Genomic DNA, 56,158 nt, shown 5'->3' with positions numbered 1-56,158 from the left:
GCGGCACCATCGCCGCCATGCTGGCGCTGCATGTGCCGAGGCGCTATCTCGACATGCTCTTCGTCGCGCCCGCCTATCAGGGCCAATCGCTCGGCCGGCAATTGCTCGCCTTCACCCGCACACAAATGCCGGATGAGATGTATCTGCGTTGCGTCCGCGAGAACGAAAAAGCCTGGCGCTGGTACGAGCGCGAAGGTTTTGTGTTCGAGAAGGAAGAGATCGAGCCGTCAAACGGATTCACGATGAAATATTATCGGTGGAAGAAGGCAGATTGAAACCCCGCGCTACACTTGCGGGCGCGGCCTGCACGCTCTAGTTTTGCAACTCTCGCATTCTCAACCGCTCATTCCCCGATCATGTTACGTTTCGCCGTCGCCGTCGTCCTCGCTTCATCGTGCCTGACTGCCACTGGATGGGCCGAGGTCCCCACATCGGCGGCTCCTGGCGCGCCTGTCAAACCGGCTGTCAAGAAACCCTCCCCCAAGCCAAATGCAGCGAAGGCCAATGCGGCCACGAAGCAACCGGCAGCGATCGAGATCGGCCCTTGCCGCCTAGGCGTCATTTCGGCGATCGGCGGTCGGTTCTCGGTCGAGAAGTTCGGCCTCACGGTGTTCGGACCGAATTCAACGAGATTCCGATCGACGATTGGAGCCTTGACGACATCCCGCTGGCGCGTGTGCGCGCCGTACGCGGCGCTGATCCGTCGATCAGGAAGATCAGCTACCCCAAGGGAGCGTTCGAGCCATTTTACAATCCGAGATCCAGGCTCTTTCCGGATCCGAGCGAGCGTTTACCGGCCATCGTTCGCAATATCACCGCCAATGCAAATTGCGACCGCTATCTCGTGGTAACGAGGTACAAGACCGAATTGCAAGGCTCCAGCCTCGTTCTGGACGGCATCGGCGCCTACAGCCGGGGCCTCGGCTCTTTCGCCAGACATTCGCATTTGTTCGCCAATGTTGCGGTCAACCTGATTGACGGCAGGAGCTATGAGCCGATCAATCGGCATTTCGCGAATTTCGGCTCCAATCTCGCCGAGAGCATGAGGCTGACGGAAGATCCGATCACCAAGCTCGACAATTCGCAGTTTCCCGATCCTCCTGCCACCGCGGCGGGCAATACAACGTTGCGAGAAAGGACCCGCGCGCTCGTTGCGGCGAGGCTCGACCGGACTCTCCCCGGCTATCTCAAGGAAGATTAAGCGCCTCGCCGCCGCGGCCCAGTCGACGAAGATGTCGCAAGGCATCACCTCCACGCATTGGGACTTGTACGTTGCGGATTCGCGGCGGAAAGGCGATGAATGAGCCTTGTCGCGCTTCACGTTGAGGAGGTTCCTCCCCATGATCAAGCTCTATTGGTCGCCCCGCTCGCGCTCGTTCACGACGCTCTGGCTGATGGAGGAGAGCGGCCTGCCCTATGAGCGGGTGCTGACCGACATCTCGACCGGCGCGCAGAAGGCGCCGGACTATTTGAAGATCAATCCGATGGGCAAGGTGCCGGCGCTGACCGATGGCGATGCCGCGCTTGGCGAAGCCGCGGCGATCTGCGCCTATGTTGCCGACCGCTATCCAGAGACGAAGCTTGCGCCAGGGCTGACCGATCCACGCCGCGCGCGCTATTTGCAATGGCTGTTCTTCTCGCCGGGCTGCATCGAGCCGGCCATCATCCAGATCTTCACCAAGATCGAGATCCCGACCTCGACCGCGGCCTGGGGCAGCGCCACCCAGGTGTTCGATGTGCTGGAAGCCGCGCTCGCCAAGGGGCCGTGGATTCTGGGCGAGGACTTTTCCGCGGCCGACATCGTGGTCGGCTCGGGCCTGAACTTCGCGGTGCGCCAGTTCAAGATGGTGCCGACGCGCCCCGCCTTCGATGCCTATCTGGCGCGCTGCACCGCACGGCCGGCGTTCCAGCGCGCGGAGAAGATCGCGGCGGGGTGAGATCGCGCGCTTGGAGAGCGCGCCTTTGTCCGCGCTATGAAACTTGCTCGAAGCTACTCCGCGGACTTCAAATCGTCGGGCCGCGGCATCAGCACGATGTTGTAGCCGGAATCGACATAGTGGATCTCGCCGGTAACGCCGCCGGACAGATCCGACAGCAGGTACAGCGCCGAGCCGCCGAGCTCGTCGAGCGTGACGCCGCGGCGGAGCGGCGAATGCTTCTGCATGAAGGCGAACATCGCACGCGCCTCGCCGATGCCCGAGCCCGCGAGCGTGCGGATCGGACCTGCGGAGATCGCGTTGACGCGGATGCCGCGCGGTCCGAAATCCGAGGCGAGATAGCGCACCGAGGCTTCCAGCGCCGCCTTGGCGACGCCCATCACGTTGTAGTTCGGCATCGCGCGCTCCGAGGCGCCGAAGGTCAGCGTGATCATGCTGCCGCCCTCGGTCATCAGCTCGGCGGCGCGCTTTGCGACCTCCGTGAACGAGAAGCAGGAGATCACCATCGTGCGCGAAAAGTTCTCGCGGCTGGTGTCGGCGTAGCGGCCCTTCAATTCGTTCTTGTCGGCGAAGCCGATCGCGTGGATGACGAAATCGAGCTTGCCCCATTTTTCGCGAAGCACGGCGAAGGCGGCATCGACGCTGGCGATGTCCTCGACGTCGCAAGGCAGCACCAGATCGACACCGAGCTGCTCCGCCAGCGGCTTGACGCGCTTGCCCAGCGCCTCGCCCTGGAAGGTGAAGGCGAGCTCGGCACCGTGGGCATGCAGCGTCTTCGCCATGCCCCAGGCGATCGAATGATCATTGGCGATGCCCATGATCAGACCGCGCTTGCCCTTCATCAGACCTTCCATTGCCTCGCTACTCCCACCATTCCGGGGTCATCGCCCGCGCAGGCGGGCGATCCAGTATTCCAGAGACGTTCGTGATAAATCGAGAAGCCGCGGCGTACTGGATGCCCCGCCTTCGCGGGGCATGACGAAGTCCGTGCTCACACATCCATCCGGCTGAACACCAGCGTGGCGTTGGTGCCGCCGAAGCCGAAGGAGTTCGACAGCACGGTGCCGACCTTGACGTTGTCGATACGCTTGCGCACGATCGGCATGTCGGCAAACACGGGATCGAGCTCCTGGATGTGGGCGCTCTCGCAGATGAAGCCGTTGTTCATCATCAGCAGCGAGTAGATCGCCTCCTGCACGCCGGTGGCGCCCAGCGAGTGGCCGGTCAGCGCCTTGGTCGCCGAGATCGGCGGGCACTTCTCGCCGCTGCCGAACACCCGACGAAGCGCGTCGATCTCCGGAGGATCGCCGGCCGGCGTCGAGGTCGCATGCGGATTGATGTAGTCGACCTTGGTCTTCACCGTCGACATCGCCATGCGCATGCAGCGCTCGGCGCCTTCGCCCGACGGGGCCACCATGTCGTACCCGTCCGAGGTCGCGCCGTAGCCGACGATCTCGCCGTAGATGCGGGCGCCGCGCGCCTTGGCATGCTCGAGCTCTTCCAGCACCAGCACGCCGGCACCGCCGGCGATGACGAAGCCGTCGCGGTTGACATCGTAGGGACGCGAGGCCGTGGCGGGCGTGTCGTTGTACTTCGAGGACATCGCGCCCATGGCGTCGAACAGCACCGACAGCGACCAGTCCAGCTCCTCGCAGCCGCCGGCGAAGATGACGTCCTGCTTGCCGATCTGGATCGTCTCATAGGCGTTGCCGACGCAATGATTCGACGTCGCGCAGGCCGATGAGATCGAGTAGTTCACGCCCTTGATCTTGAACCAGGTCGCAAGCGTCGCGGAGGCCGTGGACGACATCGCCTTCGGCACTGCAAACGGTCCGACGCGCTTCGGTCCCTTGGTGCGGGTGATGTCGGCGGCCTCGACGATGGTGCGGGCGGACGGGCCGCCGGAGCCCATGATGATGCCGGTGCGGATGTTGGAGACTTCGTCCGGCGACAGTCCGGAATCCTGGATCGCCTGCTCCATCGCGATGTGATTCCACGCCGCGCCCTGACCGAGGAAACGCATGGCGCGGCGGTCGACCACCGTCGCAGGATCCAGCGTCGGTGCGCCCTGCACCTGCGAACGGAAGCCGAGCTCGGCATATTTCTCAGCCCGAGAAATGCCCGATTTCGCCTCGTGAAGGCTCGCAAGCACTTCCTGGGTGTTGTTTCCGATCGACGAGACGATGCCCATCCCGGTGACCACAACCCGCCTCATGACAGCCTCGCCCTGCTCGTTGTCTTCTCGTTCTCTTCGTGGTGATGCGCTCAGCCCAGGCTCGTGCCCTGCTTGAACAGGCCGACCTTCAGGTCCTTGGCGCGATAAATAATCTGCTCGTCCACCGAAAGCCACCCGTCGGCAATACCGAGCACCAGCTTTGAACGCATCACGCGTTTGATATCGACGTTGTACACAACCTTGCGCGCCTCGGGCAGCACCTGGCCGCTGAACTTCAGCTCGTTCAAGCCGAGCGCGCGGCCGCGACCTTCACCCCCGGTCCAGCCCAGATAGAAGCCGACCATTTGCCACAGCGCGTCGAGGCCGAGGCAGCCGGGCATCACCGGATCGTTCTTGAAGTGGCAGCCGAAGAACCACAGATCGGGCTTCACATCGAGCTCGGCGCGCACCAGCCCCTTGCCGAACTCGCCGCCCTTGTCGTTGATCTCGGTGATGCGGTCGAACATCAGCATCGGCGGCAACGGCAGCTGGGCATTGCCCGGGCCGAACATCTCGCCGCGGGCACAGGCCAGCAGATCTTCGTATTCGTAACCGTTGCGCCTGTTCAGCATGCACGAGCCTCTGTTTGAATTCCGATTGAGCGGCGTTTTTTGGCGAAATGGGCCCCGTCGGTCGGAGAGCAACGCCAATTGCCACCGTCAGGCGCGGCTCCCGCATGCCCCCGGATGGACTGTCTGCCGGGCCTCCATGCCCGGCTGCGCCAAAATCGGCTAAGCGGAACCGCGCGCTCTCTAACACAGGCTAATCGGGTGGCAAAGTGCATCCATGAAGGTAAAATGACGCGATCCCGGCGCGGTTCCAAGGCTGATTAGAACCTCTCTAGTTGCGAGAAACTTGCATCTGCATCTTTCTATTCTTATATTGCAGAGACATATTGTTCACGCGTGCCCGAAATCTGGAAATGAACGAGAACACCGCGTCCCATCACGACGACGACGTCCACGCCGCGGCCCTCTTGTCCGGCCGTCAGCCGGCTTTGACCGGCTGCCCCTGGCACGACGTCAATGAAATGCTCCAGTCTGCCGGGCTGCGTCCGACGCGCCAGCGCATGGCGCTGGGCTGGCTGTTGTTCGGCAAGGGCGCACGCCACCTCACGGCTGAAATGCTCTACGAGGAAGCGACGCTGGCCAAGGTTCCGGTGTCGTTGGCAACCGTCTACAACACGTTGAACCAGCTCACCGATGCCGGCCTGCTCCGCCAAGTTAGCGTCGACGGCACCAAGACCTATTTCGACACCAACGTCACCACCCACCACCATTACTACCTCGAGAACAGCCATGAGCTGGTCGACATCGAGGATCCGCATCTGGCGCTGTCCAAGATGCCGGAGGTGCCGGAGGGTTACGAGATCTCCCGCATCGACATGGTCGTGCGCCTGCGCAAGAAGCGCTGAACCGGTCCTACATCGCTGATGTGATCGTCATGGCCGGACATGTTCCGGCCATTTCTATTTCGCGGTCATTCCGGGATGGTCCGGAGGACCAGACCCGGAATCTCGAGATCCCGGGTTCGATGCTCCGCATCGCCCCGGGATGACGCCTTCGGCGTCAGTTGACCTGCTCGTCCGAATAAACGCCCCAGAGGCGCTCTTGCTGGATCCAGCCGTCGAAGCCGTTGCCGGTGACGCGGCACCAGTTTGCGGCGCACTTCTTCACCTGCGTGACGACGCCCGCCTGGAGCCTGGCTGTAACCGCGCTGTCGGGATCGGCCCGATCGTAGATCGGGGCGAGATCGTCCTTGTGCTTCATGGTGACCACCGCGGTGCGGCGGCCCGAGAGCAGCGAGTGGTAGACCCAGCCCTCGGCACCCTCGGAATCGCGCACCCGGCGCCAATTCTCGAACTCGGCGGTAATTTCGACCGGCAGGCCGGCGCGGGTATAGACCCAGGCCACGTCATTGTCCTTGGTCGGGCCGGCGCGAACATTGACGTGATCGGACTTGAGGCTGACGTAACGCGGCACCGGCAGGCCGCTGGCGGTCTGCGGGGTGTTATCCTTGGCCGAATGCGAGGGGCCAACCGAGGCGCTCCACAAGGTGCCGACAAGCGCCATCACCGAACAAAAACGCCCCAACGCCATCAACCCGTCTCCTGTCGAAGACCCGGCCTTGCCGGACCCTCACCCCGAAATTCCAAACCCTTGCCGCGTCAATCCCGACCCGTCCCACGCAGGTGTTCCCGAAGCAGCCCGTGGTTCTTGTCTTGGCCCGGCCTTCTGCTAGAGAGGACGGGCACTTGAACAACCAGTTTGCCCCGATTTTCCGGCCGGAAATCTCGGGAGAGCTTGAAGGAAACGCCGGGGACGGACACGGCAAGGGCAGTGTCGAACAACCGGGTTAATGAGGCCTCAACGGCCGGCCTTTGGCGACAGAGGCGGGCCTGCGACGCCTCATGAGAGCAGGACATGTCGGTGAAGAAAAAGCCCCTCGTCGTCGTGACGCGCAAGCTGCCGGATTCGATCGAGACGCGGATGCGCGAATTGTTCGACGCGCGGATCAATCTCGAGGACACACCGATGTCCGCCGAGCAGCTCGCGGAAGCGGCGCGCACCGCCGACGTGCTGGTTCCCACGGTTACCGACCATGTCAACGCCGACATCATCAACCAGCCGGACTGCAAGCTGCGGCTGATCGCCAATTTCGGCAACGGCGTCGACAATATCGACGTGCCGGCCGCGCACGCCCGCGGCATCACCGTCACCAACACGCCGAAAGTTCTGACCGAGGACACCGCCGACATGACCATGGCGCTGATCCTCGCCGTGCCCAGGCGGATGATCGAAGGCGCCTCGATCCTGACCGACGGAAAACCCTGGGCGGGCTGGTCGCCGACCTGGATGCTCGGCCACCGCATCGGGGGGAAACGCCTCGGCATCATCGGCATGGGCCGCATCGGCCAGGCGGTCGCGCGCCGCGCCCGCGCCTTCGGCCTTCAGATCCACTATCACAACCGCCGTCCCGTCGCGCCTGTCATCGCCGAAGAGCTCGGCGCGACCTATTGGGAAAGCCTCGACCAGATGCTGGCGCGGATGGACATCATCTCGGTGAATTGCCCGCACACGCCGGCGACCTATCATCTGCTCTCGGCGCGACGACTGAAGCTGATCCGCAAGGACGCCTACATCGTCAACACCGCGCGCGGCGAAGTAACCGACGAGGACACGCTGATCAAGTTGATCGAAGGCGGCGAGATCGCCGGAGCCGGCCTCGACGTCTACGAGCACGAGCCCGCGGTCAACCCGAAGCTGGTGCGGCTTGCCAGGGCCGGCAAGGTGACGCTGCTGCCGCATATGGGCTCGGCCACGATCGAAGGCCGCGTCGAGATGGGCGAGAAGGTGATCATCAACATCCGCACCTTCCTCGACGCCCACAAGCCGCCGGATCGCGTGCTGCCGAGCATGCTCTGAGGCTTACGTCCCATGCCCTTCCCGCTTGCGCCAAGCCGCGACGAAATCGATGAAGGCGCGCAGCGCAGGCGGCGTCTGGCGGCGGCTCGGATAGTATAGGAACGGTCCGGGAAACGGCTCGCACCAATCTTCCATCAGGCTGACCAGTGCGCCGGACTTCACGGCGTCATGCACGTAGCCATCGAGCGTTGCCCACACGCCGACACCGTCGAGCGCGGCCCGCATGGCGAGGCCCATATTGGTCGAGATCAGTTTGGCAGGCGGATCGACCTTCATGATCTGCCCCTTTTTCTCGAACTCCCAATCCTGCATGACCCCGTTCGAATAGCGGGCGCGGATGCAGTCATGATCGAGAAGATCCTTCGGATGCTTCGGCTTGCCGCGGCGCGCGAGGTACGCAGGCGAGGCCACGATGACGTAACGCTGCGGACCACTCAGGGACACCGCCACCATGTCCTGCGCGAGGTGCTCGCCGTAACGGACGCCGGCATCAAAGCCGGCGCTGACGATGTCGACGAACCCGCTCTCGGAAACGATGTCGAGATCGACCTGCGGGTGCGCCGCCAGAAACGGCCCGACCATCGGCGCCAGCACCAGATCGACCGCCGGCGGGGGCGCGTTGATGCGGAGGCGGCCCGAGGCGACCTCGCGCAGTCCGCGCACCTGATCCAGCGCATCGCCAACATCGCGCAAGGCCGGAGCGACGCGCGACAGCAGCAATTCGCCCGCCTCGGTCAGCGCGACACTGCGCGTGGTGCGGTTCATCAGGCGGACGCCGAGGCGCTCCTCCAGGTCCCGGAGTCGCTGGCTGAGACTCGACACCGACACACGGATTTCGACCGCCGCACGCCGGAAATTGCGGGTGCGGGCGACCGCCATGAAGACATCGAGATCGCGCAGGTCAGGCTCGGCCATTGTTCGCTAATGTGAACAAGCCATTCCGGATTGTCCAGCTTATCGGCTCAATCGATCGGGCGCATATCTGCCCTCGTCACGCGGCGCTCAGCCGCCGCCCTTCGAGGAGAGCCATCATGGAACAACGAAAACTCGGTTTAACCGGCCCCACCGTCTCGAGCCTCGGTCTCGGCTGCATGGCCATGTCCGACGCCTATGGTCCTTCCGATCGCGGCGAAAGCATCGCCACCATCCACGCGGCGCTCGATGCGGGCATCACGCTGCTCGACACCGGCGATTTCTACGCCATGGGCCACAATGAAATGCTGATCCGCGAGGCGCTCAAGGACGTTTCACGCGAGAAGGTGCGGATTAGCGTCAAGTTCGGCGCGCTGCGCGGTCCCGCCGGCGACTTCATCGGCATGGACTGCCGGCCGGCCGCAACCAAGAACTTCCTCGCCTATTCGCTCCAGCGGCTCGGCACCGACCATGTCGACATCTATCGTCCGGCGCGGCTCGATCCGAACGTTCCCATCGAAGAGACCGTCGGCGGCCTCGCCGATCTCGTGAAGGCGGGCTATGTCAGGCATATCGGCCTGTCCGAGGTCGGCTCCGACACCATCCGCCGCGCGCATGCGGTGCATCCGATCGCCGATCTCCAGATCGAATATTCGCTGATCGAGCGCGGCATCGAACGCGACATCCTCAAGACCTGCCGCGAGCTCGGCATCGGCATCACCGCCTACGGCGTCTTGGCGCGCGGCCTGATCAGCGGTCACTGGTCGAAGGATTCGGGCAAGGCCGGCAAGGACTACCGGCTGATGACGCCGCGCTTCCAGGGTGCGAACCTCGATGCCAATCTCGCGCTGGTCGAATCGCTGCGCACGATCGCGAACGAGGTCGGCGCGACGCCGGCGCAGGTCGCGATCGCCTGGGCGGCGGCGCAGGGCCCGGAGATCGTGCCATTGGTCGGCGCCCGGACCCGCAACCGTCTGGCCGAAGCGCTCGGCACAACCAAGGTGACGCTGACGCAAGCTCATCTCACAGCATTGGGCAAGGCCTTCCCGCCGGACGTCGCTTCGGGCACGCGTTACGCGGCCGAGCAGATGGCGCATCTCGACAGCGAGAAACCAGCCACCAGGTAGCGGCGGCATTCAGATGCGATGGGCGCTGAGATCGCTGATCACAGGCCCGTCGCCGTTGAGCGGATTGGCCGGATCGCGCCCGTAGCGCAGCGTCTCGAAGCGCATCGCGCGCGCATCGATCATCAGGAGACGGCCGACGAGGCCGTCGCCGAAACCGACGATCTCGCGGATCGCCTCCAGCGCCATCATCGAGCCGAGCACACCCGCCAGCGCCCCCATGACGCCGGCTTCGGCGCAGGCCGGAACGGTGCCGGGCGGCGGCGCCTCCGGAAACAGGCAGCGATAGGTCGGGTTGAATTCGCCCTGCTCGTTCCGCTCATGCGCGCGAATGGTGGTGAGCGAGCCGTCGAAGGTGCCGAGCGCGGCGGTAATCAGCGGCCGCTTGGCGAAGAAGCAGGCGTCCGAGACCAGATAGCGCGTGGCAAAATTGTCGGAGCCGTCGAGCACGAGATCGTAGTCGCCGATCAGACCGAGTGCATTGTCGGCATTGAGCCAGGTGGCGTGGCCGACGAAGCGGACATGCGGATTGAGCGCCGCGATCCGCTCGGCGGCGCTCTCGACCTTGTGCCGGCCGATATCGGGCGTGGTGTGGATCACCTGGCGCTGCAGGTTCGACAGCGACACCACGTCGTCGTCGACCACGCCGAGGGTGCCCACGCCGGCGGCGGCCAGATACATCAGGGCGGGCGCGCCGAGGCCGCCGGCGCCGATCACCAGCACAGAGGACCGCTTCAACGCGGCCTGGCCCGGTCCGCCGACATCGCGCAGCACGATGTGGCGGGCATAGCGTTCGAGTTCGTCCGGGCCCAGCATCGTCGTCCGTCTCTCCTACCGAGCGATCGCTCTATCCCCTCATGGTGAGGAGCGCGGAACGCGCGTCTCGAACCATGCAGGCCGCGATCTCGCCTGCGGCCATCCTTCGAGATGCGGCCTTCGGCCGCTCCTCAGGATGAGGGTCTGAGTTCGCGGCCTCTACGGCACCTGAACCAGCCCAACATTGTTCGCGACCAACGAGATGTGCTTCAATGGCATTGCGTTCAATGGGCTGGCTGGATTTGTCATGAGATCGATGCTTGCGGCAACCTTGATGTTTGCGGCCACGGCTGCGAATGCCCAGATGACGACGCAGCAGATCCCCGGCACTAAGCCGAAGACGGTCCAGACCGTGCCGATCCAGCCTCCGGCGATGCAGACGCCGTCGGCAACGGCGGATGCCATGGCAAAAGCCGAGCGGTTGGCGCTGCAATCCGACCTCGCCTGGGTCGGTCAGTACAACGGCGCCATCACCGGCGACGCCAGCGAGCGCATGGTCAACGCCATCAAGGAATACCAGAAGGCCAAGGGCGGCAAGCCGACCGGCGTGCTCAATCCGCAGGAGCGCGCCGCGCTCGCCGAGTCGGCCCGAAAGAAGCAGGACAGCGTCGGCTGGAAGATCGTGACGGAGCCGACCAGCGGCGCCCGGCTCGGCATCCCCGGCAAGCTGGTGCCGCAGCAAGCGAGCGACGCCAACGGCTCGAAATGGACTTCGCCGACCGGCACGGTGCAGGTGGCTCTCAGCCGCCGCAAGGAGGCGAACCCGACCTCGGCAAAACTCGCGGAGCTGGAGAAGGAGCCGTCCGGGCGCAAGGTCGACTACACCGTGGTGAAGCCCGACTTCTTCGTGCTGTCGGGCTTGCAGGGCCTGAAGAAGTTCTATGTCCGCGGCACCTTCAAGGGCGACGAGGTCCGCACCATGACGATCCTCTACGACCAGGCGACCGAGAACATTGTCGAGCCGGTCGTGATCGCGATGTCGAGTGCGTTCAATGCGTTCCCGTCGGGACCGCAGGCCGGGCCGCCGCCGCGCAAGACCGTCGAATACGGCACCGGAATCGTCGTCAGCGACGACGGCGCGATCGTTGCCGACCGCCTCGTCACCGACGGCTGCCTTGCGATCACCATCGCCGGCCATGGCAATGCCGACCGTCTCGCCGAGGACAAGGAGCGCGGGCTTGCGCTGTTGCACATCTACGGCGCGCGCGGCCTGAAGCCGTTCAGCCTCACTGGCGGCGCGGCAAAGACCAATGTCGATGTCGTCGGCATCGCCGATCCGCAGAGCCAAGGCGGCGCGGGCGGCGTGTCGGTCGTCAAAGCCGCGCTGGCGCCGGTCCCGAGCAGCGAGTCCATGCTGTCGCCACCGCCGGCGATCGGGTTTTCCGGTGCTCCGGCGATCGATGGCGAGGGCAGGTTCGCCGGCATTACGCTGTTGAAGCCGGCCATGGTGGCGGGACCTGCGACATCGGTGCCGGCCTCGCAGGCGGTGATGGTGTCCGCGGACGCCGTGCGCGATTTCCTAAAGGCGAACAATGTCGCGGCGAACGGCACGTCGATGGATGCCAAAGCCGCGATCGTCCGCGTGATCTGCGTGCGGAAGTAAGACGGGCAACGTCACCGCTGTCTCTCGTGTCCCGGACGCGGCGCGGCATGAAATGCCGCTCCGCTGAGCCGGGACCCATGCGTCGACAGCTCAGGTTGCGGCCTCTCGGCCCCGGCTCGGCAGCGCACCGCTTGCGCGCTGCGCTTTGTCCGGGGCAGGAGACCGATCGTTACCGCCTTACGTACGACTACTGATCCGGTATTGGTACGGATTCGCTGGCATTCCCTATTTCGCCATCATCGCTACTGCTGATTCGGACCTCCGCGATCCCCTTTGGATCGGGCCGGCACGTCCTGAGCGAGAAGAGCTCAGCATCGAGATCGATGCACGTTCGCGTGGCGTATTCCAGACCCAAGCACTCCAAAGGATTGATCTCAAATGCATACGATCGTACTGGCCACCCAAAAGGGTGGCAGCGGCAAGAGCACGCTTGCCGTCGGCCTCGCGCTCGCGGCCAAGCAGGCCGGCTTCACCGTCCGCCTGATCGAGACCGACCCGCAGGGCACCCTGTCCAACTGGCAGCGCCGCCGCACCGCCAATGATGTCGTCGTCGAGCCGATCTACCATGCCGCCGACATCGAGCCGCGCCTGAAGATGCTGGCTGACAGCGGCCTGCAGCTCGCGATCGTCGACACCGCCGCCGGCCTGTCCGCCGCCACCACCGCTGCGATCCGCCATTCCAATCTCTGCCTGATCCCGGCCCGCCCGAGCGTCGCCGACATCGAGGCGACGGCCTCGACGCTCAGCGTCGCGCGCGCCTGGAAGCGGCCCTACAGCTTCGTGCTCAACCAGACGCCGATCCGGGGCCAGCGCATCGACAACGCCGCTGGCGCGCTCGCCGAGGAAGCTTCGCTCGATCTCGCTGAGGTGCTCGCGCGCCCGCTGATCGTGATGCGCAATGATCATCAGGATTCGCTCGCCAGCGGTCTTGCCGTGAGCGAATTCGCGCCGAACGGCAAGTCTGCGGACGAGATCCGCGGCCTCTGGCGCTGGATCGCGGCCCGGCTCGAGCTTGACGCCACGATCAATGTCCTGATCGACCGGGTGATGTCGGCCGCGGACGGCATGCTGCATGTCGCCGCCGATCTTGCAGCGGACGAGACCACGACACTAGCGTCCTGAGCGGGGCGATCGCTCGGACGGCAGCCGGCCCTTCACCATCCGGAAGGGCCCCAGCGACGAAGCAATCCGGCCACCAGCCCGGCCGGATTGCTTCTTTTCGCGTTGGCGGATGCTCTATCCGCCCGTCATTGCGAGCGTAGCGAAGCAATCCAGAATCCTTCCGCGGAGGGATTCTGGATTGCTTCGTCGCAAGGGCTCCTCGCAATGACGCCGTGGCTACCTTCGAAGAACCTCATGGCCTTCGGACCGCTCGCCTGATCCTCACTTCTGACATTTCGGACACCAGAACGTCGATCGTCCGTTCTGCGTAAACCGCTTGATCGTGCCGCCGCAGCCCGGCGTCGTACATTTCTCGCCCTCGCGGTCATAGACCTTGAACGAGTGTTGGAAATAGCCGAGCTCGCCCGAGGTCTGGCGATGATCGCGCAGACTGGATCCGCCGGCCTTGATGGCATCGTTCAGCACGGTGTGAATCGCGCCGACCAGTCGCTTCGCATGATCGGTCGGCTCGCCCCCGCCGACGCCCTTGCGGCCCTTGGTCGCGAGCGTCGCGGCGATCCGGCGCGGCGACAGATGCGAGCGATGCAGCGCCTCGCAGACATAGATGTTGCCGAGCCCGGCCACCACGCGCTGGTCGAGCAGCGCCGCCTTCAGGCTGGTGGTCTTGCCGGCGCAGGCCCGCGCCAGCATCGAGGCGTCGAACTCGTTGCCGAGCGGCTCGGGACCGAGCCCGCGCAGCAACGGCTCGTCTTCGAGCGCGTTGCGCGCTATCACTTTCATGTAGCCGAAGCGGCGCGGATCGTTGAACACGATGTCGGCGCCGGAGGACATCCGAAACAGCACGTGGTCGTGCGCGGAATCCTTACCCCGCGGATAGTGAAACTCGCCGGGCACGGCGTCGTTGTCCGGCTTGATGACACGGAACGAGCCCGACATGCCCAGATGCATCAGCAGCACATCGCCGGAGGCAAGGTCCGCCATGAGATATTTTGCCCGGCGGCCGAGCCCCGTGACGATCTGCCCCTGCAGCCGGGCGACGAAATCCGGCTGGAACGGAAAGCGCAGGTCCGGCCGGCGAGCCTCCGCTTTGAGGATCTTTGCGCCCTCCATGACGGGCTGAAGGCCGCGGCGGACGGTCTCGACTTCGGGCAATTCAGGCATGGTCAGGCATTCACCTTATGAGGGCGGTGTGATAGCGCCATTGCGGCGGGCGCGCTATGGTCCGCCCAGTGGAGTAGAGTAATGGATCGGCCGGGCGAAACCACGCATTTTGGCTTCAAAGACGTCCCTCTCGGGGACAAGCAGACGCTGGTGAACGACGTGTTTCACAGCGTGGCGTCGCGCTATGATCTGATGAACGACCTGATGTCCGGCGGCCTGCACCGGGTCTGGAAGGACATCATGATCGCGGCACTCGACCCGCCCAGAAGCGACCGGTCGTTCGCATTGCTCGACGTCGCCGGCGGCACCGGCGACATCTCGTTCCGCGCCGCCAAGGCCGCGGGTGCGGGCTTCCATGCCACCGTCTGCGACATCAACGCGGACATGCTGGCAGTAGGCCGCGAGCGCGCCGTCAAGCGGCATCTCGAAACCCGGGTGGATTTCGTCGAAGGCAATGCCGAAGCGCTTGGCTTCGCCGACCGCAGCTTCGACGCCTATACGATCGCTTTCGGCATTCGCAACGTGCCCCGGATCGATCTGGCGCTGCGCGAGGCCTATCGCGTGCTCAAGCCCGGCAGCCGCTTCCTCTGCCTGGAATTCTCCACCGTCGAGATGCCCGGGCTCGATCGCCTTTATGACCTGTTCTCGTTCAAGGTGATCCCGCCGCTTGGCCGCATGATCACGGGCGATGCCGAATCCTACCAATATCTCGTTGAGTCGATCCGCAAGTTTCCGAAGCCGAACGTCTTCGCCGACATGATTCGCGATGCCGGCTTTTCCCGCGTCAGCTGGCAGACATTGTCCGGCGGCATCGTCGCACTGCATTCGGGCTGGCGTTTGTGATCTCTGCCGTCACCCACATTTCGCGCCTGATCCGCGCCGCGTTCGTGTTCGCGCGCGAGGGCGTGTTCGGCTCGGTCGATCCGAGCCTGGTGCCGCCGCCGGGACAACTCGCGCTGAAGCTGGCCCGCCTCGTCGAGCGGCGCGGCGTCAAGCACGGCCCGCGGATCTCGCGCGCGCTGACGCGGATGGGCCCGGCCTATCTCAAGCTCGGACAGTTCCTGGCGACGCGCCCCGACGTCGTCGGCGTCATCATGGCCCGCGACCTCGAAAGCCTGCAGGATCGCCTGCCGCCGTTTCCGCAGGACGAAGCCGAGGCCGCGATCGCGACGTCGCTGGAGCGGCCGCTGAAGGACATCTTCGTGAGCTTCGGGCCGGCGGTGGCGGCCGCCTCGATCGCGCAGGTGCATCGCGGCGAAGTCCTGCATGACGGCATCCGCAAGTCGGTCGCGGTCAAGGTGCTTCGGCCGAACGTCGCCGCGCGTTTCCGCCGCGATCTCTCCGACTTCTTCTTTGTCGCGTACAAGGCCGAGACCTACTCGGCGGAAGCGCGGCGGCTGCGCCTGATCGAAGTCATCAACACCATGTCGCGCTCGGTCGCCATGGAGATGGACCTGCGGCTGGAGGCGGCTGCGCTGTCGGAGATGGCGGAGAACACGCGCGACGATCCCGACTTCCGCGTGCCGAGCGTCGACTGGGACCGCACCACGCACAACGTGCTGACGATGGAGTGGATCGACGGCATCGCGCTGAACGATCACAAGCGCCTGGAAGAGGCGCGGGTCGACCTGCCCGATCTCGGTCGCAAGGTGATCCAGAGCTTTCTGCGCCACGCGCTGCGCGACGGCTTCTTCCACGCCGACATGCATCCGGGCAATCTGTTCCTCGATGACGCCGGCCGTCTCGTCGCGGTCGATTTCGGCATCATGGGCCGGCTCGGCATGAAGGAGCGGCGCTTCCTCGCCGAGATCCTGCTCGGCTTCATCACCCGGGATTATCGCCGCGTCGCCGAGGTGCATTTCGAGGCGGGCTACGTGCCCGCGCATCACTCGGTCGAGAATTTCGCGCAAGCCATCCGCGCCATCGGCGAGCCGATCCACAACCGCACGGCGGAAGAGATCTCGATGGCGCGGCTGCTGACGCTGCTGCTCGAGGTCACCGGCCTGTTCGACATGAGGACGCGGCCCGAGCTGATCCTGCTCCAGAAGACCATGGTCGTGGTCGAAGGCGTGGCGCGCGGCTTTGATCCCAGGCTCGACATCTGGAAGGTCGCCGACCCCGTGGTGCGCGAATGGATCGAGCGCAATCTCGGACCCATAGGCCGGGTGCAGGGCGCGCTCGCGGGGACCGGGGACATTGCGCGCGTGCTGATGCGCCTGCCGGAGATCGCCGAGCGATCGGTGAAGGTGCTCGAGCAGCTCGAAGCCATGACGCGAGACGGCATCAGGCTGTCGCCGGAGAGCATCGCCGCGATGGGCCGTAGCGAGGGCCGCAAGAACCGTTGGCGCACCGTCGCGCTCTGGATCATCGCCGCGACCTTCATCGGAATCCTGATCGCCGTCCGGAATTTGTGATTGCATTGCAATCACTCGGATGATAGCATCGCTATCATTCCGTGCTGGAGGGCGCCGTGGCAAGCCTGACCATCCGCAAGCTCGACGACACCGTCAAAACCTATTTGCGGCTGCGCTCGGCCAAGAATCGCCGATCGGTCGAGGAGGAGGTCCGGGTCATCCTGCGGGAGCTGATCGAGGGCCGCGAGGAGCCGCTGACGCCGTTCTCGGCGCCGCCGACCGCATCCACTGCCCCGACGCCGCAGCGCACCGGCGCCGTTCCCGAGGCCAGCGTCACCCTGATCATCGGCGGCGGCATCGCCGCCTATAAATCACTGGACCTGATCCGCCGGCTCAAGGAGCGCCGTATCGAGGTCCGCTGCGTGCTGACCAAGGCGGCACAGCAATTCGTCACCCCGCTGGCGGCGAGCGCGCTGTCGCATGAGCGCGTCTATACCGACCTGTTCGACCCGCAGAGCGAGTTCGACGCCGGACACATTCGCCTCGCGCGCGACTGCGACCTGATCGTGGTGGCGCCGGCCACCGCCGACCTGATGGCGAAGATGGCCAATGGCCATGCCGACGATCTCGCCAGCGCCATCCTGCTCGCGACCAACCGCAAGGTGCTGCTGGCGCCGGCGATGAATCCGCTGATGTGGAGCAATGCGGCCACGCGCCGCAATGTTACCCAGCTTCAGCGCGACGGCGTGGTGCTGATCGGGCCCAATTCCGGCGAGATGGCGGAGGCGGGCGAGGTCGGCGTCGGCAGGATGTCCGAGGCGATCGAGATCGCCAATGCCGCCGAGCGGCTGCTGCGGCCGCCGGTTCCAAAGCCGCTCGCCGGCAAGCGCGTGCTGATCACCGCAGGCCCCACGCACGAACCGATCGATCCGGTGCGCTACATCGCCAACCGCTCCTCCGGCAAGCAGGGCTTTGCCATTGCCGCGGCCGCGCAGGCCGCCGGCGCCGAGGTGATCCTGGTGAGCGGCCCGGTCGATCTCGACGATCCCGCCGGCGTCACCGTCAAGCGTGTCGAATCGGCGCGGCAGATGCTGGAGCAGGTGCAGGCCGCGCTGCCCGCCGACATCGCGATCTTCGCCGCCGCGGTCGCCGATTGGCGCGTCGCCAATGAGGGCGAGCAGAAGCTGAAGAAGACATCCGCTGGCATGCCGCCGCTGCAGCTGGTCGAGAACCCCGACATCCTCGCGACGATCTCGAGGCTGACCGACAAGCGCCCGCCGCTGGTGATCGGCTTTGCCGCCGAGACCGAGCACCTCATCGACAACGCCAAGTCCAAGCTTGCGCGCAAGGGCTGCGACTGGATCGTCGCCAACGACGTCTCGCCCGCCACCGGCGTGATGGGTGGCGACCGCAACACGGTGCATTTGATCAGCCGCAAGAATGGTGAGAAGAACGACGAGATTACAGTTGATTCCTGGCCGGTGATGACCAAGGAACAGGTCGCCATCGAGCTGGTCGCGCATGTCGCGAAAAGCGTGAGCGGCAAATCCCTGGAGCCGGCATCTTGAGCACTGAGGTCACCGTCGAACTGCAGCAACTGGCCCATGCCGACGGCCTGCCATTGCCGGCCTATCAGACCACGGAGGCCGCCGGGCTCGATTTGATGGCGGCGGTAGCGGACAGCGCGCCACTGACGCTCGCACCCGGCCAATACGCGCTGGTGCCGACGGGGCTTGCGATCGCCTTGCCGCCCGGGCACGAGGCGCAGGTGCGGCCGCGTTCGGGACTCGCCGCCAAGCACGGCGTCACCGTGCTGAACTCGCCCGGCACGATCGACGCGGACTACCGCGGCGAGATCAAGGTGATCCTGATCAATCACGGCGCAGCACCGTTCGTGATCAAGCGCGGCGAGCGCATCGCCCAGATGGTGATCGCGCCCGTGGTGCAGGCCGCGCTGGTTCCCGTCGCCACCTTATCGGCCACCGATCGCGGCGCCGGCGGCTTCGGCTCGACCGGCCGCTGATGCGCGCCGATCTCGGCCGAATCATCCCGAAGAACCACGTGCGCTGGAACACCACAGCCGGCATTTTTTAGGGACCGCTTTTACGTTCACGATCTGGACTCTTACCGGCGGAGTCACGGTGAGGGTATTGTCTTTTGATTCGCGCGCGACGGGGGTTCGCCGCGCGCAAATTCGTGCGGTCTTGGGGCAACTATGTCAGGCGTGATCGTGTCGATGCGTCGGACGCTGCTGTCGTGCACATCGCTTGCGCGCAACGGCTTGTTGGGAGGCGCTCTCGCAGCGCTGCTGCCGGCTGCGCCGGCCGAGGCCGCCGACCTCATCGACACCCTCTCCATCATGCTGGATTTCAACCGGCAGGAACTCGCGGTGCTCGCCACCGCGCTGGCTCTGCTCGGCTTCTCGGTGATGGCCGCGATCCTGTTGATGCGCACGCGGGTGCGGACGGCGAAGAACGAGGCGCGGCTGCGCACCCGAATCGGGGAACTCCAGCTCCAGGCCGACCGCTTCGGCGCGCTGCTGTTCGCCGAGCCGCAGATTCTGATCTCCTGGCCGGCCGGCGACAATCGGGCCCAGATCTCCGGCGACATCTCCATGGTGCTGCCGCGCGATTCCTCGCCGCAACGCGTGCTCGCATTCGGAACCTGGCTGCCGCCGGAACCCGCGCTGCAGATGGACCATGCGGTCGATGCCCTGCGTGAGCGCGGCGACGGGTTCCAGCTGACGCTGAGCACCGCGCACGGCCATACGCTGGAAGCGATCGGCCGCGCCATCGGCGGCCAGGCTATCGTCCGGATTCGCGAACTTTCGGGGCTGCGGCGCGAGCTGGCCGAGACCCATCTGCGCTACAACGCGCTCTCCGACGAGACCGAGATGCTGCGCGGCTTTGCCGCCGCCGCACCCTGGCCGATCTGGGCCAAGGGCGAGAACGGCGCGCTGACCTACGCCAACCCGGCCTATGTCCGTGCGACCGAGGCGAACAGCGTCACCGACGCGCAGGAGCGCAAGCTCGAGCTGCTCGACAGCGCCGACCGCACCGCGATGGAGCGGGGCCTGAAGGAGGCGGCCAATTTCACCGCGCGGCTGCCGATCGTGATCGGCGGCGAGCGCCGCATTTACGACGTGCGCGCCGTCAATGTCGGCAGCGGCAGCGTCGGCGTTGCCATCGATGCCAGCGAGGCGGATGGGCTCAGCGCGGCGCTGGTGCGCATGGCCGAGGCGCATCGCCGCACGCTCGACCAGCTCTCCTCCGGTGTGGCCGTGTTCGACGGCCAGCGGCGCCTGGCCTTCTACAACGATTCCTACCGCCGGCTGTGGGACCTCGACCGCAGCTTCCTCGACGCCCATCCGGACGATTCCAGCGTGCTCGACCAGCTCCGCGCCGCGCGCAAGCTGCCGGAGCAGCCCGACTTCCGGGCCTGGAAGGCCAAGCTGCACGAGGCCTATCGCGCGGTCGAGACCGCGAAGGAGACCTGGTATCTGCCCGACGGCCGCGCGCTCTCGGTCGTCACCACGCCGAACCCGGAAGGCGGCGTCACCTATCTGTTCGACGACGTCACCGAGAGCCTCGACCTCGCCCGCCGCTTCGACGGCCTGATCCGCGTCCAGCGCGAGACCCTGGACAGCCTTGCCGAGGGCGTCGCGGTGTTCGGCAGCAACGGCAAGGCGCAGCTGTTCAACCCGGCCTTCGTCCGGATGTGGAAGCTGTCGAGCGATGCCATGCGCGACGAACCGCACATCCAGACTGTGGAAGGCTGGTGCCATCAGCTGTTCGACGACCCCACGGTCTGGCGCCAGATTCGCGAGGCCATCACCTCGATCGAGAACCGCGCCGACGTCCCGCTCAAGCTGGAGCGCAAGGACGGCAGCGTGCTCGACGGCATGATCCGCCCGCTGCACGACGGCGCGACCATGCTGACGTTCCAGGACATCACCGACACCGAGAACGTCGAGCGCGCGCTTCGCGAGCGCAACGAGGCGCTGGAGGCCGCCGACCAGATGAAGGTGGATTTCGTCCACCACGTCTCCTACGAGCTGCGCTCGCCGCTCACCACCATCATCGGCTTCGCGCATTTCCTCAGCGATCCCTCGACCGGGCCGCTGACGCCGAAACAGGCCGAATATCTCGACTACGTCACCAAATCGACCAACGCGCTGCTTGCGCTCACCAACAACATCCTCGATCTCGCCACCATCGATGCCGGCGCGATGAAGCTGGAACTCGGACCCGTCGACGTCAGCAAGGCCATCGAGCTCGCGGCCGAGGGCATCCAGGACCGGCTCGCCACCGACCGCATCCGCCTCAAGGTCGAGATCGCGCCCGACGTCGGCAGCTTCGTCGGCGACGAGAAGCGCGTGGTGCAGGTGCTCTATAACCTCCTCGCCAACGCCATCGGGTTTTCTCCACAGGATTCCACCGTTGGCATCAGCGCGCGGCGCACCGAGCGTAGCGTGGTCTTCACCGTGACAGATTCCGGGCCTGGAATACCTGCCGACATGAAGGACAAGGTGTTCAACTGGTTCGAAAGCCGCTCGCAGGGCTCGCGTCATCGCGGCGCCGGGCTCGGCCTGTCGCTGGTGCGCTCCTTCGTCGAGCTGCATGGCGGCAAGGTGCGGGTGGATTCGATCGTCGGCCGCGGCACGGTCGTGATCTGCGATTTCCCGACCGACCAGGCGGCGCATCGCGACGCCGCCGAATGACAGAACCCGCCAAACTCTCCGTCGCGCTCCACAACGAAACGGCCACCGCGCAATTGATGGCCGACCTCGCGCTCCTGGTCGGCCCCGGCGACGTCATCACGCTCACCGGCGATCTCGGCGCCGGCAAGACTGCGGCGGCGCGCAGCCTGATCCGCTATCTCGCTGGCGACGAGGAGCTGGAGGTGCCGAGCCCGACCTTCACGCTGGTGCAGGGCTACGAGCTGCCGCCCTTCCCGGTGCTGCATGCCGATCTCTACCGCGTCGAGGACGAGAGCGAGCTCGAGGAGATCGGGCTGTCGCCGCTGCCCGATGCCACGCTGGTCCTGATCGAATGGCCGGAGCGCGCGCCGTCGGCGATGCCGCAGGACCGTATCGACATCGCGCTGACGCACCGGCCGGCGCTGGGATCGAGCGCACGCGCGGCCGACATCACCGGCTACGGCAAGAGCGTGGCCGTTGTCGCGCGACTGAAGGTGTTGCGCGAATTCCTCGACGCGTCCGGTTACATGGACGCAACGCGCAGGCGCATGGCCGGCGATGCTTCGACGCGCTCCTATGCCCGCCTGTTGCGCGACGACGAGGTCGTCATCCTGATGAACTTCCCGCAGCGGCCCGATGGCGCTGCGCTCTACAACGGAAAATCCTACAGCGCCGCGGTGCATCTTGCCGAGAATGTAAAACCCTTCGTCGCCATCGACGAAGGCCTGCGTGCGCAAGGACTCTCGGCGCCGGCGATCCATCATTTCGATCTCGACCACGGTTTCCTGATCTCCGAGGATTTCGGCAGCGAAGGCGTGATCGAGGGCGATCCGCCCCGCCCGATCGTCGAGCGCTACGAGGCCGCGACTGACGTGCTTGCCGCCCTGCACGACAAGACGCTGCCGGAGACGTTGCCACTCGACGGGCAGACCTACGCCATTCCCGTCTTCGACATCGGGGCGATGCTGATCGAGATCGGGTTGATGCCGGAATGGTATCTGCCCGACCGCAACGCACCGCTCGCCGACGAGCAGCGCGCGGAATTTTTTGCGATGTGGCGCGAGCTCCTGAAGAAGCCGCTGACCGCGCCGAAGACCTGGATCATCCGCGATTATCATTCGCCCAATCTGATCTGGCTCGGGAATCGCACCGGCATCGAGCGCGTCGGCGTGATCGATTTCCAGGACGCCGTGCTCGGGCCGCAATCCTACGACGTGGTGTCGCTGCTCCAGGATGCCCGCATCGACGTCCCCGAAAACATCGAGCTGACGCTGCTGTCGCGTTACATCAAGGCGCGCCGTGCCGCCGACGCCGGTTTTGATGCGGCCGACTTCGCCGAGCTCTACGCCATCATGTCCGCACAGCGGAACACGCGCCTGCTCGGCACTTTCGCGCGCCTCAACCGCCGCGACGGCAAGCCGCATTACCTGCGCCATCAGCCGCGGATCTGGACCTATCTCCAGCGCTCGCTGGCCCATCCCGCGCTGGGCTCCTTGCGCGACTGGTATCTCGCCAACGTCCCGCCCCCTCAAGGCTGATCTGGAGCATGACCCGGAAAAGCGCGCAGCGGTTTTCCGAAAAGATCATGCTCAAACAACAACCTAAAGCGCGATGACGATCCTGATCTCATCGCGCTTCAGGCCCGGTTTACCGGCCGTTAGCCAAGATGTCGCTATTCTGGCGGCGAGGCAGCCGGATCATTACGGGGCTGGAGCAAGGCAGATGGCGGCGAAAGCGGATCAGCGCGGAAATAGCCGGGTTATTTTCGAGCGTGGGATTCCGGCCCAGATGATGGGAATCGACGGGACCTGGCGGCGCGAATGCACCATGGAGGACGTCTCCGATAGCGGCGCCAAGCTCACCATCGACGGCTCGGTCGAGGGCCTGCACCTGAAGGAGTTCTTTCTGCTGCTGTCGTCCACCGGGCTGGCCTACCGGCGCTGCGAGCTTGCCTGGGTCAATGGCGACCAGATCGGCGTCAATTTCCTCAAGGTGGGTGAAAAGAAGAAAAAGGCCCGTTCCACAGCCGTCGGGGCATGACGGCAACACCCGTCGTACAACCGTCACGGCGGGTGGCTAAGGCGGTTGAGATGCGGTGCGGCTGATCTAACCTCGTGTTAGGATTGCTGCGAACGCGAAAGGTCTGAGAAAGCGAAGGATGTCCGTCAAACCGACCAAAGCCATGGTGCTCGCCGCGGGGTTCGGCCTGCGTATGCGTCCGCTGACGGACAAGATGCCGAAACCGATGGTGCCTGTGGCCGGCCAGCCGCTGCTCGACCACGTGCTCGACAAGCTCGCCCGGGCCGGCGTGACCGAGGCCGTGGTCAACGTGCATTATCTGCCGGACCAGATCATCGATCACGTCGCATCGCGCCAGCATCCGCGCGTGACCATCTCGGACGAGCGCGATCAGGTGCTCGGCACCGGCGGCGGCGTAGTCAAGGCGCTGCCGCTGCTCGGCGATGCGCCGTTCTTCCATGTCAATTCCGACACGCTCTGGATCGACGGCGTGCGCTCGAACCTGACACGGCTTGCTGAAAATTTCGACCCCGCGCGCATGGACATCCTGCTGCTGATGGCGCCGACCGCGACCAGCATCGGCTATAGCGGCCGCGGCGATTATGGCATGCTGCCCGACGGGGCCTTGCGCAAGCGCAAGGAAAAAGAGATCGTTCCGTTCGTCTATGCGGGCGCGGCGATTCTGTCGCCGTCGATCTTCGAGGGCGCGCCGCAGGGCGAGTTCTCGCTGACGAAGATGTTCGACCGCGCCAACGAGCAGGAGCGGCTGTTCGGCCTGCGCCTCGACGGCGTCTGGATGCATGTCGGCACGCCCGATGCCGTGCATGCCGCGGAAGAGGCGTTTCTGGAGAGCGTGGCGTAAGGTCCGCAGTCCCGTAGGGTGGGCAAAGCGAAGCGTGCCCGCCCCGCGAGGCTGTCATTCCGGGGCGCGCGCACGCGCGAACCCGGAATCTCGAGATTCCGGGTTCGATGCTTCGCATCGCCCCGGAATGACGGTGGGACAACGGGGAAGACCCCGCCGCAGCGCATGACCATTTGACCCCGCCTCCCTATATTGCCTGATCTTCCGAATCAGGCAGCTCATGCGCGTTTTCAGCGTTCCCATCTCAGTTCCATTCCTGCGCACGGTCGTCACGGCCCTGCTCGAGGGACGGCTGGTCGAGGGATTCGAGGCGCGCAAGGAACCGGCGCGGCTTGCCGATGCCACGCTGTATCTGCCGACCCGGCGCGCCATGCGCGTCGTCCGCGAGATCTTCCTCGACGAGATGAAGGCCGACGCAGTGGTGCTGCCGCGCATCGTCGCGCTCGGCGACATCGACGAGGACGAGCTCGCTTTCGCCGGTGAAGGCGAGCAGTTCTCGGGCGCGACGCCGCTCGACATTCCGCCGCGGCTCGGCGAGCTCGAACGGCGACTGACATTGGCGCAGCTTGTCGCCGCCTGGGCCAAGGGTCCGGTGCTGGCGCCGCTGGTGGTCGGCGGGCCCGCCTCGACGCTGGCGCTCGCCGGCGACCTCGCGCGCCTGATCGACGACATGGCCACGCGCGGCGTCGACTGGAATGCGCTCGACGGCCTCGTGCCTGATAACCTCGATCGCTACTGGCAGCACTCGCTCGAGTTCCTGCGCATCGCGCGCATCGCCTGGCCCGGTCATCTTGCCGAAATCAACCGGATCGAGCCGGCGGCACGGCGCGATCTCCTGATCGCGGCGGAAGCCAAACGGCTGACCGCGCATCCGAACGGGCCTGTCATCGCGGCGGGCTCGACCGGCTCGATGCCGGCGACGGCGAAATTCCTGCACGCCGTCGCGTCGCTGCCGCATGGCGCCGTGGTGCTGCCCGGTCTCGACACCGATCTCGACGACGATTCCTGGCGGACCATCGGCGGCGTGCGCGATGCGCTCGGCAAGTTCGTCGAGCACCCGGCCTCGAACCATCCGCAATATGCCATGCACGCGCTGTTGCAGCGCTTCGGCATCAAGCGCAGCGATGTCGAGATTCTTCAGCCGCCGGCCGAAGGCGGCCGCGACCTGCTCGCCTCCGAATCGATGCGCCCCTCCGCCAAGACGGAAGTCTGGCACGACCGGCTGAAGCAGCCGGATGTTGCCGCGAAGATCGCAGGCGGCATGACCAAGCTCGCGGTCGTCGAAGCCCCCAACCCTGAAATGGAAGCCCTCGCCATCGCGATTGCCATGCGCGAGGCAAGGCATCTCGACAAGACGGCCGCGCTGGTGACGCCCGACCGCGCGCTGGCGCGACGGGTAATGGCCGCGCTCACCCGGTGGGGCCTCAGTTTCGATGATTCCGGCGGCGACGTCCTGATGGAAACCTCCGCCGGAATCTTCGCACGCCTTGCGGCAGAGGCGGCGACGAAGGGATTGGAGCCGCCGACGCTGCTGGCGCTGCTGAAGCATCCGCTCTGCCGGCTCGGCCGCGCCCCCAGCGCGTGGAAGGCGGCGATCGAAGGCCTGGAGCTGACGGTCTTGCGCGGCACGCGGCCGCCTGCCGGCACGGCTGGCCTCCTGCGCGAATTCAACCGCTTTCGCGAGGAGCTTGCCAAACTGTGGCGCAGCGAGGCTTCCGCGCTGCACCGCGCCGAGCCGCGCGCACGTCTTAAGGCCGAGGATCTCGATCGCATCCAGGGCCTGATCGACGCCCTGCAAAAAGCGCTGGGGCCGATCGAGAGCCTGGCGTCATCGAAGCCATATGACTTCGCCGAGCTCGCGCACCGGCACCGCGAGATCATGATCGAGCTGGCGCGCGACGAGCAGGGCATCCCGCTCGCCTTCGAGGACCGCGAGGGCCTCGCGCTCGCTGCCGCCTTCGACGATCTCCTGCGCGGCGGCACGACCAGCGGATTGATGGTGCCGCTGCTGGACTATCCGGACGTCTTCCAGACCGCGTTCAGCGACCGCGCCGTGCGGCGGCCGGACAGACCAGGCGCGCGGCTGCAGATCTACGGTCCGCTGGAATCGCGCCTGATGCAGGCCGACCGCATCATCGTCGGCGGTCTGATCGAAGGCGTCTGGCCGCCGGCGCCGCGCATCGATCCCTGGCTGAGCCGGCCGATGCGGCATGAGCTTGGGCTCGATCTGCCGGAGCGCCGCATCGGCCTCTCCGCGCACGACTTCGCGCAACTGCTCGGCGGCGACGAGGTGATCCTCACCCATTCCGCCAAGGCCGGCGGCGCACCCGCGGTGGCTTCGCGCTTCCTGCACCGGCTGGAGGCGGTCACGGGGGACGATCTCTGGAAGGTGGCGATCCGCGCCGGTGAGAAATACGTGCAATTCGCGGGCGCGCTGGACCAGCCTGACAAGGTTGAGCCGATCAAGCAGCCCGAGCCACGGCCGCCGCGCGCGACGCGACCGCTCAAGATGTCGGTGACCGCGATCGAGGACTGGCTGCGCGATCCCTACACCATCTACGCAAAACACATTCTTCGGCTGGATGCGCTCGATCCGGTCGACATGCCGCTCTCGGCAGCCGACCGCGGCTCGGCGATCCACGAGGCCATCGGCGAGTTCACCGAAATCTATGCGACGCGCCTGCCCGACGATCCCGCGCGCGTTCTGCGCACGATCGGCGAAAAGCATTTCGCACCGTTGATGGAGCGGCCCGAGGCGCGGGCGTTGTGGTGGCCGCGGTTCCAGCGCATCGCACGATGGTTCGGCGAATGGGAGACGGCGCGGCGGGATGCGATCGAGGCGATCATGGCCGAGACAAGGGGCGAGATCGCGATCCGGCTCGACAATGCACGCACGTTCTATCTTTCCGCGCGTGCCGACCGCATCGAGCGGCGCCAGGGCGGCGGCTATGCCATCCTCGACTACAAGACCGGACAGCCGCCGACCGGCAAGCAGGTCCGCATGGGCCTGTCGCCGCAGCTGACGCTGGAGGCGGCGATCCTGCGCGAAGGCGGTTTCCCGGATATCGACGCGGGTTCGTCGGTGAGCCAGCTCGTCTATGTCCGCCTCAGCGGCAACAACCCGCCGGGCGAGGAGCGCATCCTCGAGCTCAAGTACAAGCAGGGCGACGAGCCGCAGCCGCCGGATACGGCCGCCGCCGAGGCAAGGGCGAAGCTGGAGGCGCTGATCCGCGCTTTTGAAGACGAGAATCAGCCCTACACCTCGCTGAACCTGCCGATGTGGACCAACCGCTACGGCGCCTATGACGATCTCGCCCGCATCAAGGAATGGTCCGCAGCCGGCGGATTGGGGATCGAGGAATGGTGAAGGCGCCGCGCCCCATCCCGGATGAAGTGCGTGCGCGGCAGGCGCGCGCATCGGACCCGACCGCCTCGGCTTTCGTGTCGGCCAATGCCGGCTCCGGCAAGACCCATGTGCTGGTGCAGCGCGTGATCCGGCTGCTGCTGTCGGGCGTACCGCCGGAAAAGATCCTCTGCATCACCTTCACCAAGGCCGCTGCCGCCAACATGGCCGAACGCGTATTCACCACGCTCGGTCATTGGGTGACGCTGGACGACACCGCGCTCGATGCGGCGATCCGCGCCGTCGGCATCCCGCATCCCAATGCAAGGCTGCGCCGCGACGCGCGAAAGCTGTTTGCCTGCGCGCTGGAGACGCCGGGCGGACTGAAGGTGCAGACCATCCACGCGCTGTGCACGCGGCTGCTGCAGCAATTTCCGTTCGAGGCCAATGTGCCCGCGCGGTTCTCCGTGATCGACGAGCGCGACCAGACGGACATGATGGAGCGCGCCAATCTGAAGGTCTTGCTGGAGGCCGCGCGCGATCCGGACAGCGTCACCGGCCGCGCCTTGCTGACCGCGATGGCGAGCGCCGCGGACGTCACCTTCAAGGAAGTCGTACGCGAGGCCTGTCTCAGCCGCGATCATTTCATGGCCTGGACCGACGAGGCCGGCAACGCGGAAGCCGCCGCTGCGCAGATGGCGAGCGTGTTGGGCGTCGATGCAAGCGACCGCATCGAGGACGTCGAGACGGAAATTCTTGATGGGCCCTACCTGCCGCGCTCGCGCTGGGACGACATCGCGCTTGCGTTGGAGGACGGCAGCAAGTCCGACAACGATCAGGCCGGCCGGCTGCGCGAAGCCAAGATGTTTTCCGGCGGCGCGCAGGTCGACGCCTATCTGTGCGTCTTCCTCACGGACGACAAGCTACCGCGCAAGGCGGTGCTGACCAAGAAGTTTTGCGATCACAATCCGGCCGTCGCCCGCCTGTTCGAGAACGAGGCGCAGCGCGTCAGCGGATTGGTCGAGAAGCGCCGCGCCGTGACCATGCGCGACCGCACCGCGGCCCTGCTGCACATCGCGACCGCCGCCGCCGCGAACTACCGCCGCGAGAAGCAGGAGCGCGGCCTGCTCGACTACGACGATCTCATCGACAAGACGCTGGCGATGCTCGACCGCGTCGCTTCGGGCTGGGTGCACTACAAGCTCGACCGCGGCGTCGATCACGTGCTGATCGATGAGGCGCAGGATACCAGCCCACGGCAGTGGGACATCGTCGCGCACATCATCTCGGAATTCACCGCCGGGGAAGGCGCGCGCGAGGGGCTGAACCGGACGGTGTTTGCGGTCGGAGACGAGAAGCAATCGATCTTCTCGTTCCAAGGCGCTGACCCGCACGAGTTCGACAAGCGTAAGCGAGAGCTGGACCGCAGGTTCAAAGCCGCCGGACTGAAGTTCGACCCGGTCGCCTTCACCTATTCGTTCCGTTCGGGTGCCACGATCCTGCATTCGGTCGATCATGTCTTCCGCGAGCCCACGATCTACAAGAGCATCCATTCGATCGACATCGGCCACCCCTTGCACAATTCGCTCAGCGATGCGGGGCCGAGCGTCGTCGAACTGTGGGATCTCGCGGAAGCCGACGATCGGCAGGACATCGAGGGCTGGCGCGCCCCGTTCGACGGCGTCGCCGTCACCAGCCCCGAGGTCAAGCTCGCGCGCCGCATCCAGGCCGAGATCAAGCGCCTGGTCGAGAGCGGCACGCTGACGGGACACGAAGGCGAGCGCCGACCGCTGCGTTACGGCGACATGCTGATCCTGGTGCGCCGGCGCGGCAATGCATTCGACGCCGTGATCCAGGCGCTGAAGCACGCCGGCGTCCCGGTCGCCGGCGCCGACCGGCTCAAGCTTACCGAGCACATCGGCATCATCGACCTCATGAACCTCGCGGATGCGCTGCTGCTGCCGCAGGATGATCTCGCGCTGGCGGTGGCGCTGAAGAGCCCGCTGTTCGGGCTCGACGACGACGACCTGTTCCAGTTGGCCCATGGCCGCAAGGGATCGCTGCGCCGCGCGCTCGGCGAACACGCGGCCGGAAGCGAGAAGTTCGCGACCGCGTTGCGCCGCCTCGAAGCCTGCGAGATGCGTGCGCGCGAGGAGACGCCGTTCGCCTTCTACGCCTGGCTGTTAGGGGGCGACGGCGGGCGCGCACGCATCCTGCGCCGGCTCGGTCACGAGGCCAACGACGCGCTCGACGAATTCCTCGAGCTGGCGCTGAACTACGAGCGCAAGGCGCCGGCCTCGCTGCAGGGCTTCATGGCCTGGCTGCGTTCGGCTGACACCGAGGTTAAACGCGACATGGAGATCTCGCGCGACGAGGTGCGGGTGATGACCGTGCACGGCGCCAAGGGCCTCGAAGCCTCGGTCGTGTTCATGGTGGACACCACGTCGTCGCCCGCGGATTCCCAGCGTCTGCGCCTGATTCACGTGCCCCGCGGCAATGGCGGCGAGGTGGTGGTCTGGGCCGGGCGCAAGGCCGACGATCCCAAGCCGGTCGCGGAGGCGCGCAAGGCGATGATCGAGGAGACCGAGGACGAATATCGCCGCCTGCTCTATGTCGCGATGACCCGCGCGGCCGACCGCCTGATCGTCGGCGGCTGCATGCCGGGCAACATGAAGACGGTCCGCAAGCTGAGCTGGTATGACCTGGTCGACACCGGGCTCGCCGGCTCGGGCCTGGACAGGCAGGTGATCGAGACGCCGCTCGGCAGGGTCACCCGATTCGCCCGCCCGGAGGATGTCGCGGCGCTGGGCACGCCGACGGCGTCCGTTGATCAGACGATCGCGCTGCCCGACTGGCTGCGGACGCCGGCACCACGCGAGACCGTCGACGATGACCTGGTCCGCCCCTCCGGTCAGCCGGCCGAGGAGGGCCGCAGCGTACGGTCAGGCGAATCGGTGCAGTCACGCGCGCTGGCGCTGCAACGCGGCACGCTGGTGCACCGTCTCCTGCAATCCCTGCCTGATATCGCAACCGAGCGCCGCCGCGAGGCGGCACTCGGCTTCATGGCCCGCAATGCCGCGGACTGGACCGAGGCAGACCGCGCCGCGCTCGCCGACAAGGTGCTCGGCTTGATTTCGGACCCGCGCTTTGCGCCGGTCTTTGCCACCGGCAGCCGGGCGGAAGTCGCCATCGCCGGCAGGCTGGAGCGGCCGGGCCGCCCTCCGGCCTTGGTGTCGGGGCAGATCGACCGGCTGGTCGTTCGCCCGGATGAGGTCCTGATCGTCGATTTCAAGACCAATCAGGCCGCGCCGAGGAGCGCCAGCGAGGCGCCCGCGGCCTATATCCGGCAGCTGGCGCTGTACCGGGCGGTGCTATCGCGGCTTTATCCCCAGACCCCGATCCGGGCCGTCCTGCTCTGGACCGAGGCCCTTGAATATATGGAGATTTCAGCCCCCGCGCTGGACGCGGCGCTGGCATCCCTTCATCTCGGCGTGAGCATCCTTGACCCGGCAAGGAGCCGTTCATAGGTTGACCGCATGATTCCAGGCGCGATTCCAGATCGCGCCGATTCTTTCAACCTGTGTGAGGTACTCCCAATGGCCGTTAGCAAGGTTTCCGACGCCGATTTCGAAGCCGAAGTGCTCAAGGCGAACGGCCCCGTGGTCGTCGATTTCTGGGCCGAGTGGTGCGGCCCGTGCCGCATGATCGCGCCCGCCCTCGACGAGATCGCCGGCGCGATGGGCGACAAGGTCAAGATCGTCAAGCTGAACGTCGACGAGAGCCCGAAGACCGCCTCGAAGTACGGCGTGATGTCGATCCCCACCCTGATGATCTTCAAGGGCGGCGAGATGGCCTCCCGCCAGGTCGGTGCGGCGCCAAAGGCGAAGCTGCAGCAGTGGATCACCTCCGCGGTCTGATCCACCTGCCATAAGATTATTTTCGACAACGGCCGGCGAAATGCCGGCCGTTCTGCGTTGATGGGACGTGTCCGGCCCATGACGAGTCCCAGCCCTTGCCTGCTCCTGCCGCGAAGCGCGCCCGAAGATCGACCTCGCTCGTCGCGATGGAGGCGCGGTCGGTCGACGAAATCCCGCGCGGCAAGGAGTGGCAGTACGAGCCGAAATGGGACGGCTTTCGCTGCCTGCTCTCGCGCGACGGCAACATCGTCGATCTGCGCTCGAAGTCGGGTGAGGACCTCGCGCGCTATTTTCCCGAGATCGTATCCGCCGCGCTGCAACTGAAAGCGGATCGATTCACCCTCGACGGCGAGCTCGTCGTGCCGCACAGCAGGGGCTTCTCCTTCGACGCGCTGCTGCAACGGATCCATCCCGCTGCAAGCCGCGTGAAGAAGCTTTCGCTGGACACGCCGGCGCTCTATCTCGTCTTCGATCTGCTCGCGGCCGCCAGAGATATGACGCTTGCCGAAAAGCCGCTGAGCGAACGGCGGCCGGCGCTGGAAGCATTTGCGAAAGCCAATCTGAAGGGCAGCCCCTTCCGTCTTTCGCCGACGACGACAAGCTACGCCACGGCCAAGAAATGGCTGGCGCAATCCGGCGGCGGCTCGGACGGCATCATCGCCAAGCGCATCGATCTGCCCTATCAGGCCGGAAATCGCGACGGCATGCAGAAGATCAAGAAATTCCGCAGCGCCGATTGCGTGGTCGGCGGCTTCCGCTACGCCACCAACAAGATCGCGGGCCGCAACGTGGTCGGCTCGCTGCTGCTCGGGCTGTACGACGCGAAGGGCCTGTTACACCATGTCGGCTTCACCTCCGCGATCAAGGCGGAGCAGAAGCCCGCGCTGACCGACCGGCTGGAGGCGCTGATCGGCGAGCCTGGCTTCACCGGCAACGCGCCGGGCGGGCCGAGCCGCTGGTCGACCGAGCGCTCGGCGAAATGGTGTCCGCTGAAGCCGAAGCTGGTGATCGAGGTCTGCTACGACCATTTCAGCGGCGAGCGCTTTCGCCACGGCACCTCGATCCTGCGCTGGCGTCCCGAAAAGGCACCGCGGCAATGCACATTCGAGCAGCTGAAGCAGAAAGCGGCGGATCCGATGAAGCTGTTGAAGTGATCCGCGCTCGTGCCCCGGACGCAGCGCAAAGCGCTGCACCGCGTCCGGGACACGACAGGAGTTAGCCGATCCATCCCGTCGCGAGCGCATTCGCGAGCTCTGGCTGCCCGTTGCGCCGCGCCAGCGCCGCCATGGCCTGGTGATCATACGCGACGTGGCGGAACGTCACCTGCCAGGCACCATTCACCAGCTCGAGGATCGCATAGCGCGCATGCGGCGTGCCGGCTTCGACGACATGCGGATACGGATGCTTGTCGCGAAAGCCGGGGCTGCCGACGCTGCCGGGATTGACGATCAGCCTGCCGTCGCGCAGGCGCACGGCACGGGCGAGATGGGTGTGGGCGCAGAGGATCAGCGACTGCGTGATCCCAAGCGCAAATTGCTCGATGCGATCGAGCGGCGATAGCGCGACCGTGCCGTCGGGATGCACGGTGTCGAGCCAATAGACTTCATCGTTGCCGGGCGTCGCGTGGCAAAGAAACACCTGCTCACGGAAGACACGCGTCATCGGATGCCCGCGCAACCAGTCGAGCTGCGCGGCGTCGAGCGCGGCATGGGCAGGACGATCCCAGGAGCCCATCTTCTCCGGCGGACGGTCGAGCAGATAGCGATCGTGGTTGCCGAGCACATGCATTGCGTCGAGATTCATCAGGATCTCGATGGTGCGGCGCGCATCGAGCGGACCGCTCAGCATGTCGCCGAGATTGACGATGTCGGCAATGTCAAGCGCGTGGATGTCGGCGAGCACCGCCTCCAGCGCGAGATAATTCCCGTGGACATCAGCGATGACGGCAATGCGCATTGTCATTATCCCACCTCTCGTGCCCCGGACGCAGCGCAGCACGCAGTGATGCGTTGCCGAGCCGGGGTCCACGCGGCTTCCGGGTCCCGGCTCTGCGCCGCGTCATTTCATGCCGCGCCGCGTCCGGGACACGAGACCGTCATGCAGGAGGCGTGCCGTTGATCGCCAGCACGTGGCCGGCGAGATACAGCGAGCCTGATATCAGGATGCGCGGCGGCACGTCGTAGGCGAGCTTGGCCAAGGCGCGCAGCGCGGCTTCGATGCCGGAAACGGTCTCGACGCGCATGCCGAGGCTGCGCGCGGCATCCGCGAGACGATCGACCGGCATCGCGTTCTCGGTGTCGGGGATCGGCACCGCGATGATGTGGCGGGTGAGGCCGGCGAAATTGGCGAGAAAACCCTGCGCGTCCTTGTTGGCCATCATGCCCGCGATCACCACCAGCGGCCGCGACACCCGCTCCTCGAGATCGCCGAGCGCGGCGGCTGCAACGCGGCCGCCTTCGGCATTGTGCCCGCCATCGAGCCAGATCTCCGAGCCCTGCGGACCCCAGGGCAGCAGCTCGCCCGAAGTGATGCGCTGCATCCGCGCCGGCCATTCGGCGCCGACGATGCCGGCCTCGAACGCGGCTTGACTCACCTTGAAAATCGGGACCGCCCGCAGCGTCGCGATGGCAAGGCCGGCATTGGCGAATTGGTGGCGGCCGAACAGACGCGGCGCCGGGAGATCCATCAGGCCGCGGTCGTCGGAATAGACCAGGCGGCCGCGCTCGACATTGACGTGCCAGCTCTCGTTCGCGGCAAACAGCGGCGCACGCATCTGCTTGGCTTGCGCCTCGATCACGGCCATTGCTTCCGGCGCCTGCTCCGCGGAGATCACCGGCACGCCGCGCTTGATGATCGCCGCCTTCTCGCCGGCAATCGAGGTCAACGTGTCGCCGAGAAAATCCATGTGGTCCATGCTGACGGGCGTGATCACGCAGGCCGCCGGAGCGTCGATGACGTTGGTCGAGTCAAGTCGGCCGCCAAGGCCGACCTCGAGCAGCACCACGTCGGCCGGGTTCTGCGCGAACAGATGAAAGGCGGCTGCCGTCTTCAGCTCGAACAAGGTCGCGGCTTCGCCGGCATTGACGCGCTCGACCTCCTCCAGCGCCGCGCGCAACTCCTCGTCGCCGACCAGCACGCCGCCACCGAGGCGGCCGAGCCGAAAACACTCGTTGATGCGAACGAGATAGGGCGAGGTGTAGGCGTGGACGCGCAAGCCAGCTGCCTCCAGCATTGCGCGCAGATAGGCGAGCGTCGAGCCCTTGCCATTGGTGCCGGCAATGTGGATCACCGGCGGCAGCTTGCTTTCAGGATGCCCGAGCCGCGCGAGCAGCCGGTGCATCCGCGCCAGGCCCAGATCGATGCGTTTCTGATGCAGGACCGACAGCCGCCCGATCAATTCGCCGAGCGGCGTCTTCGTGCTGTCCGGGGACGCGTTCACGCGTGGGGCGCAGCCGGCGCCGTCTCAGCAGCCGATATGATCTGTGCCGGGCTGGTGACGGCCTGCGTCGGCTTCGATGCGCCCTCTTGTGCCGGCGCCTTGGTCAGCAGACGGCAGAGCCGCGCCAGGGTCGGGCGCAGCTCGTGGCGATGCACGACCATGTCGACCATGCCGTGCTCCTTGAGGTACTCGGCGCGCTGGAAACCCTCGGGAAGCTTTTCACGAATGGTCTGCTCGATCACCCGCGCGCCGGCAAAGCCGATCAGCGCGCCGGGCTCGGCGATCTGCACGTCGCCCAGCATCGCGTAGGACGCGGTGACGCCGCCGGTGGTCGGATTGGTCAGCACGACGATGTAGGGCAGCTTGGCCTCACGCAGCATCTGCACCGCGACCGTCGTGCGCGGCATCTGCATCAGCGACAGGATGCCCTCCTGCATGCGCGCACCGCCGGATGCGGCAAACACGATGAACGGCGAGTTCTTCTCGACTGCAAGCTCCATCCCGCGCACGATGGCCTCGCCGGCTGCCATGCCGAGCGAGCCGCCCATGAAGTCGAAATCCTGCACGGCGACGACGACGGCGGAGCCTTCGAGCTTGCCATAGCCGACCTTGATCGCGTCGTTGAGATTGGTCCGCGCCCGCGCATCCTTGATGCGGTCGGCGTATTTCTTTTCATCGCGGAACTTGAGCGGATCGGCCGTCACCTCGGGCAACGCGACGTCGAACCAGGTCTCGTTGTCGAAGATCGACTTCAAGCGCGCCACCGCGCCCATCCGCATGTGGTAGTTGGAGCCGGGGATGACGAACTGGTTGGCCTCGACGTCCTTGTAGAACACGAGCTGTCCGGAATCCGGGCATTTGATCCACAGATTCTCCGGCGTCTCCCGCCGCAGCATGTTGCGGATCTTCGGCCGGACCACATTGGTAAGCCAGTTCATGGTTTGCTCCGATGTGCGGACCCGCGGGGGCCGCCTGAAAGGATATATGGCGGCCGGACCCCTGCCCGGCAAGCCGCCGTGTCGCCCGCCTCGAAAGCGGAATTATGGCCTATTCCGCCGCCTGTTGCGCGCCCTTGACGCCCTGGGCCAGGGCCGTCGTCAACTCGGCGACGGCGTTAACGGTTTTGGCGGTCGCCCGTCCCTCGGCATCGAGGCTGTTCTTGAGCGCATCGACCAGCGCGGTGCCGACAACCGAACCATCGGCCTTCTCGGCAATGGCGCGCGCCGCCTCCGGCGTGCGGATGCCGAAACCGACGCATATCGGCAGCTTGGTATGCCGCTTGATGCGCGCGACAGCTTCACCGACGACATTCGCGTTCGCCGCCGCTGCACCAGTGATACCGGCGATGGAGACGTAATAGACAAAGCCTGACGTGTTCGCGAGCACCGCCGGCAGGCGCTTGTCGTCGGTGGTCGGCGTCGCCAGGCGAATGAAGTTCAGGCCCGCCTTCAGCGCGGGAATGCAGAGCTCGTCGTCTTCCTCCGGCGGTAAATCGACGATGATGAGGCCGTCAACGCCGGCCGTCTTGGCATCAGTCAAGAACTTGTCGACGCCATAGACGTAGATCGGATTGTAATAGCCCATCAGCACCAGGGGCGTGACGTTGTCGTCCTTGCGGAAGTCGCGCACCAGTTCCAGCGTCTTCTTCAAGGTCATGCCGGCCTTGAGCGCGCGCAGACCTGCAGCCTGGATCGACGGACCATCCGCCATCGGATCGGTGAAGGGAATGCCGAGTTCGATGACGTCGGCGCCCGCCCTGGGCAACGCCTTGACGATGTTGAGCGACGTCGTGAGATCGGGATCGCCGGCCATCACATAGGTGACGAAGGCCGCGCGGCCCTGCTTTTTCAGCTCGGCAAAACGGGTGTCGATACGCGTGGTCACTTCTTGCCCCTCAGGATGTCGCCGACTTGCGGGACGTCCTTGTCGCCGCGGCCGGAGAGGTTGACGACCATCAGGTGGTCTTTCGGCCGTTTCGGCGCAAGCTCCATCACCTTGGCGATGGCGTGCGCGGGTTCGAGCGCGGGAATGATGCCTTCGAGCTTCGACAGCAGCTGGAACGCGACGAGCGCCTCGTCGTCCGTCGCGGAGAGATAGTTCACGCGGCCGACCTCGTGCAGCCAGGAATGCTCGGGCCCGATGCCGGGATAGTCGAGGCCGGCCGAGATCGAATGCGCGTCCTGGATCTGGCCGTCCGCATCCATCAAGAGATAAGTGCGGTTGCCGTGCAGCACGCCGGGACGTCCGCCGGCGATCGAGGCCGCATGCAGCTGCGTGAGGCCATGACCGGCAGCCTCGACGCCGAAGATCTCGACGGAGGAATCGTCGAGGAACGGATGGAACAGGCCCATCGCATTGGAGCCGCCGCCGATGCAGGCGACCAGCGAATCCGGCAGGCGGCCCTCGACCTCCTGCATCTGTGCCTTGGTCTCGTTGCCGATGATCGACTGGAAGTCGCGCACCAAGGTCGGATAGGGGTGCGGGCCCGCCACCGTGCCGATGCAGTAGAAGGTGTTGTGCACGTTGGTGACCCAATCGCGCAACGCCTCGTTCATGGCGTCCTTCAGCGTGCGCGTGCCCGACTGCACCGGCATCACCTTGGCGCCCAGCATCTCCATGCGGATGACGTTGGGCTGCTGCCGCTCGACGTCGACGGCGCCCATATAGACGACGCATTCCAGGCCGAAGCGCGCGCACAGCGTCGCGGTGGCGACACCATGCTGGCCCGCGCCGGTCTCGGCGATGATGCGCTTCTTGCCCATCCGCCGCGCCAGCATGATCTGGCCGAGCACGTTGTTTACCTTGTGCGAGCCGGTGTGGTTGAGCTCTTCGCGCTTCAGGTAGATCTTGGCGCCGCCGAGATGCTCCGTCAGGCGCTCGGCGAAATAGAGCGGCGAGGGCCGGCCGACATAGTTCTTGAGATAGCCGTTCATCTCGGCCTGGAACGCCGGATCGGCCTTGGCCGCGGTGTAGGCCGTCTCGAGGTCGAGGATCAGCGGCATCAGGGTTTCGGCGACGAAGCGTCCGCCGAAAATGCCGAAATGGCCGCGCTCGTCGGGGCCGCTGCGGTAGGAATTTGGCTTGGCGATGTTCATCGGACGCTCAACTCTCTGACGCTCAACTCTTGGGTGGCGCGCGCGGCGCGGATGAAGGCTTTGATCAGCTCCGGATCCTTCACACCGGGAGCGCTCTCCACCCCGGAGGACACGTCGACGCCGCTGGCGCGGGTCAGGCGCACGGCTTCGGCAATGTTCCCGGCATGCAGGCCGCCCGAAACCATATATGGCAGCGCGAGCTCGAGGTTTTGCAGCAGGTGCCAATCGAACGGCGCGCCGAGCCCGCCCGGCCGGGTCGCGTCCTTCGGAGGCCTCGCGTCGAACAGGATGCGGTCGGCGACCGCGGCGTAGCCCGGCAACACGGCGAGATCGGCCCCAGTCTCGACAGGCAACGCCTTCATCACCGGGCGGCCGTACTTCTGCTTGATGTCGCGCAGCCGCGCGACGCTTTCCTTGCCGTGGAGCTGGAAAATGTCCGGCGACAGCGCGTCCATGATGTTGTCGAGCGTGGCATCATCGGCATCGACGGTCAGCGCCACCTTGAGCGCGCGCCCCTTGACCTGGCGGCCGAGCTCACGACCGAGCTCCAGCGACAGGTGCCGCGGCGACGGCGGGAAGAACACGAACCCCACCATATCCGCACCCGCCTCGAGCGCCGTTTGAAGCGTCTCGCGCGTGGACAGGCCGCAGATCTTGACGAGCAGGGACATGGTCTCAAAGCAAATGGAGGCCGCGGGCCCGCGGCCGGAAAACGGGGTTTTGCGTTGCGGCCGCTTCTACAACGTCGCGCGCTGCTTGTCTCGCCCGATGGGTCCGTAAAGCCCCACCCCGGAGGGAACGGGAAGGCGCTGGGACTCCGGCCTTGCCGCGGCCGCCCGGGCCCGCAGATCGGCCAGCTCGCCCCTTGCGGCCCGGGCCTCCGCCTCATGCCGGCGCGCGGAGCGCCGCCAGTGCCGCTGGCCGAACCAAACGGCGCAGCCGCCAGCGAAGACCCCGACGGCCGCCACCAGGATCAGCAGCAGGAACAGCGGCAACGTGACCGAGAGTGAAGGGTCGCTGGCAATGAAGGGGTCGAACGAGACCGTGACAAAATGGCGGTTGGCGACGGCAAACGCCACCAGGATCAGGCCCAGCGGAATGACGATCAACGCGGTCAGGAACTTTCGCATCGTGATCGCTCGTCTTGAATCCAGCTTGCAGCCGCATCATGCGGCCGTTCCGTTAAACGCCGACGACGACAGCCTCAGTCCGCCGCGCCCGGATCCGGATGGTCGCGGTTCAGCCGCTCGCGCATTTCCTTGCCGGTCTTGAAGAACGGAACGCTCTTCTGATCGACGGGCACATGGGCGCCAGTACGCGGATTGCGCCCGGCGCGTGCGGGGCGATGCTTGACCGAGAAGGCACCGAAGCCGCGCAGCTCGACGCGATCGCCGCGTGCGAGGGCCGCTACGATCTCTTCGAGAATCGCATTCACAATGTTCTCGACATCCCGCTGGTACAGATGCGGGTTGTGCTCGGCGATGCGCTGAACAAGTTCGGATTTGATCATCGAGAGATAGGACCCGGAAGCGTGCGGATGACCATTTCCGTGAAAATACCTTGATCTGTCAAGACGCTAAATCAAGGCTGAGCGTCGTGAAAATGCGTGACAAATGCCGAAAAAGCGGGCTGTCCCGACACCCGTCAGACGGGAAAAGCTTGGGAAGCTCGCCTGAACCCCTCAGTTTGAGGTGGCCGGTTGCCACAGCGCCAGCATTCCGTCCATTCCGAACCGATCGACCGCCTGCGCGACGCCGGTTTGCCCGATTTGATGCGCAATCGAGCCTAAACCAAGCGCTTCCAGCGTGACGGCGGCCGCCGTCTTGAGGAACGTCAGATCGCCAAAGCGCGGCTGGAGCTTGTAGTCGCGTACCGGTAGACCCTTCTTGACGCTCTTGTGCTCGACGAGCCAGGTCACCGCCGTCTTCTCGTCGCCGATCTGGTCGATCAGCTTGAGGTCGATCGCCTGGCGACCGGTGAAGACGCGGCCGTCGGCCACTTTCTCGAGCTGCGTGTCATCCATGCCACGCCGGTCCTTCACCAATCCCCTGAACCAGGCGTAGGAATCCTTCACCAGCGCATCGAGGGCGGCCCGTGCTTCGGGGCTGGTCGGCTCGAAACCGTTCGGCGCGGCCTTCAGCGGCGACGACTTCACCTCCTCGACCTTGACGCCGATCGTCTTCAAGAGCTCGCTGACGTTGGGATATTGGAACAGCACGCCGATCGATCCGACCAGCGAGCTCTGCTGGGCAATGATGTGGTCGCTGGCGATCGCCGTGATGTAGCCGCCGGAGGCAGCCAGGCCCTCCACGACCACGACGAGCGGCTTCTTCGCCTTCAGCCGGACCAGCGAATCGTAGAGCTGCTCGGAGCCGGCGGTGGTGCCGCCCGGCGAGTTGATGTGAACGATGACCGCGGCGGCCTGCGAATTCTCCAGCCGCTCCAGCGCCTGCGTGCGATCGGAATCGCTGCGGATCAGGCCCTCGATGTGAACCCGCGCGATCGAGCCGGCGGATGCGAAGGTACCCCGCGCGCCGGGTGTCGCAATCAGCGCAGCGCTTGCGATCGCCGCGATCGCGATTAGCGCGGCCACGACGCGCCAGAACGTCAGCTTGCGACGAATCCGGCGGCGATCGACGATGATGTCCGAATCGAGCGACATCGGAATATCTCCAAATGAAAGACTGGACGCGTTGTGCCGTCACGGCGTGACCAACGGCTTATCTGGATACATCAATTGCGGCGCAATTTGAACAAAACAAGGCCTCGTGAGGCAAGCAAGTCGCCGCAGAGTTCAGTCGTCATCCCCGCGAACGCGGGGATCCATAACCCCAGGGAGGCGTGTGACGCGAGAGGCCTACTCCGAGTCTTCGCCAAACCACTGCCGGTGGGTATGGGGTCCCGGATCTGCGCTCCGCTCCCGACAACGCTGCGCATTGTCGGGATCTGCGCTTGTCCGGGACGACAGCTGCGTATGTGGCGACAGAATACGGGACAACAAAAAAGCCCCGGCTCGCGCCGGGGCTTCGATGTCAGCGAAAAGAAAGTTTCGCTTACTTGCTGTCGCGGTTCTTGAGCGCGGTGCCGAGGATGTCGCCGAGCGTCGCACCCGAATCGGAGGAACCGTACTGCGCGATGGCTTCCTTCTCTTCGGCGACTTCGAGCGCCTTGATCGACACCTGGACCTTGCGGGCCTTCTTGTCGAACTGGATCACGCGGGCATCGACCTTCTCACCGACGGCGAAGCGTTCGGCGCGCTGGTCGTTGCGGTCACGGGCAAGCTCGGAGCGCTTGATGAAGGTCGAGAAGTCGGTACCGGCGATCTTCACCTCGATACCGCTTTCCTTCACTTCGAGCACTTCGCAGGTCACGACCGCGCCCTTCTTGACATCGCCCGGCTCGGCGAAGGGGTCGCCTTCGAGCTGCTTGATGCCGAGCGAGATGCGCTCCTTCTCGACGTCCACATCGAGCACCACGGCCTTCACCATGTCGCCCTTCTTGTAGTTGTCGATCACCTGCTCGCCCGGAAGCTTCCAGTCGAGGTCGGAAAGATGGACCATGCCGTCGACGTCGCCCTCGAGGCCCAGGAACAGACCGAACTCGGTCTTGTTCTTGACTTCGCCCTCGACCACCGAACCGGTCGGGTGACCTTCGACGAAGACCTCCCAGGGGTTGCGCATGGTCTGCTTGAGGCCGAGCGAGATGCGGCGCTTGACGGAATCGACTTCCAGCACCTGCACTTCGACTTCCTGCGAGGTCGAAACGATCTTGCCGGGGTGCATGTTCTTCTTGGTCCACGACATCTCGGAGACGTGGATCAGGCCTTCGATGCCCGGCTCGAGCTCGACGAACGCACCGTAGTCGGTGATGTTGGTGACGCGGCCGGTGAAGCGGGCACCCAGCGGGTACTTGGCTTCGATGCCCTGCCACGGATCGTCCAGCAGCTGCTTCATGCCCAGCGAGATGCGGTGCGTCTCGTGGTTGATCTTGATGATCTTGACCTTCACGGTCTGGCCGATCGAGAGCACCTCGGTCGGGTGGTTGACGCGGCGCCACGCGATGTCGGTGACGTGCAGCAGGCCGTCGATGCCGCCGAGATCGACGAACGCACCGTAATCGGTGATGTTCTTGACCACGCCGTCGATGACCTGACCCTCTTCGAGGTTCTGCACCAGCTCCTGACGCTGCTCGGCGCGGGTCTCTTCCAGCACGGTGCGGCGCGACACCACGATGTTGCCGCGACGGCGGTCCATCTTGAGGATCTGGAACGGCTGCGAGTTGTTCATCAGCGGCGCAACGTCGCGGATCGGACGGATGTCGACCTGCGAGCGCGGCAGGAAGGCCACGGCACCGTCGAGGTCGACGGTGAAGCCGCCCTTGACCTGGTTGAAGATGACGCCGTTGACCTTCTCGTTGTTCTGGAACGCCTTCTCGAGCTTGCCCCAGCTCTCTTCGCGGCGCGCCTTGTCGCGCGACAGCACGGCTTCGCCGAGAGCGTTCTCGATGCGATCGAGGAACACTTCCACCTCGTCGCCGACCTTCAGTTCACTGTCACGGCCGGGGCCGGAAAATTCGCGCAGGGCGACGCGGCCCTCGGTCTTCAGGCCGACGTCGATGACGGCCATGTCCTTTTCAATTGCAACCACCTTGCCCTTGACGACGGAGCTTTCCTGCAGGTTGCCGCCTGCGAAGGACTCGTCGAGCATCGCGGCGAAATCGTCGCGCGACGGGCTGTAGGTATCAGCAGAAGTCGAAGCCATTTGTTCTCCAGTTGCGGAAGCATGCCGGCCGTTGGGTTCATGGGCGTATCGCACACGCAGTGTCGGAAGGTCCGCAGAACCTTCGAGCGACCGCTCGCTGCCCCGGCTCGGGGCCGAAACAGCGGAAGCGGGCCGGCTGAGGCCCGCGCGTTCGATACGTGGAAATCTTGTGTCCGGAGCCTGGATCGTGCCGGTCCCGAAACGCGGGGCCTGACATATCGACCTCAAAGAGCGGGAGCGGGCACTTCCTCCAATGACGGCTGCGGCTTAACCCCGCGACCGGCCCGCTCGGACGGCCTCGATAATGTCGATGGCGGCCCGGACGCCGCCTTCTATATCCAGTTGGGAGTTATCTAGCAAGTAAGCATCCGGGGCCGGTTTCAAAGGCGCAATCGGCCGGTTCTTGTCGCGTTCGTCGCGCTGGATGATGTCGGCGAGCACCGCGGCCTCGTCCGCCTCCTCGCCCCTCGCCCTGGCCTCCATGGTGCGGCGGCGGGCACGGACCCTGGGGTCGGCGACGACGAAGATCTTCACGTCGGCATCCGGGCAGATCACGGTTCCAATGTCGCGGCCGTCCAGGACGGCGCCGGGCGGATCGGCCGCGAATTGCCGCTGGAAATTGACCAGGACCTCGCGAACCCTGGGGATCGCCGAGACGATCGAGGCACCCTCGCCGGCCTTCTGGGTCTTCAGCGCGGGATTGCCGAACTTTTCGGGATCGAGCTCCAGCGCGGCCTGCACCGCGGCCGCCTCGTCGCGGAGATCATGACCGGATTGCATCAGGGCGTAGGCCACGGCGCGGTAGATCACGCCGGTATCGAGATGACGATAACCGTAATGATGGGCGAGACGCTTGCCAAGCGTCCCCTTACCCGAGGCCGCGGGCCCGTCGATGGCGATGATCATGTCGCTCAAACCTTGGCTGTCTGGGGCCCGCGTGCGCGTCGCAGTGGCCGCTCTTCGGTAAAGATATTGCGAGACGCGAACTCCGCGGGACTCGCAAAGGTGAGATATTCGCGCATCGCGTCGGAGGGGGACGACGCAGTGAACCATGGCTCGGCAAGGCGTCGGGCCGGATCGCAGACCCAGGCCGGCACCCGGCCAAGACGACGTTGTTTGGCCAGATATTCGGCGATCGCACCGACCAAGGCGTCGAGCCGTTCGTTCTGCGTCAACGCCGGCTCGTCCTCGATCGTCTCGTACTGAGCGAGGCTGGTCCCCGCGAGATCGAACGTGTCTACGAATTCGGCCAACGTCGCATCCTGCGGCGCGCCGGCGCGAATACGCTCGACGGCTTCAGCGAGGGTATTTGGGCGCATCCGCTCCTCCCTCAGGATCCATGTTCTTCAGCAAGAAACGCTGCTTCTCCGACGAAGCTGCGCTCACCGGAAAATATCGGCCGAGCAAAGCGATGGCTTCCTCGACGGTCGTGATCCCGACGACTTTCATCAAGTTCAAAATGTCCAGCCGTTCCATCTCCCCGCGAACGGGGTCCGTCACGCGGAACGCTTTCAATTTTAATGCCAAAAGATATGCAGCGGTTGGCACGGAAACCTCAAGCCCCGGTGATGTGCCATCACGCGGGAAGGTGCCGAATTCGAGGTGATCCGCAGCGCGATCAGCCAGCGGGCTGAGATGAAACACGACGTGATCGTTGAACCAATCGGCATCCCATCCATTCCGCGCGGCAATTTCGGCCGTTATTTTCTTTAGCCAATCCGGCAGCGGATGCTCGAGCTTAGAGACGTCAACATCTTCCGTCGCAAGGCGGAAATTACTGGCAAGCATGAGGGCGGAGCCGCCATAAACCGCAATCTGAAGTTTGGTTCCGGCATTGGCCGCAGCACGGCCGATCGAATCGAAAGCATCCAGCAGAGCTTCGCGGTCGAGGGCTGCGCTCATGGCCGCGGCCTCATGAAAACTCGGCCCCTAACGAACGCATCATCGGAATGAAGTCCGGAAAGCTGGTGGCGATGAAGGCGGTGTCGTCGACGGTCACGGGCTGGTCGGAGGCGCAGCCCATCACCAGCGCGGACATCGCGATGCGATGGTCCATATGGGTCGCGACAGTGCCGCCACCGGGAACGTGACCGCGGCCTTCGACGATCAGATCGTCACCGGAGATATCGACCTTCACGCCGTTGACGCGCAGCATCGCGGCGGTGGCCTCCAGCCGATCGGATTCCTTGACGCGCAGCTCGTGCAGGCCGCGCATGATGGTGGTGCCTTCGGCGAAGGAGGCCGCCACCGCCAGCACCAGATATTCGTCGATCATCGAGGGCGCGCGCTCCGGCGGCACCTCGACCCCGCGCAGTTTCGAGGCCCGCACCCGCAGTTTCGCCATCGGCTCGCCGGCGTCCCCGCGCGCCTCGCTTTCCTCGATCGAGGCGCCCATTTCGCGCAGCGTGGTGAACAGGCCGGTGCGCAGCGGATTGGTCATGACGTCGGACAGGACGACATCGGAGCCCTCGACGATCAGCGCTGCGACCACCGGGAAAGCCGCCGAGGAGGGATCGGCAGGCACCACCACAGTGGCGCCGTGCAGCTCAGGCTGGCCCTTGAGCGTGATACGGCGGCCATGCACGCCCTCCCGCGCCGAAGAGATGTCGGCACCGAAATGCTTCAGCATCAGCTCGGTGTGGTCGCGGCTGGCTTCGGTCTCGATGACAGTCGTGGTGCCGGGTGCAGCGAGGCCCGCCAGCAGCACCGCCGACTTGATCTGGGCCGAGGCGACCGGGGTCGTGTAGGTGATCGGCAGCGGATCGCGCGCGCCCTGCAGGGTCAGGGGCAGACGGCCGCCCTCACCACCGGAGATGACCTTCGCGCCCATCTTCTCCAGGGGATCGAGGATCCGGCGCATCGGGCGGCTGCGCAGCGATGCGTCGCCGTCGAAGATCGCCGAGATTGGGCAGCCGGCGACGGCGCCCATCACCAGCCGGCAGCCGGTGCCGGAATTGCCGAAATCCAGAGCCGCCTTGGGCGCGGCGAAGCCAGCGACGCCCACCCCGTTCACGCTCCAGGCGAAATCGCCGGTGCGCTCGACCCTGGCGCCGAGCGCCTGCATGGATTTGGCGGTGTTGAGGACGTCCTCGCCCTCCAGCAGGCCCGAAATCCTGGTCTCGCCGACCGCCAGCGCGCCCAGGATCAGCGCGCGGTGAGAGATCGACTTGTCGCCGGGCACCCGTACTTTCCCGGTCAGGGGACCGCTGGCGCGGGACTGAAGCGGCCTCGGATGGTCGGAATGAGTCAAGATTGTGTCCTTGGATGAGCCCTGAGGGGACTGCGGCGCAGGTACCACATGGTCCGTGGCTCGTCACGGGCATGTCGTTCTCCCGTAATGCGCTATTGACAGCGGGCCGCCAACTAGCCAAGTGAAACACCGCTTTTCAGACATTCCCAGGATTCCTGCCGTGGCCAAGTCCGAACTCGGAACCAAACGTATTTGCCCGACCACGGGCAAAAAGTTCTATGACCTCAACAAGAATCCGGTGATCTCGCCCTATACCGGCGAAGTGGTGCCGATCGCCCCGGTGGCGCCGGCGCGCATGCCCCGTGGCGCCGAAGCCCGGCACGCGGCGACAGCGGATGCGACGCCCGAGCCGGCAGAGGTCGAAGAGGTCTCGCTCGAGGAAGCCGATGCCGAGGAGAACACCGGCAAGGTCAAGGCCGTGGTGCCCGAATCCGAAGACGATATCGAGGTCGACGAGACCCTCGACGACGACGATGACGATGATTCGACCTTCATCGCCGACGAGGAAGAGGGCGACGAGGACGTGACCGACATCATTGGTGATGTCGGAGGTGATGAAGAGACTTGAGATCAGTCCTGATCTGTGAAAAAGGGTGCACCGCGCGAGTCGCCAGGACTCGCCGGTTGGGGTGATCCACCAGATTCACCCCGTTAAGGACTAAGGGGCCATAGCTCAGCTGGGAGAGCGCTTGCATGGCATGCAAGAGGTCGGCGGTTCGATCCCGCCTGGCTCCACCAGCCTTCGCAGGCTACGCCTGCTTCGGCTCGGCAAGCCCTTTCGTAGCGAAGGCTGCCGCGGCGTAGCCCAAAGGGCGAAGCCGGACTCCATCCGCAAACCTCCAGTTCGCAGCTTCGGCTTCGCAAGCCGTCTGGTAGCGAGGCGGGACTTCAGCAGAACGGCAGCGGGTATAAGAACTCCTCGACAACTGGGGAGCGTGCCGTGAAGTACGTCTACATTCTAGAAAGCCTCGATCGCCTCCACTTTTATGTCGGGATCACCGACGACCTGCGCGCCCGATGGGCAAAGCACAATGCCGGCGAGGTACCTCACACTTCGAAATTCGGGCCTTGGCGCCTCAAGACTTACGTCGCGTTCAGCAATGCGAAGCAGGCCGTCGCGTTTGAGAGATACCTGAAGTCAGCGTTCGGCCGCGCGTTTGCCAAGAAGCGCCTCTAACCCCCTACTCCCCGATCACCGCGTTCAGCCGATCCCGCAGCGCCACGATCTCGTCCTTCATCGCGACCAGCTCCGGCACCGAGCAGTGGGAGGCCGCCAGGATCGACTGCGGCACGCTGCGGGCCTTTTCCTTCAAGGCATGGCCCTGCGCCGTCAGCGCGATCAACACTTGGCGCTCGTCCTCGCTGGAGCGCGTGCGCTTGACGAGATGCGCCGCTTCCAGCCGCTTCAGCAGCGGCGTCAGCGTGCCCGAATCCAGGAACAGTCGCTCGCCGATGTCCTTGACCGGCACGTCGTCGCGCTCCCACAACACCAGCATCACCAGATATTGCGGATAGGTCAGGCCGAGCCGGTCCAGCAGCGGCTTGTAGACGCGGTTGAAGGCATGCGCGGCCGAATAGACCGCGAAGCAGATCTGGCTGTCGAGCCGCAGCGGCGCGTCCGCTGCCGTTGATTTTCGAGGCATGGAGAATCTCCCGGGGTCGGTCTCATTGTGGCGCCCCGCGGCGGCACATTCAATTGCGAACAATTAAATGTGAGCCTCGGCAATTTTGATTGCGCGCAATCTAATTGTCTGCAATAAACACCGCACCCATCGAAACCCAGGGAGACGACAATGTCCGTGAACGTGCTCTACAAGACCAGCGCCAAGGCCACCGGCGGCCGCGACGGCCATGCTGCAACCCTCGACGGCACGCTCGACGTCAAGCTGACCACACCGAAGGAGCTCGGCGGCGGCGGCGGCGCCGGCAACAATCCCGAGCAGCTGTTCGCGGCCGGCTATGCCGCCTGCTTCATCGGCGCGATGAAGTTCGTGGCCTCGCAGGGCGGCCCGAAGGTTCCGAATGACGCCTCCGTCACCTCGACCGTCGGCATCGGCCCGCGCTCCGAAGGCGGCTTCGGCCTCGATATCGACCTCGCGGTCTCGCTGCCGGGCCTCGCCCGCGCCGAGGCCGAAGCGCTGGTCGCGAAGGCGCACCAGGTGTGCCCCTATTCCAACGCCACCCGCGGCAATGTCGACGTTCGCCTGACGGTCGTCTGATCGAACGGCGGATTGGCTGGCCCGGGATCCCCCTCGGGCCGGCCGCTTCCGCTAGAATCCGCATTTGCCACGCCGCGGGATTGACGCAACGGCGGGCGCATGCGGCCCTACGCCGGGAGCCATTGCTGCTCCCTGCAAACCTCGCTAGGCCTGTGATCAAACGTCGATACAGGGAAGCGAAGGCATGAGTTCTGAAGCCGCCACAGGTGCCATGAGCGGACTGCGCGTCATCGATCTCACGCGCGTGCTCGGCGGCCCGTATTGCACCCAGATCCTCGCCGACCATGGCGCCGACGTGATCAAGGTCGAGCCGCCCGCCGGCGACGAGGTGCGTGAATGGGGCCCTCCCTTCCACGAGGAGGACGCGGCCTATTTCGTCGGCATCAATCGCAACAAGCGCTCGATCGGCCTCGACCTCGCCTCCGAGGGCGGCCGCGTCGTGCTGCTCAAGATGCTGGAGACCGCCGACGTCCTGATCGAGAATTTCAAGCCGGGCACGCTGGAGAAATGGGGCATCGGCAACGACGTCCTCAGCAAGAAATTCCCGCGCCTCGTGCATTGCCGGATCTGCGGCTTCGGTGCCGACGGTCCGCGCGGCGGCAATCCCGGCTACGACGCCATCATCCAGGCCATGACCGGCATGATCGCCGCGACCGGCTCGCCCGAGAGCGGGCCGATGCGGATCGGCGTGCCCTTGGTCGACATCACCACCGGACTCTATGCGGCGATCGGCATCCTGATGGCGCTGTCGGAGCGGCAGCGTTCGGGCCAGGGCCAGTTCCTGGAGACGACGCTGTACGAGACGGGCCTTGCCATCATGCATCCGCACACCGCGAATTATTTCATGCATGGCAAGCCGCCGTCGCTCACCGGCAACGAGCACCCCAACCTCGTGCCTTACGCGATCTTCCCGACGAAGACCGACAACATCTTCATCGGTGTCGGCAATGACGGCACCTTCCGCAAGCTCTGCAAGGAGATCGGCAAGCCGGAGCTCGGCACCGATCCGCGCTTTGCCCGCAACAAGGACCGCATCGCCAATCGCGAGGCGTTGCGCGCCGAGCTCGCCGCCGTGTTCAGCCAGCACGAAGCCGAGCCGCTGTGCAATCGCCTGCTCGCCGCGGGCCTGCCCGCAGGGCCCGTGCAGAAGATCGACCAGGCGCTGACCAACCCGCACACGATCGCGCGCGGCGATATCATCGAGAAGGACTGGTACAAGGGCGTCGCCTCGCCGATCCGGCTTGATCGCTCAAAGCCGAGCCTGCGCCGGCTGCCGCCGAAATTCAGTCAGCACGCAGCCGAGGTGCTCGGCGAGTTCGGCTACGCCAAGGCCGAGATCGACGCGATGGTCGAAAACGGCACGGTCTGCGGCCCCGAGCGCAAGCGCTGAGATAAGACCGGGATCGAGCGTCGCCGCAGGTGCGCTCCCTCCCCCGCTTGCGGGGGAGGGCTGGGGAGAGGGTGTCTCCGCGACGGGACAATCCCCCAGAGGATAGACCCTCACCCGCGCCTTCGGCGCGACCTCTCCCGCAGGCGGGAGAGGTGTTCGAGCCCGCGGCTGGTCGCCAAGCTCACATCAACCGATGCCGCACTGCGGCGCGACCACTCGCGTGCAGCGCGGCGTCTTCGCCTATTTGACGGCTTCCCTTCTCCAGCGCTTGCCGCTTTCGTATCGGCCGCTTACACAGTCATGTGAACGTCATATGGCGCTGCTAGCGCAAGCGCCTCTTCATTGACGGGCAAGGGAGGTTTTCTTGATGGCTCTTCGACACTTTGGCGCGGCTGCCGCATTTGCACTCACGATTGGCATGACGGCGTCGCCGGCTTTGGCCGTGACTGAAATCCAGTGGTGGCACGCGATGACCGGCGCCAACAACGACGTCATCGTCAAGCTCGCGAGCGACTTCAACGTCTCGCAGACCGACTACAAGGTGGTCCCGACCTACAAGGGCAACTACCCCGATACGATGAATGCGGGCATCGCGGCGTTCCGCGCCGGCAACGCCCCGCACATCATGCAGGTGTTCGAAGTCGGCACCGCGACCATGATGGCCGCGACCGGCGCCGTGAAACCCGTCTACAAGCTGATGGCCGACGCCGGCGAGAAGTTCGATCCGAAGAACTATCTGTCCGCGATCACGGGCTATTACTCGACCTCCAAGGGCGAGATGCTGTCGTTCCCCTTCAACTCGTCGTCGACCGTCATGTGGGTCAACCTCGACGAGCTGAAGAAGGCCAATGTCGAGATCCCGAAGACCTGGCCCGAAGTGTTCGCCGCGGCCAAGAAGCTGCATGACAACGGTCATGCGACCTGCGGCTTCTCCAACTCGTGGGTGACATGGGTCAATCTCGAGCAGCTTTCGGCCTGGCACAACGTGCCGCTCTCGACCAAGGCCAACGGCCTCGACGGCTTCGACACCGTGCTCACGTTCAACGGCCCGCTCCAGGTCAAGCACCTCGAGAAGCTGGTCGAGCTGCAGAAGGACAAGACCTACGACTACGCCGGCCGTACCAACACCGGCGAAGGCCGCTTCACTTCCGGCGAATGCCCGCTCTACCTGACCTCGTCGGCGTTCTTCGGCAACGTCAAGGCGCAGGCCAAGTTCAACTTCACCGCGGTGCCGATGCCGTATTATCCTGACGTCAAGGACGCGCCGCAGAACTCGATCATCGGCGGCGCCTCGCTCTGGGTGATGGGCGGCAAGTCCGCCGACGAATACAAGGGCGTGGCGAAGTTCCTGTCCTTCCTCTCCGACACCGATCGCCAGGTCTACATCCACAAGGCCTCGGGCTATCTGCCGATCACCAAGGCGGCTTACGAGAAGGCCAAGGCCGAGGGCTTCTACAAGGATCAACCCTATCTCGAGACCCCGCTGCTTGAGCTGACCAACAAGGAGCCGACCGAGAATTCGCGCGGCCTGCGCCTTGGCAACATGGTCCAGCTCCGCGACGTCTGGTCGGAGGAGATCGAGCAGGCGCTCGCCGGCAAGAAGACCGCCAAGCAGGCGCTGGACGCAGCGGTCGAGCGCGGCAACACCATGCTGCGCCAGTTCGAAAAGACCGCCGTCAAGTAAGGCGATCAGCGGCAGGCCGGTGAACCCGGCCTGCCGCTCCGGGGCATCATGCAAAAGCAAGCCATTTTCCAATCGAAGCTGTTGCCGTACGCGCTGGTTGCGCCGCAGCTCGCGATCGTCCTGATTTTCTTCTATTGGCCGGCCCTGCAGGCCGTGATCCAGTCCTTCCTGCTGCAGGACGCCTTCGGTCTGTCGACCACCTTCGTCTGGTTCGAGAATTACGTCGAGCTGTTCAGCGATCCCGCTTATTTCGAGGCGATCCTGCGCACCTTCTTCTTCTCGTTCGCGATCGCGGTCTCGTCGCTGTCCTTTGCACTGCTGCTCGCCGTGATGGCGGACAAGCCGCTGCGCGGCGTAATGCTCTACCGCACGCTCTTGATCTGGCCTTATGCGGTGGCGCCGCCCGTGGTCGGCGTGCTCTGGATCTTCATGCTGCATCCCTCGCTCGGCGTGCTCTCGCGATATCTGCGCGGCCTCGGCATCGACTGGAATCCGCTGCTCGACGGTGATCAGGCCGCAGCGTTGATCATCCTCGCCGCCGCCTGGAAGCAGATCTCCTACAACTTCCTGTTCTTCCTCGCCGGCCTGCAGAGCATTCCGCGCAGCGTGCTCGAGGCCGCCGCGATCGACGGTGCCCGTCCGATGCGAAGGTTCTGGACCGTGACCTTCCCGCTGCTGTCGCCGACCATCTTCTTCCTGCTGGTCGTCAACATCGTCTACGCCTTCTTCGACACCTTCGGCATCATCGACACCATGACCCGCGGCGGCCCCGGCAAGTCGACGGAGACGCTGGTCTACAAGGTCTATTCCGACGGCCTGCTCGGCGGCAATCTCGGCAGCTCGGCGGCGCAATCGGTGGTCCTGATGGTCATGGTCATCGTGCTCACCGGAATCCAGTTCCGCTTCGTCGAACGCAAGGTGACGTACTGATGGTGGAGGAAGAGGGCTTTCGGCGCTACGTCGCCTACATCATCCTCTGGATCGGGATCGCGATCGTCGCGTTCCCGGTCTACATCGCGATCATCGCCTCGACGCAGGAGAACGCGCTGATCGCGAACGGGCAGATGTCGCTGCTGCCGGGCGGTCATTTCCTCCAGACCTATTACCAGACCATCTTCGTCGGCACGAGCGGCTCGACCCGCGAGCCGGTCGGCAACATGATGCTGAACTCTCTGGTGATGGCGCTGATGATCGCGGTCGGCAAGATCGCGATCTCGATCATCTCGGCCTATGCGATCGTGTATTTCCGCTTTCCGTTCCGCATGCCGATCTTCTGGCTGATCTTCATCACGTTGATGCTGCCGGTCGAGGTCCGCATCTATCCGACCTACAAGATCGTCGCCGACCTGCACATGCTCGACAGCTATGCGGGCCTCGCGCTGCCGCTGATCGCTTCGGCCACCGCGACGCTGCTGTTCCGCCAGTTCTTCATGACCGTGCCGGACGAGCTCCTGGAGGCCTCGCGGATCGACGGTGCCGGCCCCTTGCGCTTCTTCTGGGATACGCTGCTGCCGCTGTCGCGCACCAACATGGCGGCGCTGTTCGTCATCCTGTTCATCCTCGGCTGGAATCAATATCTCTGGCCGCTGCTGATCACGACGCGCGACGACATGCAGACCATCCAGATCGGTATCCGCAAGATGATCACCACCACCGACGCGCTGACCGAATGGCCGATCGTGATGGCCACCGCCGTGCTGGCGATGCTGCCGCCGGTGTTCGTCGTCATCGTGATGCAGAAATTGTTCGTGCGCGGTCTGGTCGAGACGGAAAAGTGAAGATGGCGAATAGTGTTTGGCGAGCAGCGAATGGGGTCGCTGCGTCCGCCTTGCGTACCAACCAGTCCCCATTCGCAATTCCCTGTTCGCTATTCGCCGGAAGATCCCATGGCTAATGTCACCCTGCGCAACGTCCGCAAAACCTATCCCGGCGGCTTCGAAGCCATCAAGGGCGTCGACGTCGATGTCGGCGACGGACAGTTCTGCGTGCTGGTCGGCCCCTCCGGCTGCGGCAAGTCCACCTTGCTGCGCATGGTCGCGGGCCTCGAGACCGTCACCGGCGGCGAGATCGACATCGGCGGCCGCATCGTCAACGGAATCGAGCCGGCCGATCGCGACATCGCGATGGTGTTCCAGAACTATGCGCTCTATCCGCATATGAGCGTGTACAACAACATGGCCTATGGCCTGCGCAACCGCGGCATGGCGGAAGCCGAGATCAGGACCCGCGTCGACGAAGCCGCGCGCATCCTCGAGCTGACATCGATGCTGGAGCGCAAGCCGCGCCAGCTCTCGGGCGGCCAGCGCCAGCGCGTCGCCATGGGCCGCGCCATCGTGCGCCAGCCGAAGGTGTTCCTGTTCGACGAGCCGCTGTCGAACCTCGACGCCAAGCTGCGCATCGCGATGCGGGTCGAGATCCGCAAATTGCAGCGCCGGCTCAACACCACGTCGATCTACGTCACCCACGACCAGCTCGAAGCCATGACGCTCGCCGACATTCTGGTCGTGATGAACGGCGGCCAGGTCGAGCAGGTCGGCAATCCCCTTGCGATCTACGAGAAGCCGGCGACCACCTTCGTCGCCTCCTTCATCGGCGCACCGCCGATGAACCTGATGTCGACGCGGCCCGAGGAGATCCGCTCGCAGCTCGCCGGCAGCGCGGCGGCCGACGCCGGCATCCTCGGTATCCGCCCCGAAGACTTCGTCATCACCGACCAGACCCCGGCCGGCGGCGTCGCCTTGCCGCTGACCGTGGAAGCGATCGAGCGCGTCGGCGCCGAAACCTTCGTCTACGGCTGCCGCGAGCAGGAAGAGCAGCACGTCGCCGCCACCCCCGGCGAGCTGCCGCCCGGCGAGATCATCGTCCGCATTCCCGGAACCGAGGCCCCCGCCATCGGCGCGAAAATCCGGGTCGCGGCGGTGCGCAACAAGCTGCATTTGTTCAGCGGCGACGGGCGCAAGCGGCTTGAGGCCTGACCGGTCCCGAAGGGCCGGATAACAGAAACCGCGAAAACAACCCCATGCACAGTAGGAGGGGGCTTGTTTTCATTGGGATAAATCGCACGGCGTTTTCGCATGCCCGACCATGACGATCCAGACGCGCCTGGTGCGGTTGGTGGCCGCGTTGCGGCTGAATCGCGCATCCACAGCTTCCCGGCTACCTGCTTGAACCCACACGGGAACATGCCCATATTGCTGATCAAGGGGCGCCTCTTGCGGGCCCCGACACACCAAAGTCGCTTCTGCGAGGACTTTGTAAACTATGTCTCGTGTTCCCACGTTATCCAGTCCGTTCCTTCTGGGCTTCGACGAGATTGAGCGCGTGCTCGATCGCGTCGTCAAAGGCGCCGACGGCTACCCTCCCTACAATATCGAGAGGTGCGACCGATCGGACGGCCAACCCGAGCGCTTGCGCATCACGCTGGCGGTCGCCGGATTTACGCGCGACCAACTCGATGTAACCATTGAGGAAAACCAGCTCGTGATCCGCGGGCGGCAGCAGGACGACAAGTCCCGGCAATACATCCATCGCGGCATCGCCGCGCGCCACTTCCAGCGCACCTTCGTGCTGGCGGAGGGGATGCTGGTGCTGGGTGCGGATCTGAAGAACGGGCTGTTGTCGATCGATCTGGCCCGGCCTGAACCGGAAAGGATCGTTAAGACAATCGCTATCAATGAGCACGAATAATGGAACGAGTAGCGGACTCGACCGCTTAGTGTTCCAGAGGAGTCGAGACCATGAGTGAAGGTCACGTTGCGTTCGAATACGAAGCCAAGAACGTCTCCCCGGAGACGCTGGCAACCCTCGGCGAAGGCCATATCGCCTATGTGAAGCAGATCCGCTCGGAAGACGTGCCGGGCCTGTTTCCCGAAGCGCCGAAAATCGCGCCGGGCCTCAAGCTCTTCGCGCTCCATGCCGCCGACGGCACGCCGATCATGCTGACCGACAGCCGCGAAGCCGCGGTCGCCAACGCCTGGAGCAACGAGCTGCAAGCCGTCAGCGTGCACTGAGCGCACGCACGTCGCACGGATAGGGTTTCAAGCGGGCATGCCTTCGCACGAAGGCGTGCCCGTTTGCATTTGGAGGTGGTGTTTTCGCATCACCATCGCCAGCCAAAGGGAATTCGGCGATGTCGCCGCCCGCGTGCGGGGGCGGCCTTGGCTCTTGCGTGCAGGAGACCGTCATCAATCCGTGATTTGACATTTCGTTCGTGTTTGTCAAATCTGACAAAATGCAGGCCAAGGCCCCTCCCCAGGACCGGATCCTCGACGCCGCCATGCGCGTGTTCCGGCGCCACGGCTTCCGCCGCTCCTCGATCGAGCAGGCGGCGGCGGAAGCCGGACTGACGCGGCAGGCGCTCTATCATCACTTCGCCTCCAAGGAGGCGCTGTTTCGCGCCGTGCTCGAGCGGCTCTACGAGCAGGGGCTCGCTGCCGAAATCGCGGCAGCGAAGGCTGCGGAAGAAGCGGGCCTCGAGCTTGCCGACATCCTGGTCGCCGAGATCGGTGCGCGAATGCAGTCGCTGCTCGCTTCGCTCAAGGACTCGCCCCATACCGAGGAGCTGTTTTCCGAGCACCTCGCGCAGGCGCGCGACCTCTATCAGAGCTATTCCAACCGTTTCGCCGACGAGATCGCAACCACGATCGCGCGGGTGTGCCGCAAGCGAAAGCTCACGCTCGAAAGCGGCGTCAGCGTTCGCGAGCTCGCGCGCTGCGTCGAGATGGCGATCCACGGCACCAAATCCGCTTTCCCTTCCATGCAGCCGGTCGAGGCGTTCCTGAAACAGCTCGAGACCATGCTGCGCATGCTGAT

Annotated in this window: 53 protein-coding genes and 1 tRNA gene (2 of these 54 only partly in view); 32 read left to right on the top strand and 22 right to left on the bottom strand. The window is 65.2% G+C overall.

Annotated features, from left to right (window positions below):
• From D6B98_RS10945 to D6B98_RS10935, 3 genes are all read left to right on the top strand, one after another.
• Positions 1–275 carry the 3' portion of a GNAT family N-acetyltransferase gene (locus tag D6B98_RS10945; protein WP_126257000.1) on the top strand. Its footprint begins 181 nt before the window's first position, so only the last 275 of its 456 coding nucleotides appear in the window; the start codon falls outside the window, past its left edge; its stop codon occupies positions 273–275.
• 269 nt (positions 276–544) lie between these two features.
• Positions 545–1,201, top strand: coding sequence for a hypothetical protein (locus tag D6B98_RS10940; protein ID WP_245481333.1), 657 nt, complete (start codon positions 545–547; stop codon positions 1,199–1,201).
• A gap of 139 nt (positions 1,202–1,340) precedes the next feature.
• Positions 1,341–1,937, top strand: a complete 597-nt coding sequence (locus D6B98_RS10935) for a glutathione S-transferase family protein (protein ID WP_126256999.1) — start codon at positions 1,341–1,343, stop codon at positions 1,935–1,937.
• A gap of 53 nt (positions 1,938–1,990) precedes the next feature.
• Here D6B98_RS10935 and fabI read toward each other — a convergent pair whose 3' ends face one another.
• The 3 genes from fabI to fabA form a co-directional block, all read right to left on the bottom strand.
• Positions 1,991–2,791, bottom strand: coding sequence for an enoyl-ACP reductase FabI (gene fabI / locus D6B98_RS10930; RefSeq protein WP_126256998.1), 801 nt, complete (start codon positions 2,789–2,791; stop codon positions 1,991–1,993).
• Between the two features lie 137 nt (positions 2,792–2,928).
• Positions 2,929–4,152: a beta-ketoacyl-ACP synthase I gene (gene fabB / locus D6B98_RS10920; protein WP_126256997.1), complete on the bottom strand. Its 1,224-nt coding sequence runs from the start codon at positions 4,150–4,152 to the stop codon at positions 2,929–2,931.
• Positions 4,153–4,202: 50 nt separating this feature from the next.
• Positions 4,203–4,724: a bifunctional 3-hydroxydecanoyl-ACP dehydratase/trans-2-decenoyl-ACP isomerase gene (fabA, locus tag D6B98_RS10915; RefSeq protein WP_126257286.1), complete on the bottom strand. Its 522-nt coding sequence runs from the start codon at positions 4,722–4,724 to the stop codon at positions 4,203–4,205.
• A 350-nt stretch (positions 4,725–5,074) separates the two neighbouring features.
• Here fabA and irrA point away from each other — a divergent pair, with 350 nt between their 5' ends.
• Entirely contained in the window at positions 5,075–5,566 is a 492-nt protein-coding gene (gene irrA, locus D6B98_RS10910) for an iron response transcriptional regulator IrrA (RefSeq protein WP_126256996.1), read from the top strand.
• Positions 5,567–5,720: 154 nt separating this feature from the next.
• Here the strand turns inward: irrA and D6B98_RS10905 are convergent, their stop codons facing one another.
• Entirely contained in the window at positions 5,721–6,251 is a 531-nt protein-coding gene (locus tag D6B98_RS10905; RefSeq protein ID WP_126256995.1) for an SH3 domain-containing protein, read from the bottom strand.
• Between the two features lie 324 nt (positions 6,252–6,575).
• Here D6B98_RS10905 and D6B98_RS10900 point away from each other — a divergent pair, with 324 nt between their 5' ends.
• Positions 6,576–7,577, top strand: a complete 1,002-nt coding sequence (locus tag D6B98_RS10900) for a 2-hydroxyacid dehydrogenase (RefSeq protein ID WP_126256994.1) — start codon at positions 6,576–6,578, stop codon at positions 7,575–7,577.
• A 3-nt stretch (positions 7,578–7,580) separates the two neighbouring features.
• Here D6B98_RS10900 and D6B98_RS10895 read toward each other — a convergent pair whose 3' ends face one another.
• Positions 7,581–8,492, bottom strand: a complete 912-nt coding sequence (locus D6B98_RS10895) for a LysR family transcriptional regulator (protein WP_126256993.1) — start codon at positions 8,490–8,492, stop codon at positions 7,581–7,583.
• 116 nt (positions 8,493–8,608) lie between these two features.
• On the opposite strand from D6B98_RS10895, the gene D6B98_RS10890 reads away from it, so the two are divergent.
• Positions 8,609–9,616, top strand: a complete 1,008-nt coding sequence (locus tag D6B98_RS10890; RefSeq protein WP_126256992.1) for an aldo/keto reductase — start codon at positions 8,609–8,611, stop codon at positions 9,614–9,616.
• A 9-nt stretch (positions 9,617–9,625) separates the two neighbouring features.
• On the opposite strand, the gene D6B98_RS10885 is transcribed toward D6B98_RS10890, so the two are convergent.
• Positions 9,626–10,429: a HesA/MoeB/ThiF family protein gene (locus tag D6B98_RS10885; protein WP_126256991.1), complete on the bottom strand. Its 804-nt coding sequence runs from the start codon at positions 10,427–10,429 to the stop codon at positions 9,626–9,628.
• A 247-nt stretch (positions 10,430–10,676) separates the two neighbouring features.
• Here D6B98_RS10885 and D6B98_RS10880 point away from each other — a divergent pair, with 247 nt between their 5' ends.
• On the top strand, positions 10,677–12,032 hold the full coding sequence (locus D6B98_RS10880; RefSeq protein WP_164718518.1) for a peptidoglycan-binding protein: 1,356 nt from the start codon (positions 10,677–10,679) through the stop codon (positions 12,030–12,032).
• Positions 12,033–12,410: 378 nt separating this feature from the next.
• Complete coding sequence (locus tag D6B98_RS10875) at positions 12,411–13,154, top strand: nucleotide-binding protein (protein WP_126256990.1); 744 nt, start codon at positions 12,411–12,413, stop codon at positions 13,152–13,154.
• 261 nt (positions 13,155–13,415) lie between these two features.
• Here the strand turns inward: D6B98_RS10875 and mutM are convergent, their stop codons facing one another.
• Positions 13,416–14,315, bottom strand: a complete 900-nt coding sequence (gene mutM, locus D6B98_RS10870; protein ID WP_126256989.1) for a bifunctional DNA-formamidopyrimidine glycosylase/DNA-(apurinic or apyrimidinic site) lyase — start codon at positions 14,313–14,315, stop codon at positions 13,416–13,418.
• A gap of 81 nt (positions 14,316–14,396) precedes the next feature.
• Here mutM and ubiE point away from each other — a divergent pair, with 81 nt between their 5' ends.
• The 12 genes from ubiE to D6B98_RS10810 all read left to right on the top strand — a co-directional run bounded on the left by ubiE (position 14,397) and on the right by D6B98_RS10810 (position 32,663).
• Positions 14,397–15,158, top strand: a complete 762-nt coding sequence (gene ubiE, locus D6B98_RS10865) for a bifunctional demethylmenaquinone methyltransferase/2-methoxy-6-polyprenyl-1,4-benzoquinol methylase UbiE (protein ID WP_126256988.1) — start codon at positions 14,397–14,399, stop codon at positions 15,156–15,158.
• A complete protein-coding gene (ubiB, locus tag D6B98_RS10860) occupies positions 15,155–16,729 on the top strand; it encodes a 2-polyprenylphenol 6-hydroxylase (protein ID WP_126256987.1) in 1,575 nt (524 codons plus the stop codon). The genes ubiE and ubiB overlap by 4 nt, the downstream gene beginning before the upstream one ends.
• A 56-nt stretch (positions 16,730–16,785) precedes the next feature.
• Complete coding sequence (gene coaBC / locus D6B98_RS10855; protein ID WP_126256986.1) at positions 16,786–18,237, top strand: bifunctional phosphopantothenoylcysteine decarboxylase/phosphopantothenate--cysteine ligase CoaBC; 1,452 nt, start codon at positions 16,786–16,788, stop codon at positions 18,235–18,237.
• Entirely contained in the window at positions 18,234–18,692 is a 459-nt protein-coding gene (gene dut, locus D6B98_RS10850) for a dUTP diphosphatase (protein ID WP_126256985.1), read from the top strand. Before coaBC ends, dut begins: the two co-directional genes overlap by 4 nt.
• Before the next feature lie 192 nt (positions 18,693–18,884).
• The gene (locus D6B98_RS10845; protein ID WP_126256984.1) at positions 18,885–21,389 is read left to right on the top strand and encodes a sensor histidine kinase; all 2,505 of its coding nucleotides are present in this window, start codon (positions 18,885–18,887) and stop codon (positions 21,387–21,389) included.
• Positions 21,386–22,906: a tRNA (adenosine(37)-N6)-threonylcarbamoyltransferase complex ATPase subunit type 1 TsaE gene (gene tsaE, locus D6B98_RS10840; RefSeq protein ID WP_126256983.1), complete on the top strand. Its 1,521-nt coding sequence runs from the start codon at positions 21,386–21,388 to the stop codon at positions 22,904–22,906. The genes D6B98_RS10845 and tsaE overlap by 4 nt, the downstream gene beginning before the upstream one ends.
• Positions 22,907–23,090: 184 nt before the next feature.
• Positions 23,091–23,408 (top strand): PilZ domain-containing protein, encoded by a 318-nt coding sequence (locus tag D6B98_RS10835; RefSeq protein WP_126256982.1) that lies wholly within the window; start codon positions 23,091–23,093, stop codon positions 23,406–23,408.
• Positions 23,409–23,526: 118 nt separating this feature from the next.
• Complete coding sequence (locus tag D6B98_RS10830; protein ID WP_126256981.1) at positions 23,527–24,249, top strand: nucleotidyltransferase family protein; 723 nt, start codon at positions 23,527–23,529, stop codon at positions 24,247–24,249.
• 220 nt (positions 24,250–24,469) lie between these two features.
• Positions 24,470–27,616, top strand: coding sequence for a double-strand break repair protein AddB (gene addB / locus D6B98_RS10825; RefSeq protein WP_126256980.1), 3,147 nt, complete (start codon positions 24,470–24,472; stop codon positions 27,614–27,616).
• Positions 27,610–31,119: a double-strand break repair helicase AddA gene (addA, locus tag D6B98_RS10820; RefSeq protein WP_164718517.1), complete on the top strand. Its 3,510-nt coding sequence runs from the start codon at positions 27,610–27,612 to the stop codon at positions 31,117–31,119. Before addB ends, addA begins: the two co-directional genes overlap by 7 nt.
• A gap of 69 nt (positions 31,120–31,188) precedes the next feature.
• On the top strand, positions 31,189–31,509 hold the full coding sequence (trxA, locus tag D6B98_RS10815; protein ID WP_008540017.1) for a thioredoxin: 321 nt from the start codon (positions 31,189–31,191) through the stop codon (positions 31,507–31,509).
• 146 nt (positions 31,510–31,655) lie between these two features.
• Positions 31,656–32,663 carry an ATP-dependent DNA ligase gene (locus tag D6B98_RS10810; protein ID WP_126257284.1) on the top strand — a complete coding sequence of 336 codons (1,008 nt, stop codon included), beginning with the start codon at positions 31,656–31,658 and terminating at the stop codon, positions 32,661–32,663.
• 61 nt (positions 32,664–32,724) lie between these two features.
• On the opposite strand, the gene D6B98_RS10805 is transcribed toward D6B98_RS10810, so the two are convergent.
• From D6B98_RS10805 to aroA, 14 genes are all read right to left on the bottom strand, one after another.
• Positions 32,725–33,465, bottom strand: a complete 741-nt coding sequence (locus D6B98_RS10805) for a metallophosphoesterase family protein (RefSeq protein ID WP_164718516.1) — start codon at positions 33,463–33,465, stop codon at positions 32,725–32,727.
• A 139-nt stretch (positions 33,466–33,604) separates the two neighbouring features.
• A complete protein-coding gene (locus D6B98_RS10800) occupies positions 33,605–34,948 on the bottom strand; it encodes a bifunctional folylpolyglutamate synthase/dihydrofolate synthase (protein ID WP_126256977.1) in 1,344 nt (447 codons plus the stop codon).
• Positions 34,945–35,886, bottom strand: coding sequence for an acetyl-CoA carboxylase, carboxyltransferase subunit beta (gene accD, locus D6B98_RS10795; RefSeq protein WP_126256976.1), 942 nt, complete (start codon positions 35,884–35,886; stop codon positions 34,945–34,947). Before accD ends, D6B98_RS10800 begins: the two co-directional genes overlap by 4 nt.
• A gap of 109 nt (positions 35,887–35,995) precedes the next feature.
• Positions 35,996–36,832 (bottom strand): tryptophan synthase subunit alpha, encoded by an 837-nt coding sequence (trpA, locus tag D6B98_RS10790; RefSeq protein ID WP_126256975.1) that lies wholly within the window; start codon positions 36,830–36,832, stop codon positions 35,996–35,998.
• Positions 36,829–38,043 carry a tryptophan synthase subunit beta gene (trpB, locus tag D6B98_RS10785; RefSeq protein WP_126256974.1) on the bottom strand — a complete coding sequence of 405 codons (1,215 nt, stop codon included), beginning with the start codon at positions 38,041–38,043 and terminating at the stop codon, positions 36,829–36,831. Before trpB ends, trpA begins: the two co-directional genes overlap by 4 nt.
• Entirely contained in the window at positions 38,040–38,714 is a 675-nt protein-coding gene (locus D6B98_RS10780; protein WP_126256973.1) for a phosphoribosylanthranilate isomerase, read from the bottom strand. Before D6B98_RS10780 ends, trpB begins: the two co-directional genes overlap by 4 nt.
• A 66-nt stretch (positions 38,715–38,780) precedes the next feature.
• Positions 38,781–39,173, bottom strand: a complete 393-nt coding sequence (locus tag D6B98_RS10775) for a lipopolysaccharide assembly protein LapA domain-containing protein (protein ID WP_126256972.1) — start codon at positions 39,171–39,173, stop codon at positions 38,781–38,783.
• Between the two features lie 74 nt (positions 39,174–39,247).
• Entirely contained in the window at positions 39,248–39,553 is a 306-nt protein-coding gene (locus tag D6B98_RS10770) for an integration host factor subunit beta (protein WP_008539997.1), read from the bottom strand.
• Between the two features lie 171 nt (positions 39,554–39,724).
• Positions 39,725–40,705, bottom strand: coding sequence for a signal peptide peptidase SppA (gene sppA / locus D6B98_RS10765; protein ID WP_126256971.1), 981 nt, complete (start codon positions 40,703–40,705; stop codon positions 39,725–39,727).
• Positions 40,706–41,096: 391 nt separating this feature from the next.
• A complete protein-coding gene (gene rpsA / locus D6B98_RS10760) occupies positions 41,097–42,803 on the bottom strand; it encodes a 30S ribosomal protein S1 (protein WP_126256970.1) in 1,707 nt (568 codons plus the stop codon).
• A 267-nt stretch (positions 42,804–43,070) separates the two neighbouring features.
• Complete coding sequence (gene cmk / locus D6B98_RS10755) at positions 43,071–43,709, bottom strand: (d)CMP kinase (protein ID WP_126256969.1); 639 nt, start codon at positions 43,707–43,709, stop codon at positions 43,071–43,073.
• 5 nt (positions 43,710–43,714) lie between these two features.
• Positions 43,715–44,122: a hypothetical protein gene (locus D6B98_RS10750; RefSeq protein WP_126256968.1), complete on the bottom strand. Its 408-nt coding sequence runs from the start codon at positions 44,120–44,122 to the stop codon at positions 43,715–43,717.
• On the bottom strand, positions 44,100–44,705 hold the full coding sequence (locus tag D6B98_RS10745) for a hypothetical protein (RefSeq protein ID WP_126256967.1): 606 nt from the start codon (positions 44,703–44,705) through the stop codon (positions 44,100–44,102). The genes D6B98_RS10750 and D6B98_RS10745 overlap by 23 nt, the downstream gene beginning before the upstream one ends.
• 10 nt (positions 44,706–44,715) lie before the next feature.
• Positions 44,716–46,053, bottom strand: a complete 1,338-nt coding sequence (gene aroA / locus D6B98_RS10740; protein ID WP_126256966.1) for a 3-phosphoshikimate 1-carboxyvinyltransferase — start codon at positions 46,051–46,053, stop codon at positions 44,716–44,718.
• A 160-nt stretch (positions 46,054–46,213) separates the two neighbouring features.
• Between aroA and D6B98_RS10735 the strand changes: the two genes are divergently transcribed.
• The 3 genes from D6B98_RS10735 (at position 46,214) to D6B98_RS10725 (ending at position 47,230) form a co-directional block, all read left to right on the top strand.
• On the top strand, positions 46,214–46,621 hold the full coding sequence (locus D6B98_RS10735; protein ID WP_126256965.1) for a TIGR02300 family protein: 408 nt from the start codon (positions 46,214–46,216) through the stop codon (positions 46,619–46,621).
• 94 nt (positions 46,622–46,715) lie between these two features.
• Positions 46,716–46,791: transfer RNA gene (locus tag D6B98_RS10730), tRNA-Ala, on the top strand.
• 202 nt (positions 46,792–46,993) lie between these two features.
• Positions 46,994–47,230 carry a GIY-YIG nuclease family protein gene (locus tag D6B98_RS10725; protein ID WP_126256964.1) on the top strand — a complete coding sequence of 79 codons (237 nt, stop codon included), beginning with the start codon at positions 46,994–46,996 and terminating at the stop codon, positions 47,228–47,230.
• Between the two features lie 4 nt (positions 47,231–47,234).
• On the opposite strand, the gene D6B98_RS10720 is transcribed toward D6B98_RS10725, so the two are convergent.
• Positions 47,235–47,696, bottom strand: a complete 462-nt coding sequence (locus D6B98_RS10720; protein ID WP_126256963.1) for a MarR family winged helix-turn-helix transcriptional regulator — start codon at positions 47,694–47,696, stop codon at positions 47,235–47,237.
• Positions 47,697–47,846: 150 nt separating this feature from the next.
• On the opposite strand from D6B98_RS10720, the gene D6B98_RS10715 reads away from it, so the two are divergent.
• The 9 genes from D6B98_RS10715 to D6B98_RS10675 form a co-directional block, all read left to right on the top strand.
• The gene (locus D6B98_RS10715; protein ID WP_126256962.1) at positions 47,847–48,272 is read left to right on the top strand and encodes an organic hydroperoxide resistance protein; all 426 of its coding nucleotides are present in this window, start codon (positions 47,847–47,849) and stop codon (positions 48,270–48,272) included.
• A 184-nt stretch (positions 48,273–48,456) separates the two neighbouring features.
• Positions 48,457–49,662: a CaiB/BaiF CoA transferase family protein gene (locus tag D6B98_RS10710; RefSeq protein WP_126256961.1), complete on the top strand. Its 1,206-nt coding sequence runs from the start codon at positions 48,457–48,459 to the stop codon at positions 49,660–49,662.
• Between the two features lie 367 nt (positions 49,663–50,029).
• A complete protein-coding gene (gene ugpB / locus D6B98_RS10705; RefSeq protein ID WP_126256960.1) occupies positions 50,030–51,346 on the top strand; it encodes a sn-glycerol-3-phosphate ABC transporter substrate-binding protein UgpB in 1,317 nt (438 codons plus the stop codon).
• A gap of 48 nt (positions 51,347–51,394) precedes the next feature.
• On the top strand, positions 51,395–52,276 hold the full coding sequence (gene ugpA / locus D6B98_RS10700) for a sn-glycerol-3-phosphate ABC transporter permease UgpA (protein WP_126256959.1): 882 nt from the start codon (positions 51,395–51,397) through the stop codon (positions 52,274–52,276).
• Positions 52,276–53,124 carry a sn-glycerol-3-phosphate ABC transporter permease UgpE gene (gene ugpE, locus D6B98_RS10695; RefSeq protein WP_126256958.1) on the top strand — a complete coding sequence of 283 codons (849 nt, stop codon included), beginning with the start codon at positions 52,276–52,278 and terminating at the stop codon, positions 53,122–53,124. The genes ugpA and ugpE overlap by 1 nt, the downstream gene beginning before the upstream one ends.
• 108 nt (positions 53,125–53,232) lie before the next feature.
• The gene (locus D6B98_RS10690) at positions 53,233–54,321 is read left to right on the top strand and encodes a sn-glycerol-3-phosphate import ATP-binding protein UgpC (protein ID WP_126256957.1); all 1,089 of its coding nucleotides are present in this window, start codon (positions 53,233–53,235) and stop codon (positions 54,319–54,321) included.
• A gap of 286 nt (positions 54,322–54,607) precedes the next feature.
• Positions 54,608–55,033 carry an Hsp20 family protein gene (locus D6B98_RS10685; RefSeq protein ID WP_028133593.1) on the top strand — a complete coding sequence of 142 codons (426 nt, stop codon included), beginning with the start codon at positions 54,608–54,610 and terminating at the stop codon, positions 55,031–55,033.
• Between the two features lie 50 nt (positions 55,034–55,083).
• Positions 55,084–55,356, top strand: a complete 273-nt coding sequence (locus D6B98_RS10680; protein WP_011083553.1) for a BQ00720 family protein — start codon at positions 55,084–55,086, stop codon at positions 55,354–55,356.
• Between the two features lie 200 nt (positions 55,357–55,556).
• Positions 55,557–56,158: the 5' portion of a TetR/AcrR family transcriptional regulator gene (locus D6B98_RS10675; protein WP_245481331.1), read on the top strand. The gene runs 61 nt beyond the window's last position; only the first 602 of its 663 coding nucleotides appear in the window; it begins with the start codon at positions 55,557–55,559; its stop codon lies beyond the right edge, outside the window.

The sequence above is a fragment of the Bradyrhizobium sp. LVM 105 genome (genome assembly GCF_003957705.1).
GTDB lineage: Bacteria > Pseudomonadota > Alphaproteobacteria > Rhizobiales > Xanthobacteraceae > Bradyrhizobium > Bradyrhizobium frederickii.
This window is presented reverse-complemented; position numbering and strand designations above follow the sequence as displayed.

Excerpts from the sequence above, each read along its gene's own strand:
- ugpB (WP_126256960.1), top strand. The coding sequence starts at position 50,030 with ATGGCTCTTCGACACTTTGGCGCGGCTGCCGCATTTGCACTCACGATT.
- D6B98_RS10905 (WP_126256995.1), bottom strand. The coding sequence starts at position 6,251 with ATGGCGTTGGGGCGTTTTTGTTCGGTGATGGCGCTTGTCGGCACCTTG.
- D6B98_RS10690 (WP_126256957.1), top strand. The coding sequence starts at position 53,233 with ATGGCTAATGTCACCCTGCGCAACGTCCGCAAAACCTATCCCGGCGGC.
- D6B98_RS10885 (WP_126256991.1), bottom strand. The coding sequence starts at position 10,429 with ATGCTGGGCCCGGACGAACTCGAACGCTATGCCCGCCACATCGTGCTG.
- fabI (WP_126256998.1), bottom strand. The coding sequence starts at position 2,791 with ATGGAAGGTCTGATGAAGGGCAAGCGCGGTCTGATCATGGGCATCGCC.
- D6B98_RS10780 (WP_126256973.1), bottom strand. The coding sequence starts at position 38,714 with ATGTCCCTGCTCGTCAAGATCTGCGGCCTGTCCACGCGCGAGACGCTT.
- addA (WP_164718517.1), top strand. The coding sequence starts at position 27,610 with ATGGTGAAGGCGCCGCGCCCCATCCCGGATGAAGTGCGTGCGCGGCAG.
- D6B98_RS10710 (WP_126256961.1), top strand. The coding sequence starts at position 48,457 with ATGAGTTCTGAAGCCGCCACAGGTGCCATGAGCGGACTGCGCGTCATC.
- ugpA (WP_126256959.1), top strand. The coding sequence starts at position 51,395 with ATGCAAAAGCAAGCCATTTTCCAATCGAAGCTGTTGCCGTACGCGCTG.
- trxA (WP_008540017.1), top strand. The coding sequence starts at position 31,189 with ATGGCCGTTAGCAAGGTTTCCGACGCCGATTTCGAAGCCGAAGTGCTC.
- D6B98_RS10810 (WP_126257284.1), top strand. The coding sequence starts at position 31,656 with ATGGAGGCGCGGTCGGTCGACGAAATCCCGCGCGGCAAGGAGTGGCAG.
- D6B98_RS10890 (WP_126256992.1), top strand. The coding sequence starts at position 8,609 with ATGGAACAACGAAAACTCGGTTTAACCGGCCCCACCGTCTCGAGCCTC.
- D6B98_RS10680 (WP_011083553.1), top strand. The coding sequence starts at position 55,084 with ATGAGTGAAGGTCACGTTGCGTTCGAATACGAAGCCAAGAACGTCTCC.
- D6B98_RS10830 (WP_126256981.1), top strand. The coding sequence starts at position 23,527 with ATGTCCGTCAAACCGACCAAAGCCATGGTGCTCGCCGCGGGGTTCGGC.
- trpB (WP_126256974.1), bottom strand. The coding sequence starts at position 38,043 with ATGAACATCGCCAAGCCAAATTCCTACCGCAGCGGCCCCGACGAGCGC.
- D6B98_RS10720 (WP_126256963.1), bottom strand. The coding sequence starts at position 47,696 with ATGCCTCGAAAATCAACGGCAGCGGACGCGCCGCTGCGGCTCGACAGC.
- D6B98_RS10835 (WP_126256982.1), top strand. The coding sequence starts at position 23,091 with ATGGCGGCGAAAGCGGATCAGCGCGGAAATAGCCGGGTTATTTTCGAG.
- cmk (WP_126256969.1), bottom strand. The coding sequence starts at position 43,709 with ATGATCATCGCCATCGACGGGCCCGCGGCCTCGGGTAAGGGGACGCTT.
- rpsA (WP_126256970.1), bottom strand. The coding sequence starts at position 42,803 with ATGGCTTCGACTTCTGCTGATACCTACAGCCCGTCGCGCGACGATTTC.
- accD (WP_126256976.1), bottom strand. The coding sequence starts at position 35,886 with ATGAACTGGCTTACCAATGTGGTCCGGCCGAAGATCCGCAACATGCTG.
- D6B98_RS10745 (WP_126256967.1), bottom strand. The coding sequence starts at position 44,705 with ATGAGCGCAGCCCTCGACCGCGAAGCTCTGCTGGATGCTTTCGATTCG.
- D6B98_RS10750 (WP_126256968.1), bottom strand. The coding sequence starts at position 44,122 with ATGCGCCCAAATACCCTCGCTGAAGCCGTCGAGCGTATTCGCGCCGGC.
- D6B98_RS10775 (WP_126256972.1), bottom strand. The coding sequence starts at position 39,173 with ATGCGAAAGTTCCTGACCGCGTTGATCGTCATTCCGCTGGGCCTGATC.
- ubiE (WP_126256988.1), top strand. The coding sequence starts at position 14,397 with ATGGATCGGCCGGGCGAAACCACGCATTTTGGCTTCAAAGACGTCCCT.
- D6B98_RS10770 (WP_008539997.1), bottom strand. The coding sequence starts at position 39,553 with ATGATCAAATCCGAACTTGTTCAGCGCATCGCCGAGCACAACCCGCAT.
- fabA (WP_126257286.1), bottom strand. The coding sequence starts at position 4,724 with ATGCTGAACAGGCGCAACGGTTACGAATACGAAGATCTGCTGGCCTGT.
- D6B98_RS10715 (WP_126256962.1), top strand. The coding sequence starts at position 47,847 with ATGTCCGTGAACGTGCTCTACAAGACCAGCGCCAAGGCCACCGGCGGC.
- irrA (WP_126256996.1), top strand. The coding sequence starts at position 5,075 with ATGAACGAGAACACCGCGTCCCATCACGACGACGACGTCCACGCCGCG.
- fabB (WP_126256997.1), bottom strand. The coding sequence starts at position 4,152 with ATGAGGCGGGTTGTGGTCACCGGGATGGGCATCGTCTCGTCGATCGGA.
- ugpE (WP_126256958.1), top strand. The coding sequence starts at position 52,276 with ATGGTGGAGGAAGAGGGCTTTCGGCGCTACGTCGCCTACATCATCCTC.
- D6B98_RS10935 (WP_126256999.1), top strand. The coding sequence starts at position 1,341 with ATGATCAAGCTCTATTGGTCGCCCCGCTCGCGCTCGTTCACGACGCTC.
- D6B98_RS10895 (WP_126256993.1), bottom strand. The coding sequence starts at position 8,492 with ATGGCCGAGCCTGACCTGCGCGATCTCGATGTCTTCATGGCGGTCGCC.
- tsaE (WP_126256983.1), top strand. The coding sequence starts at position 21,386 with ATGACAGAACCCGCCAAACTCTCCGTCGCGCTCCACAACGAAACGGCC.
- D6B98_RS10880 (WP_164718518.1), top strand. The coding sequence starts at position 10,677 with ATGAGATCGATGCTTGCGGCAACCTTGATGTTTGCGGCCACGGCTGCG.
- sppA (WP_126256971.1), bottom strand. The coding sequence starts at position 40,705 with ATGTCGCTCGATTCGGACATCATCGTCGATCGCCGCCGGATTCGTCGC.
- mutM (WP_126256989.1), bottom strand. The coding sequence starts at position 14,315 with ATGCCTGAATTGCCCGAAGTCGAGACCGTCCGCCGCGGCCTTCAGCCC.
- D6B98_RS10875 (WP_126256990.1), top strand. The coding sequence starts at position 12,411 with ATGCATACGATCGTACTGGCCACCCAAAAGGGTGGCAGCGGCAAGAGC.
- D6B98_RS10685 (WP_028133593.1), top strand. The coding sequence starts at position 54,608 with ATGTCTCGTGTTCCCACGTTATCCAGTCCGTTCCTTCTGGGCTTCGAC.
- D6B98_RS10845 (WP_126256984.1), top strand. The coding sequence starts at position 18,885 with ATGTCAGGCGTGATCGTGTCGATGCGTCGGACGCTGCTGTCGTGCACA.
- addB (WP_126256980.1), top strand. The coding sequence starts at position 24,470 with ATGCGCGTTTTCAGCGTTCCCATCTCAGTTCCATTCCTGCGCACGGTC.
- D6B98_RS10805 (WP_164718516.1), bottom strand. The coding sequence starts at position 33,465 with ATGCGCATTGCCGTCATCGCTGATGTCCACGGGAATTATCTCGCGCTG.
- D6B98_RS10900 (WP_126256994.1), top strand. The coding sequence starts at position 6,576 with ATGTCGGTGAAGAAAAAGCCCCTCGTCGTCGTGACGCGCAAGCTGCCG.